General features: G+C 67.9%; 47 protein-coding genes, 1 tRNA gene and 1 pseudogene (1 of these 49 cut by a window edge). 14 read left to right on the top strand and 35 right to left on the bottom strand.

The window, feature by feature from the left end; all coding sequences use genetic code 11:
• Positions 1-130, top strand: the end of a protein-coding gene (locus AB0K52_RS21945) for a helix-turn-helix transcriptional regulator (protein ID WP_363535394.1). The gene continues 920 nt to the left of window position 1, outside the view; only the last 130 of its 1050 coding nucleotides appear in the window; the start codon falls outside the window, past its left edge; it ends in the stop codon at positions 128-130.
• Between the two features lie 100 nt (positions 131-230).
• On the opposite strand, the gene AB0K52_RS21940 is transcribed toward AB0K52_RS21945, so the two are convergent.
• The 7 genes from AB0K52_RS21940 to AB0K52_RS21910 all read right to left on the bottom strand — a co-directional run bounded on the left by AB0K52_RS21940 (position 231) and on the right by AB0K52_RS21910 (position 8608).
• Positions 231-1493 (bottom strand): ATP-binding protein, encoded by a 1263-nt coding sequence (locus tag AB0K52_RS21940; protein WP_363535391.1) that lies wholly within the window; start codon positions 1491-1493, stop codon positions 231-233.
• Positions 1494-1676: 183 nt separating this feature from the next.
• Positions 1677-3680 (bottom strand): hypothetical protein, encoded by a 2004-nt coding sequence (locus AB0K52_RS21935; protein ID WP_363535388.1) that lies wholly within the window; start codon positions 3678-3680, stop codon positions 1677-1679.
• Positions 3677-4846, bottom strand: a complete 1170-nt coding sequence (locus AB0K52_RS21930) for a 5'-methylthioadenosine/S-adenosylhomocysteine nucleosidase (RefSeq protein ID WP_363535386.1) — start codon at positions 4844-4846, stop codon at positions 3677-3679. Before AB0K52_RS21930 ends, AB0K52_RS21935 begins: the two co-directional genes overlap by 4 nt.
• Positions 4843-5535: an NUDIX domain-containing protein gene (locus AB0K52_RS21925; RefSeq protein ID WP_363535431.1), complete on the bottom strand. Its 693-nt coding sequence runs from the start codon at positions 5533-5535 to the stop codon at positions 4843-4845. Before AB0K52_RS21925 ends, AB0K52_RS21930 begins: the two co-directional genes overlap by 4 nt.
• Before the next feature lie 585 nt (positions 5536-6120).
• Complete coding sequence (locus AB0K52_RS21920) at positions 6121-6453, bottom strand: hypothetical protein (protein WP_363535383.1); 333 nt, start codon at positions 6451-6453, stop codon at positions 6121-6123.
• A 547-nt stretch (positions 6454-7000) separates the two neighbouring features.
• Positions 7001-7837 carry a hypothetical protein gene (locus AB0K52_RS21915; protein WP_363535380.1) on the bottom strand — a complete coding sequence of 279 codons (837 nt, stop codon included), beginning with the start codon at positions 7835-7837 and terminating at the stop codon, positions 7001-7003.
• Between the two features lie 180 nt (positions 7838-8017).
• Complete coding sequence (locus tag AB0K52_RS21910) at positions 8018-8608, bottom strand: tyrosine-type recombinase/integrase (protein ID WP_363535377.1); 591 nt, start codon at positions 8606-8608, stop codon at positions 8018-8020.
• A gap of 83 nt (positions 8609-8691) precedes the next feature.
• Here AB0K52_RS21910 and AB0K52_RS21905 point away from each other — a divergent pair, with 83 nt between their 5' ends.
• The 5 genes from AB0K52_RS21905 to AB0K52_RS21885 all read left to right on the top strand — a co-directional run bounded on the left by AB0K52_RS21905 (position 8692) and on the right by AB0K52_RS21885 (position 16932).
• Positions 8692-8934: a hypothetical protein gene (locus tag AB0K52_RS21905; protein ID WP_363535374.1), complete on the top strand. Its 243-nt coding sequence runs from the start codon at positions 8692-8694 to the stop codon at positions 8932-8934.
• A 216-nt stretch (positions 8935-9150) separates the two neighbouring features.
• On the top strand, positions 9151-10077 hold the full coding sequence (locus AB0K52_RS21900; protein ID WP_363535371.1) for a hypothetical protein: 927 nt from the start codon (positions 9151-9153) through the stop codon (positions 10075-10077).
• On the top strand, positions 10074-11681 hold the full coding sequence (locus tag AB0K52_RS21895; RefSeq protein ID WP_363535365.1) for a hypothetical protein: 1608 nt from the start codon (positions 10074-10076) through the stop codon (positions 11679-11681). Before AB0K52_RS21900 ends, AB0K52_RS21895 begins: the two co-directional genes overlap by 4 nt.
• Positions 11678-15142, top strand: a complete 3465-nt coding sequence (locus AB0K52_RS21890; RefSeq protein ID WP_363535362.1) for a helicase-related protein — start codon at positions 11678-11680, stop codon at positions 15140-15142. The genes AB0K52_RS21895 and AB0K52_RS21890 overlap by 4 nt, the downstream gene beginning before the upstream one ends.
• Complete coding sequence (locus AB0K52_RS21885; RefSeq protein WP_363535359.1) at positions 15139-16932, top strand: DUF1998 domain-containing protein; 1794 nt, start codon at positions 15139-15141, stop codon at positions 16930-16932. The genes AB0K52_RS21890 and AB0K52_RS21885 overlap by 4 nt, the downstream gene beginning before the upstream one ends.
• Positions 16933-17560: 628 nt before the next feature.
• On the opposite strand, the gene AB0K52_RS21880 is transcribed toward AB0K52_RS21885, so the two are convergent.
• Both AB0K52_RS21880 and AB0K52_RS21875 read right to left on the bottom strand, forming a co-directional pair.
• Positions 17561-21565: a hypothetical protein gene (locus tag AB0K52_RS21880; protein WP_363535356.1), complete on the bottom strand. Its 4005-nt coding sequence runs from the start codon at positions 21563-21565 to the stop codon at positions 17561-17563.
• A 24-nt stretch (positions 21566-21589) separates the two neighbouring features.
• Positions 21590-22426 carry a hypothetical protein gene (locus AB0K52_RS21875; protein ID WP_363535353.1) on the bottom strand — a complete coding sequence of 279 codons (837 nt, stop codon included), beginning with the start codon at positions 22424-22426 and terminating at the stop codon, positions 21590-21592.
• Between the two features lie 232 nt (positions 22427-22658).
• Between AB0K52_RS21875 and AB0K52_RS21870 the strand changes: the two genes are divergently transcribed.
• From AB0K52_RS21870 to AB0K52_RS21860, 3 genes and pseudogenes are all read left to right on the top strand, one after another.
• Positions 22659-23687 (top strand): hypothetical protein, encoded by a 1029-nt coding sequence (locus tag AB0K52_RS21870; protein WP_363535350.1) that lies wholly within the window; start codon positions 22659-22661, stop codon positions 23685-23687.
• A 112-nt stretch (positions 23688-23799) separates the two neighbouring features.
• A complete protein-coding gene (locus AB0K52_RS21865; protein WP_363535348.1) occupies positions 23800-24759 on the top strand; it encodes a TIM-barrel domain-containing protein in 960 nt (319 codons plus the stop codon).
• Between the two features lie 66 nt (positions 24760-24825).
• Positions 24826-24924, top strand: a pseudogene (locus tag AB0K52_RS21860) (hypothetical protein); the annotation flags it as partial.
• Positions 24925-25013: 89 nt separating this feature from the next.
• Here the strand turns inward: AB0K52_RS21860 and AB0K52_RS21855 are convergent.
• The 12 genes from AB0K52_RS21855 to AB0K52_RS21800 all read right to left on the bottom strand — a co-directional run bounded on the left by AB0K52_RS21855 (position 25014) and on the right by AB0K52_RS21800 (position 35634).
• The gene (locus tag AB0K52_RS21855; RefSeq protein ID WP_363535345.1) at positions 25014-26504 is read right to left on the bottom strand and encodes a tyrosine-type recombinase/integrase; all 1491 of its coding nucleotides are present in this window, start codon (positions 26502-26504) and stop codon (positions 25014-25016) included.
• Positions 26505-26812: 308 nt separating this feature from the next.
• Positions 26813-26886: transfer RNA gene (locus AB0K52_RS21850), tRNA-Pro, on the bottom strand.
• An 85-nt stretch (positions 26887-26971) separates the two neighbouring features.
• The gene (gene der, locus AB0K52_RS21845; protein WP_208494450.1) at positions 26972-28363 is read right to left on the bottom strand and encodes a ribosome biogenesis GTPase Der; all 1392 of its coding nucleotides are present in this window, start codon (positions 28361-28363) and stop codon (positions 26972-26974) included.
• Entirely contained in the window at positions 28356-29033 is a 678-nt protein-coding gene (gene cmk, locus AB0K52_RS21840) for a (d)CMP kinase (RefSeq protein WP_363535342.1), read from the bottom strand. Before cmk ends, der begins: the two co-directional genes overlap by 8 nt.
• Before the next feature lie 96 nt (positions 29034-29129).
• Positions 29130-29504, bottom strand: coding sequence for a YccF domain-containing protein (locus AB0K52_RS21835; RefSeq protein ID WP_363535338.1), 375 nt, complete (start codon positions 29502-29504; stop codon positions 29130-29132).
• Between the two features lie 44 nt (positions 29505-29548).
• Entirely contained in the window at positions 29549-30286 is a 738-nt protein-coding gene (locus AB0K52_RS21830) for a pseudouridine synthase (protein WP_208494447.1), read from the bottom strand.
• A complete protein-coding gene (gene scpB / locus AB0K52_RS21825) occupies positions 30273-31031 on the bottom strand; it encodes an SMC-Scp complex subunit ScpB (protein WP_363535335.1) in 759 nt (252 codons plus the stop codon). Before scpB ends, AB0K52_RS21830 begins: the two co-directional genes overlap by 14 nt.
• Complete coding sequence (locus AB0K52_RS21820) at positions 31028-31900, bottom strand: ScpA family protein (protein ID WP_363535332.1); 873 nt, start codon at positions 31898-31900, stop codon at positions 31028-31030. The genes scpB and AB0K52_RS21820 overlap by 4 nt, the downstream gene beginning before the upstream one ends.
• A 165-nt stretch (positions 31901-32065) precedes the next feature.
• Positions 32066-32971 carry a ParA family protein gene (locus AB0K52_RS21815; protein ID WP_363535428.1) on the bottom strand — a complete coding sequence of 302 codons (906 nt, stop codon included), beginning with the start codon at positions 32969-32971 and terminating at the stop codon, positions 32066-32068.
• Between the two features lie 225 nt (positions 32972-33196).
• Complete coding sequence (gene ald / locus AB0K52_RS21810) at positions 33197-34318, bottom strand: alanine dehydrogenase (protein ID WP_363535329.1); 1122 nt, start codon at positions 34316-34318, stop codon at positions 33197-33199.
• 189 nt (positions 34319-34507) lie between these two features.
• Positions 34508-35062, bottom strand: coding sequence for an NUDIX hydrolase (locus tag AB0K52_RS21805; RefSeq protein ID WP_307792851.1), 555 nt, complete (start codon positions 35060-35062; stop codon positions 34508-34510).
• A 32-nt stretch (positions 35063-35094) separates the two neighbouring features.
• Positions 35095-35634, bottom strand: coding sequence for a TetR/AcrR family transcriptional regulator (locus tag AB0K52_RS21800; RefSeq protein ID WP_363535325.1), 540 nt, complete (start codon positions 35632-35634; stop codon positions 35095-35097).
• A gap of 132 nt (positions 35635-35766) precedes the next feature.
• Here AB0K52_RS21800 and AB0K52_RS21795 point away from each other — a divergent pair, with 132 nt between their 5' ends.
• Together AB0K52_RS21795 and AB0K52_RS21790 are read left to right on the top strand one after the other, a co-directional pair.
• Positions 35767-37278 carry an MFS transporter gene (locus AB0K52_RS21795; RefSeq protein WP_363535322.1) on the top strand — a complete coding sequence of 504 codons (1512 nt, stop codon included), beginning with the start codon at positions 35767-35769 and terminating at the stop codon, positions 37276-37278.
• Between the two features lie 104 nt (positions 37279-37382).
• Positions 37383-37769: a DUF805 domain-containing protein gene (locus tag AB0K52_RS21790; protein WP_363535320.1), complete on the top strand. Its 387-nt coding sequence runs from the start codon at positions 37383-37385 to the stop codon at positions 37767-37769.
• A gap of 52 nt (positions 37770-37821) precedes the next feature.
• Here the strand turns inward: AB0K52_RS21790 and AB0K52_RS21785 are convergent, their stop codons facing one another.
• From AB0K52_RS21785 to AB0K52_RS21745, 9 genes are all read right to left on the bottom strand, one after another.
• Positions 37822-39516: a CTP synthase gene (locus AB0K52_RS21785; protein WP_363535317.1), complete on the bottom strand. Its 1695-nt coding sequence runs from the start codon at positions 39514-39516 to the stop codon at positions 37822-37824.
• Between the two features lie 61 nt (positions 39517-39577).
• Positions 39578-41818 carry a hypothetical protein gene (locus tag AB0K52_RS21780; RefSeq protein WP_363535314.1) on the bottom strand — a complete coding sequence of 747 codons (2241 nt, stop codon included), beginning with the start codon at positions 41816-41818 and terminating at the stop codon, positions 39578-39580.
• A 7-nt stretch (positions 41819-41825) separates the two neighbouring features.
• Positions 41826-42923: a glycosyltransferase family 4 protein gene (locus tag AB0K52_RS21775; protein WP_363535311.1), complete on the bottom strand. Its 1098-nt coding sequence runs from the start codon at positions 42921-42923 to the stop codon at positions 41826-41828.
• Complete coding sequence (locus AB0K52_RS21770) at positions 42920-44641, bottom strand: lipid II flippase MurJ (protein ID WP_363535308.1); 1722 nt, start codon at positions 44639-44641, stop codon at positions 42920-42922. Before AB0K52_RS21770 ends, AB0K52_RS21775 begins: the two co-directional genes overlap by 4 nt.
• Positions 44638-45534: a hypothetical protein gene (locus AB0K52_RS21765; RefSeq protein WP_363535305.1), complete on the bottom strand. Its 897-nt coding sequence runs from the start codon at positions 45532-45534 to the stop codon at positions 44638-44640. Before AB0K52_RS21765 ends, AB0K52_RS21770 begins: the two co-directional genes overlap by 4 nt.
• Positions 45535-45544: 10 nt before the next feature.
• Positions 45545-46474, bottom strand: coding sequence for a copper transporter (locus AB0K52_RS21760; RefSeq protein ID WP_363535302.1), 930 nt, complete (start codon positions 46472-46474; stop codon positions 45545-45547).
• Entirely contained in the window at positions 46471-47673 is a 1203-nt protein-coding gene (gene steA / locus AB0K52_RS21755) for a putative cytokinetic ring protein SteA (protein ID WP_363535299.1), read from the bottom strand. The genes AB0K52_RS21760 and steA overlap by 4 nt, the downstream gene beginning before the upstream one ends.
• 76 nt (positions 47674-47749) lie before the next feature.
• Positions 47750-49486, bottom strand: coding sequence for a DNA repair protein RecN (gene recN, locus AB0K52_RS21750; protein WP_363535296.1), 1737 nt, complete (start codon positions 49484-49486; stop codon positions 47750-47752).
• Positions 49487-49533: 47 nt separating this feature from the next.
• Positions 49534-50433, bottom strand: coding sequence for an NAD kinase (locus AB0K52_RS21745; protein WP_363535293.1), 900 nt, complete (start codon positions 50431-50433; stop codon positions 49534-49536).
• 379 nt (positions 50434-50812) lie between these two features.
• Between AB0K52_RS21745 and AB0K52_RS21740 the strand changes: the two genes are divergently transcribed.
• Entirely contained in the window at positions 50813-52003 is a 1191-nt protein-coding gene (locus AB0K52_RS21740; protein WP_363535291.1) for a transposase, read from the top strand.
• A 250-nt stretch (positions 52004-52253) separates the two neighbouring features.
• Here AB0K52_RS21740 and AB0K52_RS21735 read toward each other — a convergent pair whose 3' ends face one another.
• From AB0K52_RS21735 to AB0K52_RS21725, 3 genes are read right to left on the bottom strand one after another with little or no spacing between them, the layout of a single operon-like run.
• Entirely contained in the window at positions 52254-53042 is a 789-nt protein-coding gene (locus AB0K52_RS21735; protein ID WP_363535288.1) for a TlyA family RNA methyltransferase, read from the bottom strand.
• A gap of 30 nt (positions 53043-53072) precedes the next feature.
• The gene (locus AB0K52_RS21730; RefSeq protein WP_363535285.1) at positions 53073-53273 is read right to left on the bottom strand and encodes a hypothetical protein; all 201 of its coding nucleotides are present in this window, start codon (positions 53271-53273) and stop codon (positions 53073-53075) included.
• A complete protein-coding gene (locus AB0K52_RS21725; RefSeq protein ID WP_363535282.1) occupies positions 53270-53695 on the bottom strand; it encodes a phasin family protein in 426 nt (141 codons plus the stop codon). The genes AB0K52_RS21730 and AB0K52_RS21725 overlap by 4 nt, the downstream gene beginning before the upstream one ends.
• A gap of 200 nt (positions 53696-53895) precedes the next feature.
• Between AB0K52_RS21725 and AB0K52_RS21720 the strand changes: the two genes are divergently transcribed.
• Both AB0K52_RS21720 and AB0K52_RS21715 read left to right on the top strand, forming a co-directional pair.
• Positions 53896-54234, top strand: coding sequence for an SCP2 sterol-binding domain-containing protein (locus AB0K52_RS21720; protein WP_208494414.1), 339 nt, complete (start codon positions 53896-53898; stop codon positions 54232-54234).
• A gap of 212 nt (positions 54235-54446) precedes the next feature.
• Positions 54447-54794, top strand: coding sequence for an SCP2 sterol-binding domain-containing protein (locus AB0K52_RS21715; RefSeq protein WP_208494412.1), 348 nt, complete (start codon positions 54447-54449; stop codon positions 54792-54794).
• Between the two features lie 95 nt (positions 54795-54889).
• Here AB0K52_RS21715 and AB0K52_RS21710 read toward each other — a convergent pair whose 3' ends face one another.
• Together AB0K52_RS21710 and AB0K52_RS21705 are read right to left on the bottom strand one after the other, a co-directional pair.
• Positions 54890-55924 carry an HAD-IIA family hydrolase gene (locus tag AB0K52_RS21710; RefSeq protein ID WP_363535279.1) on the bottom strand — a complete coding sequence of 345 codons (1035 nt, stop codon included), beginning with the start codon at positions 55922-55924 and terminating at the stop codon, positions 54890-54892.
• On the bottom strand, positions 55899-57671 hold a 1773-nt coding region (locus tag AB0K52_RS21705; protein WP_363535276.1), incomplete at its 5' end, for a hypothetical protein. The genes AB0K52_RS21710 and AB0K52_RS21705, both read right to left, overlap by 26 nt.

The following is a 57671-nucleotide window of genomic DNA, read 5'->3' as shown; positions in this document are numbered from 1 at the left end:
CGCGCGGTGCGAATCGGAGCTCGAGTTCGTGAGACTCCCTAAGGAACAGCAGGAAGCTCGCACGCGTGAAGCTTTGGCGCGAATGTCCATGTTCTTTGGAACCGAGCCCACGAGTCAGGACGACCGCTAACTCCAGGCCGCATCAGACCTTCTGGATATTCGGAGGTGAGCAAGCCTTGATCTCGCGTCCCGCCCAGCCGGACCCTTCCCGTTCTCCGACGGCCCTCAAGCTACAGTGACTCACCGGCCCAGAGGATCGAGAGCGGCAGAGCGGTCAGGTCGGTGCCGAAGGGGCGGATCTGGTCCCCCAGGTAGATCACGTAACCTGCTTTGAAGCGGTCGCCGAGGCGTTCTTTCATCCAGCGGAGGTGCTTGAAGGCATCGTCGCGAACGGTGGCTGTGGCTTTGACCTCGATGCCGACGATCGAACCATCGCGGCGTTCGAGCACGAAGTCGACTTCGCGGCCATCGCGGTCCCGGAAAAACGACAGCTCGGAACGCAGCTCGCTGGTGGCGAGTTGGCGGGTGAGTTCGGTGAACACGAACGTCTCGACCAATGGCCCGGCGAGTTCGTGGCCCGGTTGTGCGAGCGCGCCGGGCTCGGCGCCGAGGAGTGCGGCGGCGAGGCCGGAGTCGGTGACGTAGGCCTTCGGGGTTTTGACCAGTTTGGAGGTGAGGTTGGTCGACCACGGAGGCAGGTTGCCGGTGAGGTAGACGATGTCGAGGTAGCCGAGGTAGTCGCGGACAGTGGCGTGGTTGAGTTCGAGACTGCGCGCGAGGTCGGCCATGACCAGTCCGGAGCCGGTGCGGGCGGCGATGAGCCGCAGCAGCCGCGGGATGAGGTCGGCACGGCGGATGTCGGCGAACGCGGCGACGTCGCGGAGGACGACGGTGGAGACGTAGCCTTCGAACCAGTCCGCGCGCAACCGGTCCGAGCCGATCCGTACCGCCTCCGGGTAGCCGCCGGCGCAGATCAGGTCGAAGTATGCGGCGCGTTTCCAGGTGGTGGCGAGCGGCAGGGCACGCATTGCTTCGGGATCGAACAGCCGGGCTGGTGCGTCGATGTCGGCTCGGGTCCGCTCGACAGCGCTGAGGGGCCACAGGTCCACGAAGACGGCTCGGCCCGCGAGAGACTCCGAGAGGGTCGGCACGGTCAGGAATCGGGTCGAGCCTGAGAGCACGAACTGGCCGGCACTGTCGTCGAGGTCGACCAGCCGCTTGATGGCGATGAGGAGGTCATCACCGCCGCGCTGCACCTCGTCGATGATCTTGGGTGCGGCACCGAACTCGGCGAACCCGGTCGGATCGGCCCGAACGGTTTGCAAGGTGGTGGCGTCGTCGAGCGTGTTGAAGGTGCCGCCACGCTCTTGATGCAGCAAGCGCAGCAGTGTGGTCTTCCCCGCCTGGCGGGGCCCGCCGACGATGACGATCCGGAAGGCGTCGAGGCGCTCATCGAGTCCGGTCAGCGCGCGTCGGGGCAGCAGCGTAGACATACCAGGAGCCTACACGGCAGTGTCAACGTCTAATAGTAGATCTGCCGATGTTGTAATAACAGATTTGCCGATTCCCTATTGACGGTTCGGTCGCGATCGGCAGGGCCGAAGGGCAACGAAGGAAGCGCCTGATCGACACTTCCCCGCTGGAGTCCTGACCAGCAGTGCCTGCTACCAGCGCCGCTAGCCAACGGAGCCAGGCAAGTGACGGTCGCGGTCGATCCAGCGCTTGCCCTCGGCAGCGATCCCTTCGAGGATTCGCAGGGCGTGTGTGAAGCCGGCGGCGCTGAGGTTCATCTGGAGGAAGTTCATGGGCGTGTCGACGACGTCGGATTGCACGGTTGCGGGGTCGGGTTCCATAATCTCGGCGTCGGTGACGTTGATGTTCCTGGTCGGGCCGTTCGTCAGGGTCAGGTTGAGGGTGCGGCCGTTGTATCGGTCTTCGGTCACGTTGACCGAGGAGAGGGCTTCGAAGCGGAAGTTATTGCGCTCTTGGCCGTTGAAGTGGATGTGTTCGAAGTCCAGTTCAGAGTTGACTTCGCGGACACCGTCGTTGGTGATCAGGAACAGCCGCAAGTCGTATCGGGAGTAGCGCCAGGGCCCGCCGCGCGCTCGGCCGGCTTTCGGCCTGCGGGCTGGGGCTTGGAGCACCGCGTGGGAGATGATGTCGCGCCATGAGAGTTGGTAGTGGCGGAGCGCTTGGTCGATCATGATGGTCTTGTCGCTGTGCAGCCATGCTTCCATCTCGGTCTCGTCCGGTCGGGTCGCATCCAGCTTTGCCTTCCAACGCCGGTAGGCCGCGCTCCGTTCCTGCAATCGCTGTGCGGCGTCCACACCGTCGTCGTGGTAACGACGGATTTCACTGACGATATGCTGCCACCGAATCGCGGCGTACAGGCCGCTGAACGCCGCGAGAATGAAAGCGCCCGAAGCGGTTACCGGTGCTACCCCCGCGGCCGCCACGACAACGTTGATTGCAGCGGCCAACGTGATCACCAGCGCCAGCATGCATCTGGCCTTGAAAGCGAGCGGAACGTGATATCGCTCCCGGTAGTCGTAGAGGGTGCCTTGCTGCCAGCGGCGCCTGACGTCCCGTGCGAGATAGCCGATGAGCCAGTTGACACGGCCGATGGGTACTGACTGTTCGCGATAGATTTCGGCGATTTCGTCGCGGAGACGCCCCCGGATACCGGCGGTCTCGGCCAACCACGCGGCGTAGTCCATCCCGTGTGGCCGGTACCTGGCGAAGTAGTGCTCGAAGGAGCGGCTGACGTTCTTGGCGAAGCCCTTGCCGCGGAGGTGTTCCCCCGCTGGGCGGGCGGCGTTGCGGTAGTCCTCGAGCCTGACTCGGCCGGTGCGGTAGTGCCATGTTGATGCGTCGCGAATCCCGACGTAGCCGGTGGCTGCGGCGAGCAGGTAGGCGAGCAACGCCGCGACCTCCACCTGCGATAGAAGCAGCCAGCCGAGGTATCCGGCGGCAAGGGCGAACAGCACCGTTGCTGCCATGGCGCGCGGCCGGTCGGCAGGTCCGATCTGGGGTTCGTCCGCTCCGCGGGCCCGTGCTCGGATCGGCTCGGGGTGGAAGTAGGCCCACACCCGACTCGATCGGTCGGAGGCGTACCGGTCGGCCTTCGCTCGCTCCCTGGTCGCTTCCCAGAGTTTGTCCTTGGTAGCTCCTGATAGCACCAGTTCAAGATGGCGTTGGATCAAGGCGAGCAGTTCGGGGTCAAGGGCCAGGATCTGCTTCTCTGCGGTGTCGAGATTGCCGCCCTGGCCGCTCAGATGAGCCAGCAGCTCCTTGATGCCCTCCAGGGCACTGCTATACCTGCCGTCGGTGTAGGTATGCATGCCGTTGGCGAAGTCGTCGAGACGTTCGCGCTCAAGGCGGTCGAGGTCTCGGTAGGAGCGTTTGCTGAACATCGCCAGCACCCAGTGGAATCGGACCTCGGCGTTGTCGTGGCCGGCGGCGATGGCTTCGCTGATGAGTTCTCTGGCGTTGAACGGGACGCCGTCGTCGAGGAATCGGAGACCAAATTGGAACTTTTCCTGCGGTGAAGCGCCGGGCGGCACTTGGTAGACGTTGACGTTGTGGACCACTTTCGCCTGGACGCCAACCGTGGCGCCCGGCCCGGCCGAGTTCACCGTCGTGTCGCGCGACGATGATGTGGGAGGGGTGTGTGGAGTCATGACAGTCCGTTCACCGCGGCTATCACCAGGGCGATCTGGGCGGCGACGTCGGTCGTCTCGGCGGCCAGGCCGTTGAGCCGTTTCAGTGCCAGCACCGCTTTCTTCCTAGCGTTCTTGTCCGGCGCTCGCAACGCGGTCTCGGCAGTGTCAAGTTCTTCCTCGGCAGCCTCGTAGGTGTCGGCGTCGAATTCGCCCTTGGCCCGGGCCCGATCGAGCCGGACGCGCAGATCGGCTACCGCTGCGGCAAGGTCGTCGATCCTGTCACTAGCGGGCGCGGCGTTCATCCACACCGTGCTGCCGGTGACGGTCCCGGCTTGAATGCCGACCTGCCCTGAGGCGATGTTGTGGACGGTGATGCCGCCCGTCGAGGTCGCTTCGGATCGTGCTTCGGCTCGTGACATGTCGAGTCCCTTTCGTTCGATGACGAGCTCCTCTGCCAGGGCGATCGCGAAGGCGGCGGCGTTGGCGGCCGCTCGTGGCTGCCATTGCACATCGCTGGCGGCATCCTTGGTGCCGTCGGCCATGTCGCTGATGCCACGCACGATCCCGACCGCCGCGCTGTTGAGGTGGCCAGCGTGGGCGACTCCGGCGGCCTCCATCTCGATGGCGATCGCATCGCTGTAGTGATCGCGAATCCACTTCGCCTCACGGGATTTCGACGAGTTCTGCACAATCTCACCGGCCGCGATCGCGCCAAAGCGAAGTTCCGGGAAGCCCGATTCGACGGGCAATCGCTTCCTCCAGTTCCCAGAGCGATCCAACTGGTGGGCGAGTTGGCTGACCGCGTGCGGTGCCTCCCAAGCCCGGGGCCGCGCTTTGAGACCGCCGTTCTCGCTGGTCCCGCCGTGGTAGGCATAGACCCGCTCTGCCACGACCACGTCACCCCGGACCGGTTTGTCCCATAGCGAACCGGCCACGCCGACGAACAGCACTGCCAGCGGCGCAAATTCCTGGATGACGCGCTCGGCGATCACCGCCGAGGATTGGTTGCCCACGCCGGTCAGGGCAAGCGCGATCCGGCATGAGGTGCCGCGGATGGCGCCGGTCTCGAAACGCGTTCCCGCCTCGTGACGGCGCACCTCGATATCGTCCAGATGTGCTCGGACCGCTTTGTGCTCCAGATCAAGTGCCGTCAGAACCACCACGATGTCGGTGTAGGTAATCATTCCTCCTCGGATTCGTTTGGCGGCTCGGGACGAGCGAGCGCGGGATGCAGTACTTTGGCGGCCCCTGCGCGGAACAGCCGCGCAGGTCGGCCTCTGGTAACTCGGCGGTCGGTCCCGGCAGGCTCGATAAAGCCCGAGGCCCGTTGGACTTTGCGGTAGAAGTTGCGCTCGTCCAGTTCGACGCCCCAGACCGCTTCATAGACCTGCTGGAGCTCGGCGATCGTGAACGTCTCACCACAGAACGCCGTCGCCAGCGGGGTGCGCTCGAGCTTCGCTCGGGCTCGTTCGACGGCATCGTTGACGATCTGCAGGTGGTCGAACGCCAATCGCACCTGCCCTGAAACCACCTGGTCGACTGGCTTCCAAGCCGCCTCCAAGGCATCCGTACCGGCAACCGGCTCGGGGAGACCGGGCGCGATCGCCAAGTACGCCACCGACACCACGCGCCCGCGAGGATCACGGTCGGGCGCACCGTAGGTGCCGAGTTGCTCAATGTGCAGCTGCGCCCCATCGAGATTTGCTTCCTCTTGGAGCTCCCGTAGCGCCGCGTCATAGATATCTTCTCCGGAGTTGTTCAGGAAGCCTCCGGGCAGCGCCTGACACCCCTTAAACGGCTCGATCCCCCGTTGGATCAGCAGCACATGGAATGTCGCGGCCCGCAGGGTCAAGATCACGAGGTCAACGGTCATGAGCACCGCTGGTGGTGACCAAGGTTCTTCAGCTTGCGCCACAAGCAATCATCCTTTACTGTCAAAGTGACAGTAATAATAGAACACGATGGAGCTCATGGCAACCCGCGATTTCCAAGGCGCGTTTCCTCCGCTCAAGATGGGCTCGACTTCACTCCCCCGACACTCGCCGCTGGCGCCAGGATCCATTTGTGAAGAGGTGCCCACTGCTTGTCTGTGGGCATGGATGAGCGAGTGCTGGCCGACTCCGACCGGCAACTCGACCGCCATGTGGCCCAGACGCGTCCGTCGCCCGCGAGATCGCCGAACAGATCCCCGCCAAGGAGCCCGACAACCTCTCCGCCATCGAGACGGCCGTCGACTACCACACGCCGACCTCATCACCCGCATCTGCGCACGAAGCAGCGGGATGGACTCCGAACAGGTACTCACTCTCGCCATCGACCGGGCCCACTCGACAACGCCGACCCCGTCGCCGCTGTCCTCATCGGCCGCATCAACCACCATATGGAGCACCACATCCCGCCCCGGCCGGCGCCGAACCGAGGCACAGGATCTCGACCGTTACGGCGCCCTCCTGGAGAATCACCTCCCCGACGCGAGCTCGACTCCGACACCACGCTCCACCCGCGGCCGGTCGCGACTCCCGCCAACGCCGTCCACCACGCCGAGACGTCGCGCCCCATCGATCGCTACCGTGCCGAACTCCCCGAAATCCTCGGCATTGACCTCACCGACCGAGTCACTGCCGAGCGGGCCTTGCCCGCCATCGTCGGATCTCCGCACCACGTCAAGGAAGCCGCTGAGGCTCTCCTTCGCACTGCCGCGCAACACGACTTCGAAAGCCTGAACTTGATCGCCCCTAACCTTGCCTGGCGCATCGAACGCCAGAACTGCCTGATCGAACTCAATCCCCACCCACCAGCCAAGCCTGGCCCGCCCTCGCCTGAACCATCAAAGTCTGGGAAAACCATGGCGGCGACGCCATCGAACTAATTGACGAACTCCCCCCAACCGAAACCTCTCGGACCTCGCTCTGGAGGCCCGGCCACGAACTCACCTGGCACCGACGCCTCGAAGGCATCGAGAACGCCCCGCACCCACTCCCCTGGGCCACAGCGCCGAACTCGCCACAGGGGGTGCGCCGTGGTGCTTGATCGCTGACTCTTTCCCAACTGCGAGAAGCCCGTCGCCGTCTACGTCAGCTCCGTGCACGCCTGTCCAGAGCGCAGTCGGCTCGTCCAGCGCAGCAACGGGTTCCGCTACCCGGCCTGCATCCGCCACGACGCCGCACTCATAGAACAGCTCGGCACGCCCTCGACTGGGCCACCGTCGCCCAGCCCGTTGGGCGTACTCGCTTCCACCGCACTGAGTATTAGTCTCGCGGTCAGCTTCTTTGCCGCGGCGCATCGATAGCGTCATGAAAGCCATCTTGCCCGCGGTGAAGGTGAAGAGCCCGCCGTGATCAGAGCCGGAGGAAGGTAGGGGGCTCGTCGTCGGCTTCGAGAGCCTTCACGGTGACCGGATCAGCATAAGAGACCCATGCCTCGGGTTTGGTTGAGCGAATCCAGATGGGTGCACCTACCAGTACGTGAAGCCTGCCGCGTGCTCTGGAGAAGGTGGCCGTGTAGTGGATCTTGGCGAGCCACTCGGCCTTGCGACAGTGGCCAAGGGTGTAGGCACGGCGCCAGGGGCGGACTGGGTTCTCGCCGAGGATGTCGCCTTGGTGGTAGGACAATCGGTATGCGAAGCGGCAGAGTTCGTCCCTGTCTTGGTCATCGTCATCGACTCGGGCATTAAGGGTGTCGGGGTCGACGTCATCGACGGTGGCTCGAAGTAGGGAGTCGAGACCCATGAAGGTTGAGGCGGTCCACCCGTTACCTCGCCACTCGGGAAACTCGGGGTCTTGCCCGCAAACGTTGGTTCGGCTCCCGAATAGGCAGACCGCGACGTCGGTTCCCGTCTCGGTATAGCTGATGGGGATGAAGGCGTTCATCACGCCTATGTCACGCCTGTTGATGGACTTGATGGCGCTGAAAACGACTGGACTGGTCCCGCCCGCGTAGTTGACGGGTTGGGTGAAGGACAGGTCTGTGACGACCTGGTCGGAGAGCTGCTTCGAGATGAGGCGGGCCTTGGCCGTGCGGTCGTCAGAGGCGCTCTCACTTGACATGCTGAGTTTCAGAAAGCCGAGGTTGACCCCGAACGTCCATGTTCGCTTGGACGGTCCATGCGATCCTGCAAGGTTCGCGGCTAGCCGCTCTGACCAGTAGTAATACTCGTTGAATCCGCTCCGGTCCATCAGGAGATTGAAACACGAATCTGGTCCGGCGAGGGTTCATCGGCTTGGGAGCTTGGTGGGCTGCTCGGGCAAGGGTCCGGGTTCTCCCATAGAGGCCGCACGGAGGGGCACGTCCATGGCGGTGAAGCCAAGAGCGGGTTCGTCGACAATGCAGTTGTTTGTCGTGTCTTCGGTTGCCGCTCACGGGCTTTCGACCTCTTGTTTGCTGGTGTTGAGGTCGTGGCGTTGCAGGATGGCCCAGACGGTGGATTCGGCAATGTCGAGCCGTTCGGCAGCGAGGTGGTTCTGGATGCGCCGGGGTCCCCAGCCGGTGCGGCGGCGGATGTCGCAGATGCGCTGCTCGAGTTCAGGGGCGGTGCGGCGGGGCTGTTCGGCGGAGCGGTGGCGGGAGTGCTGTACGGGCAGTAGTTCGGCCGGGGGTGTCAGTCCACTGGCGAGCAGGTCGGCGGCGCGGCGATAGACGTCAGGGCGCCAGGCCGCGTAGATGTCCGAGGTGGACGAGGGCCGCCGGTGGCCGAGGCGGTGCGCGACGGCGACGATGTCGACGCCGCCGACGATGAGCTCGGTCGCCGCGTAGTGGCACAGGGCGTGGGTGCGCGTGTCGATCCCGATCGACCGGCCGATGAGCTTGAGGCGGTGGCTGAGGTAGCCGGACCCCTGCCTGGCGTGGTCGGGTTGAGAGAAGTACAGGTACTCCTCTCCGGTGAGGGCCTCGCCTACGGCGCTGCGGCAGTTGGCGATGCGGTCGCGCAAGGCCTCCAGCAAAGCCATGGTCGCGGTGTCGAGCGCGAGCTATCGTGAAGTGCCCCTGACTTTGGTGGGGTCGATGAAGCCCGGCTCCGGTCGAAGTCGACGTGTTTGAGCTGGCACCGGGCGATCTCGGAGCGGCGGGCGCCGGTAACAGCATCAAACGCCTCGTCCACGGCACCTCGAACCGCCCCCCAGCCACCGCCAACCGCCTCACGCCCGCTCAGCGAGCCGACCTCATCCACGAGTCCCACACCAGCGGCTTCTCGCAGCAAGACCTCGCCGAAAAGTTCAACGTCAGCCTCGGCACCGTCAAACGCATCCTCCGCAGTCACACCACGGAAGCTTGAAGCCCGCCCAAACCACCTGCGTAATCACGCAGAATCTCAGATTCTGCCGAAACGGTCACATACAATAATGAGCAACAGGAGGAACTCGCGCCCGCTCATGCGCAGCGGAAACGGCGCTCCTCCGTACCGCCAAGTTCGCCGAAACTCGGTGAGCGCGCCGAATCGCTCCGCGGAACGACTCCGGGCCAAGAGGCGGTCCGTCACGAGGTGGTGCGGGTGCGACAGCAGGCAGCCGAGTCAACAGCAGGTTCGTTCCCCTCAAGCCTGCACAATCTCCACCGCCTGGCCGAACAGCTGACCATCACCGCCCCGAGCGTCGACCAGAACCTACGTGTTGTGGTCACGGTCCCGACTCTGCACCTCGCGGGTGTGGCAGCCGCCCTCGGCTCCGTATTGGCACCGTTCGAGTGTCTGGACTGTGCGCACGCGAAGCTCGAACCCGGGATCCGAGCCGCCAGCTGGGTCTCTGGGCAGCTCAAGGACTTGCGACTCCGCGAGGTGAACGATCTGGAGCTGGACTTCGGCGGTTTCCGGCTGCGCGGCAACCGCGACAGCGTCCACCGCCTGCCCGCAGGGTTCCCGCAGCGGAGTGATACGCGACTTCCGGATGACGCTCGGCATGAAGTCGCGGAGGCGCTCGGTTGCGCAGAAGGTGTCGCCGGGCAGCGACTCTCCGCTGCGGCCGCCCATCCAGTCGTTGTCGCTGGTGAGCCCGGCACATTCCGTGCAGACGTTGACCTCCTGTCCGACGCGGCTGCCTCCCTTCACCTTCAAGGTCGACTGCTCGCTGGAGCAGGTCTGCAGGACTGGTTTCGATACCCAGTGTTGCTGATGGGCTCGATTCCCGACGTTGCCGACGTGCCGTGGGCAGCCGAGCTGTGCCCGCGGCTGGTGGTCATCACCGGGTCAACTGGGTGGATCGCGAGTTCACGACGGAACTGGCCGAGCGTGCCGCTGCTTGTACTGCTTCCTCGACGCTCCCCCGCCGCAGCTGACGCCGCGGCTATGTTCAAGGAGTCCGGATGGCCAACGCCCACTGTTGTGCCCGCGGAGCTCGGCTCGCTGTTGCAGCCGACGGCGGGACTGGAAGTGCTGTGCGTGACCGAGCCGAAGGCCGTCCCCGTTGACGAGGACCTATGGTGAGCTCACTTGCGAAGTGGTTCGCAACGTGGCTGACCGCGCAGCAGCCATTGGTAAGCACCTCGCGCGTCCAGTGGCGGGAGTTGGAGCGGACGACGGCCGCCGCCGCAGCGCTACGTCCGTTCGCCGGGATGTCATCAGTGGCAGCAGACAGTTTGACGTCGGTGTCTGGGGCCTGGCGTGTACTGACGGCAACTCCCTTGCCTGCAACTGAATCGGCAGCCGGCCTCTCAGACCTGCTTGGCGACATAGAGCGTTTTCTTGCCGAACACCCGCATCACAGCCTCTGCGAACAGCTGCGGCCGCTCCGCGAGGCGCTTGGGGAGCTCAAGGACTCGTCGTCCCCAATCGCCGCGCGGGTGGCAGACGTGCTGCGTGAGTATGGCGAGACTGATGGCGGGCATCCCGAGGCGATCTTGATCGTGCCGCGCAGGCAATGGCGAAGGCCGGTACGTCGGTGGCTGGCCAGGGAAGGCCTCGATCGTGTCGACACTGCCTGTCCCACCGACCTGCGAACCGCCCCGGTATCGCACAGAGCTGTCGTGCTCGTCGGTCACCTTGCAGCGGCTTTCTCTTCGGCCTTCAAAGCTCCTGAGGTGACGCTGAGAGAGAAAGGCTGGCTCCTGACGGCACCGGTCGCTCCCTTGGTGCGGCTCATCGTTCCTGCAGATGTTCCGCCACTTCGCCCCGAGGACCTTTGGCTGCTCCCGAACCAGGCCAGGCCGCGGCTCGTGCTGCATGACAGCGGGCCGCCAGGAGGCAGGCAGGCATCACAGGAGTGGCTTTCCGGGCTCGACGCTTCGAAGAAACCTCGACGGACCCCCCACCCAACCGTGACCTCAGCCGAGGAGCAGGCGCAGGCAGTTGAAGTGCAGTTGGCCTCGGGGCACGCCGTGTTCTTCCACCCCGAGGTCGGGCCGCGGCCGCACGAGGTGGCGATTGACGAGGAGACCGGATCGATTGCTCTGTCCTCCGTGCCGATGGCCGCTGTGACAACAGGCATGGTGATTGCGGAGCGGATCGGCAGTGCGCCACGCCAGCAGGTGGAGGCACGGGCGAACGAGTGGCTCGAAACGCGGCAGGGCTGGTCCATTGACCGCATCAATAAAGTCCGTGGGTACGCCGCGAGTTTGAAGTCGGCCTTGCGTCAAGCGCTCGCTGAGCATGGGCAGGCAAGACTGCACCGAGAGCTGACTCGAACGCTCAGCAATGACTATGCGCGAGTGCTGCTGCGCAACCCGCTAGATGCGTCATACATTGCCCCGCAGAGCCGGGCCGCATTCGCCGCTCTAGTCAGGGCAGTAGGTGCGTCCGACCTGTTGGACAGGTTCGACGACCTGGTAATGGTGCGTACCGCGCAGCGACAAGCGGGCGAGAACATCCGCCGAGACCTGCTCACGCTCCTGACGGACCACGCGTGGGCGACCGACATCGACGAGGATGGTTGGGCGGTACTGCATGCTGGCGAGCTCGGGTCCTTGTTGCTCGCAGTGGTGACCGCTCGGCTCGACGAGCCTGTGGTAGTCCCTGCCGCATGGCTTGGCGTACCCATCGACAAGAAGGGCCAGCGCGTCACCGCACTGGCCGCAAAGGAGGGGCGTTCGTGACACCGGAGAAGACTCGAGATCTTGTCATCGACGCTGTGCGTCGGGACCTGCTCGGCCCGCTAGCCGACACCGAGGGCACCTATCCAGGAGCTGCGCCGATCAGGCTCGGGCGCGGGCAGAACATCGACCGGCCCAGGGACCTGAACCGTCTCTTCGTCGCGGACGACGGCGCCGAGGTGCTCCGGGAGCCACCGACAGCACGCTACATCGTGGGTGCCTTGTACCCGGTGCTGCGTTCAGATGAGGAGCACGACCTCGACGACGAACAAGGGCCAAAACAGCCAAACGCGGACGACGCCGGCGATGACGCTGCCGAGGTGGCTCCGCGACCGGCGAAATCTGCTTCAGACGCCGCCGATGATGAGGAAGCCGTGATTGAGGACCTTCCCAGGGACCGACCTGGGCGGCCGGCGTCGTTCGGATTCTCGTTCGTCGTCGCCGAGAAGACGTCGACTCTGGAGCTATACGTGGACGGTGCACGGTATGAACCTTTCCCGTTCAGCTACAAGGGCACGTTGTCCACCGGATGGCACCGCGTACCGGTGCACGCCGAGGTGAGGGTGCCGCTCCGTGGCGACGGAGAGCAGCTCAGAACTTGGGAACCAGTCGTCGTCGGCCCACTGCACCTCGAGGTGGGGGTACACGCGCGGGTGGCGGCCGACGGGCTTCGAATTGTCACCTGTTACCTGGTTAACCGGACAAAGACAAATAATCTGGAGTTGTCGGAACGGGTGTTGTTCGGAGCAAAGCTCACTGCGGCGGTGCCAGCGGCGCAGCTCGCTGACTATCCGGATCGAGACGCCGACATGACGCCGGAGGCGGCGAGCTTGCGGCTGCTGTACGCAGATGCGCCGATACGCGCCGTCGGCCATGGGGCCGACGCTGTCGTGACGATCCGAAACGACATCGCTTTGGTCTGCACGGAGTCGTTGCCGGTTGCCACCATCACTGGCACTACGCCGGACATCGCCGATTCGGCGGGCTCGCTTGAGGTTGACATGGACGCCCTCGGACGGTGGGACGCTGACGCTGTCGAGATCGTCGAGCGGATGATCTCCAGCTACCGCGAGTGGATCAGTGATCTGGCGCGAGACGCTGCGAAGTTGACCGGGCCAGCGCGCAAGACTGCCGAGACGCACGAGCAAAACTGCAGGGCCTTCGCGGACGACGTCGCTGCCGGCTGGGCCCTGGCGGCGTCGGGGCCTGTGCACGAGTGTCTGCGGTGGACGTCAGCGGCGATGGCACAGCAGCGACGCAGCTATGCCGCGCCGACCCGTGAAGTGAGCGTGACCAACGGGGCGGTCACGGTCGCCGGCACCGAGCCGGAAAACGTCGGCAGTGCCCGTTGGCGGCCGTTCCAGCTGGCGTTCCTGCTAGCGAACCTCGCGCCAGTGGTTGACCCAGCGCACGTTCGGCGCGGCGTGGTCGATGTCATTTGGATGCCCACGGGGGGTGGCAAGACCGAGGCGTACCTGGCGCTGGCGGCCTTCACGATGCTCTTCCGACGCCGGATGGAGCCCACCGCTGGTGGAACAGCGGTCATCATGCGCTACACGCTACGCCTCCTCACCGCGCAGCAGCTGCAGCGCGCCGCATCACTGTTGTGCGCACTGGAGACGCTCCGCGCCGCGAACCCCGAGGTACTCGGCCGAGAGCGGTTCTCTATCGGGGCGTGGCTCGGCCGGGCCAGCACCCCCAACTGGCGCAAGGACGCGCTCCGAGGCCTTCGCCTTCTAGCCAACCGGCGACGCGGCGCAACGCGGCCGTTCCTGCTGTCCCGCTGCCCAGCCTGCGCGGCTGCATTCGGGGACGTCGCAGACGGGCAGGTGCTCGGCTATGGGGTCCAATCAACCCCGAAAGGCCACCGAATGCAGGCCTCGTGCCCCAACCGGGCGTGCGCGTTCCACCTCAGCCGCACGTCGCAGGGACTGCCGGTCTACGAGGTGGATGAGGACATCTACTCGAAGCCGCCGACGTTTCTCGTTGCTACCGTTGATAAATTCGCGCAGCTTGCGTGGAACGACCGCGCCCGAGTCCTGTTCGGCCTGGATGGCGACGGGTCGCGGAAGCGGCCCGCTCCAGAGCTAGTCATCCAAGACGAGCTGCACCTCATCTCCGGGCCGTTGGGCAGCCTCGTCGGGCTGTACGAGTCCGCGATCGACCAGCTATGCCGGCACGACGGTGGCGGCCGACCACACGTGGTTGCCGCAACCGCCACCACCCGCGCGTATGCGCGGCAGGCGGAAGCGCTGTACGCCTGCCCCGCCGCGCAGGTTCGACTCGTGCCACCCCCCGGTCTGACCGTCGACGACAGCTTCTTCGCGCAAGCCGACACAGCGAGCCCGCCGCGGGCCTTCCTCGGTGTCTGCGCCACTGGCGGTGGCAAGTTTGCGCACACACAAATGCGGGTGCTTGCAAGCCTGGCACACGCCGCCTCAGCGCTCGAGCAGCAGGGCGCACCCGTTGACCCGTACTGGACCAACGTCGTGTTCTTCGGATCGCTTCGCGACCTCGGGCAAGCGAAGGCGCTCATCTCGACCGACCTCCGCACCTACGCATGGCGTCTCGTTCGCGCCACGGGCATTCGCACCGGCAAGCCCAACAGCGACGGAGAACGCAAGGCCATACGGACACTCACCGACGCGGAGCTGACCAGCGCGTCGAGCAGCTCGGCGAGCGAGGCCCTAGAACGACTAACCCGACGACGTGGCCAGCAGGGAGCCATCGACCTCGCACTCGCGACGAGCGTCATCGAGGTCGGCGTTGACGTCGACCGGCTCGGCTTGCTCACCATCGTGCGCCAGCCGAAAACTGCCGCGCAGTACATCCAAGTCGCGGGCCGTGTCGGCCGTAAACCGCGCAACGGGCCCGGGCTCGTTGTCGTCCTGCTCAACCCGCTGACCAGTCGCGACGTGAGCCATTACGAACGGTTCACATCCGTGCACCAGCGACTCTATGCAGCTGTGGAGCCGGCGAGCGTCACCCCGTTCACCGACGCCGCACTCACTCGCGGGTTGCGTGGCGCGCTCGCGTCGATTGTCCGACAGGTTCGCGCTGCAGGCAACGACCGCGTCCTTCCTGACGACATTGCGCTGACCAGAGCCGCCGCAGAAGACATCAGTCGACGAGCGGCCCGACTCATCGGTCCTGAAATGAGGAGTCGCCTCGACGCACTGTCTGAGGCTGCACTAAACGAAGTACAGACTGCCGTCGACGAACAGCTCGGCTGGGGCGTGGCGGGACAGCGCGGCGTGCAGTTCCTGCGCCCCCTTGAAGACCCGGCACCGATCGATACCGCAAGCTGGCCCATCCCGACATCGTTGCGCAGTGTCGACGCCGACGCGGCCCTGCGCATCGACGAAAGCTGGCTACCCGCCCGCATCAGCAAAGCCGAGGAATCGGAGCCCAGCTCCGCGACCCAAAAGACGCCGACCGAAGCCAGCGAGGAGGACACCTGGTGAGCCGCCCCCTATTCATTACACCCGTACGTCGCGCTCACTTGATCGCGCCATTCGGTCCAGGCTCACTGCTGCTTACCCACAACCGCGTCAGCGCCGTTGTGTCCGCACCGGCGACTTGGCTGCGATCCCTGCCGTCGCGTGCGCCTGGCTCAGTCCCGGTCCTCGATGAGCTCACCATCACCGACCGGCACCTGCAGGCGGCATCCGGCGTCGAGCGGTTCGTGACACCTTGGCCGGCCGGAGACAACCCCTCACATGACACCGACTGGCTCGTGCCCGCAGTGCGATTCCCGCTCGCTGAGGCATGCAGCAACCCAGATTGCCAACGGCTCGTACGACGCGACCCGGCAGACGCGAACGAAGGACGCTGCAACGCTTGCTCGTCGCCGAGCTCGCGGCGCGGCAGGTGGCCAACATTCCAGGCCGCGCTAATTATTGCGTGCGCTGAAGGACATCTTGACGACATGGACTGGGCAGGATGGCTGCACAATCAGGACGGACCCGCCTGCTCCAAGCCCGACGTCCGGTACCAAGTCTCTGGGGCCGCCGACCGTCCCGTACTGACATGCAAGGGCTGCGGTCGAAAGGAACAGTTCGACCCGGCCATCGACTTCCCATGCACCGGTGCGCGCCCGTGGCTCCCTCATGCCGGAACCGAAGACTGCACGAGGCGCGCGAGACCGGTTGAGCGAACGTCAACGACCGTGTACTACGCCTCGCAACTGTCGAGTCTCACCATCCCCGTCGCCGGCGCCGACAACCCGGCGCTGCTGCACGCGCTCACCGACAACGCCACCCTGCGCACCTTGCGCCAGCTCGTCCGCACCGCAGAAGTCGTCATCAACATCACCACAGTGGCGACCAAACTCGGCATTCGCACCGACGAAGAGGAAGTCACCCGACACCTCGACGCGCTCGAGCAAGATCAGGTTGTCGGCCCAAGCCGCGTCGACGAGCTAACCGCACTGCTATCTGCTAACCACCCCCGGCGCACAACCGGCGCGCTGCCCGACCTTATCGTCGAGCCCCAAGACATCGAGGCATACCGCAACAGCCGCCTCGGTAGGATGCTGTCCGCCATCAGCCTCGTCCCTCGCCTCCGTGAGACACGCGTCCTCGCTGGCTTCAGCCGCATCGAACCCTCGCGAGCCGATCCGACGACCGGGTACGCCCAAATGTGGGGGAAGCCGCTGCCGGAGACATTTGCGGAACACTCCAACGACAACTGGCTGCCCGGCTACCAGGTTTTCGGCGAGGGCCTGTTGTTCATGCTCGATCCGGATGCGGTAGCCACGTGGGCAACTCGGGCTCGCACGGACGCGCGGCTCGAGAACGCGGCACAGGCAGCGCTCACGCAGGACGAACCCGCACAACCACTGCCTTGGCTGCTCGCGCACACACTCGCACACCTCATCATGCGTGCCGCCGCGCCGCACGCGGGGTACCCGTTGCCAGCGCTACGAGAGCGCATCTTCACCGTCGACAACCGAACCGCATTCCTCATCTACACCGCGGCCGGCGACGTACATGGAACCTTGGGCGGTCTCGTCGAGCTCGGCCACCCGCAGAGCCTCGGTGAGATCCTCGAGGCCGCCGTTGACGCAGCAACCTGGTGCGACACCGACCCTGTCTGCGCAGAGGATGCTCCCGGGCCGCGCGGACGCGGGTCCACACCGGGTGCCTGCCATCACTGCTTGCTAGTACCTGAGACCTCCTGCGAGGCATTCAACCGCGGACTGGACCGGGCTGTCCTCAACGGGCACAACAACACGCGCAGCTTCCTTCGGTAACGGCACACAAATGGGCCGCCGAACCACCCGCGGCGTGGTCGGCGATGACGCGATCGGCCAGACTCCAGCTGACGACGGCATCACTGCGCACAGCCGCCGCTCCGATCTGTGGAACTGGTCTCATGGCCGATTGGCGGCAATCTTGTCGAACTCGACCACGATCAAAACGCCACCTTTGCATGGATTGAATGCCACCCGAGCCTGCGATCGCGGTGCAGGTGTCTGCGGTCGATGGAACTCCCGTGCAGGTCACAGGCTGGAGCATCGACTATCCCGGGGGCGAAAGGCTCGATTGGCTCATCATCTCCATGGAGCTCCCTAATGTTCCATCAACCATAATGAACCAGCAATTCCCAATGACGACCGACCAGGGGCTGGGGGAACGGTCTATGTCTCGCTCGTTCCCTCTCTAACCACCGCTGAACAACCCGGGGGCACACTCGCTGATGGTCGCCTGCGCATTCGGTTCGGCGCCCGCGCCGACTGGAGAGATGACAGAAGCATCGCGTCCCAAGCCGGTGTCCTCCGGTAGACACGCAAAAACGGCCCGCCCCTGTGAGGGCGGGGCTCGAGCGCGATCAGAGCTTCGGCCAGCGCTGTTCGAGGACACGGAACAGCGCGTACTCGCCTAGTTCTCTCCACCTGGGCCATCGGGCGAGAGTGCACCGAGCATCTGTAGTAGTCGGGCTTCATCTGAGTCGGGGTCGTCCAGCCTGGCAGTTTGGATGTCAGCAAGCGCCCCCGCAAGCGTCACTTCGGTAGCTTCTGCAGATTCCATCTCCTGCTCGACCTGGTTCAGCAGCGTCGTCAGCACGGATTCCTCTCTGGGGCGCCAGTGCCCCTCGTTGATGCTGTGCCGTATGGCCTCAAGACCATCTCGCGCAGATGGTGTCGCAGCGCCCCACTGCTCGGCTCGGCGGCGGTGGAGAACGGACATCCATGAGAGGCGCACGAGCTTGTCAAGGACCACCGTCGCAGGCTGGTCAGCCCTCACTTCCGCTGTATGCAGTCCCGCGGCCGCTGCATAAGAGCGGGAGTAGTCGGGAGGAGCCGGGAGATACGGCCGCGGTCCGAGGCGTGAGACCCAGATGCCTCCGATGCTGACTTGGTCGCCAACTCGCGGCGCGACGATCGCATTCGCCTCAAGCTGGCTCCTGAAGCTGTCGTCGAGCCGTTCGGCTGCTGCCAGTGCGGTATGCCAGGCGCGGAGAGGCATCGTCACGAGGAAGGCGAGATCTCCAGTTCCATGCGGAGTCCCCTCAGGAAAGTGAAGGACCTGAATTCGCCGCTCTGGGACATCATCGAAGGCGGCGTCGAGTATCGCCGTCTGCCGATCAACCGCTCGCTGGACGGATGTCTCGAGGAACACCTGCATGGCGTGCTCGTCGCCGAGCCGCAACCGTATGAACTCAGATGGCTCTCGCAGGGACGCCGCAGCCAGCGCAGACAATCGCTTGAAGTGCTCGATGAGCGCCTCAGGAATCGGTTCGCCGAGGTCAGAAAGTACGGGCGCACTGACCTCCCTCGCCTTGCTCAATCGGTTGGCGGCATCCTTCAGAGTCTTTTCTAGTGCCGACCGCGGAGCCGTACTGCCGATCGCGCCAAGCGCACTTGTGGCGTCCGCGAGCGCGGTCGCGGTTGGATCTGGCTGTCTCTCGCGTGCGTCTGCCTTCGCATGGGATGCAGGAAGGCCTTCGTCAAGGGACGGCGGTTCGGGTTGCAGCATGTTTGCTCGTCGCTGAGCTACTTCGACTCGCGCGACCCAATCGCTACGGCGGCGGATGTTGTCGGTGGTTTTCAAGCGGTGGGGCGCTTCAGCGGCGAGTGCGACGAGTTCGGCTCCGAGGCAGGCTTCCGCAGTCAGGAGTTCGGTCCAGGTTTCGGCCGCGGCGAGTCGGCGGAGTGCGGCACAGAATCCGACGTTGCGTCGAACTCCGGTGCGGTCTGTCCTGACCGCCGTGGAAATCAGGCGTCGAGCGGGCTCGTAGCCGTCGACCATGAATGGGCTGCCAGACGGGGAGTAGGTGCGTACTCCCACCGCGGGCGCGTCTGGACAGGCGGAGGCGATTCGGTTCGCGAGGGCTATGGCGATAGCTTCGAGCGTATCTGCGTTGGGGCGATCGTCGGCTTCCCACGGTAGCGCTTCGCTGATGGCTTCGTTCTCACTAGCCTGGAGGACAGAGGCGTGGGGGACGTCGCCCTCCATTGCGATGGCAAATGCCCATGGTTCGGCCTTCGCGATTACATTGGCGCGATCCTCAATCGATCCGAGTGCGGCGGTGTCGGTGTTTCGGGGAAGCAGGTGGAAGAGCGCTTCCGTGAGTCGGGCCCAGTACGCTGCGTCGGCGCGGTTGGAGGGCAGTGAAAAGTGTCGGTACACCTGTTCGATTTGGGCTTGCTCTAGGGGCACGGTGCCGGCGAGCGCTTCGAGCAACCGCACCGCGTCTACGAGACTGGCGTTGACTGCTGTTTCGACGATGCGCGCGGAGTCGAGCGCCGAGGATAGTTCGGTCAAGACCACCTCAGATCGCTCCGGCATGGCCCTGACAAGAGCGCTGAAGGCTAGTTTGAGCGCTCGCGAAGTCGCGTCACCGGCCTCAACAAACGTGCCCTGACACTTTATTCCATATGCGACGGAAGCGGCAGTAGCAATTGACCAGCCTTCTGGGAGATCGTCGGCAAATGCTGGTAGGCAGGCGCGGGCGTAGATGAGATTGTCGGCTCGCTCTGCACCTTCGAGTAGTTCGGCAAGCGTCGCGGCGTCCAGGTTCGGCGACGCGCGGAGATGCTCGGCGAGCGCGCCCGCTACGTACGGCGCCCAACGCGGGAAGCGCTCGGCGGTTCGTCGCAGCAGCCAGCTCGCTTCGCTGGTGGTCACAACCCGTGCCACCTCGGCGAGCGTTTCACCGAACGTGGGGGGCGGTGCATCATGGAGCTGCTCGGCGAGCGTGCGCGAGCGAAGCTCGTGGAGGCCACGCCAGGTGTCGCCGTCGAGGACGATGAAATGCTCGCCTTGGAGGACTTCGAGGGCGTCGCCGAGATCTTCTGATGACACGCTCGGCACGAAGGCTGCCTTGATCGCCTCGACAGGTAGCGCAAAGCCCAAGCTGTGCGCTCCTGTGATCAACCGAGCTGCACGACGTTGCAGTTCACGGCCGGGATCGCGGAGGCCAGCGGCCTGCTCGGACAGGATGAGATGCAGCCGCTGACCTCTGAGCAGCAGCGCGAGGTACTCCATCAGAAGTCCGTCACAGCGCTGGAAGGCTTCGGTCGAAGCCATCGCCGGCGACAGTCCTGCCTCGTCCAACCGTTGGGCGATTCGCTGGGCGGTGTATTCGTCCAGCGTGGGTCGGACGATGTGCGCGACACCACGTGCCAATCGTGGATGGAAATCCTCGGCGCGGCATGCGCCGAACAGGATGACTCCAGGCAGCTCTCGCAGCGCGCCGACCACGTCGGGCCAGTTCTCCATGTGCGGTCTGCCCAGGTTGTCAGCGACGACGATGACCGGCGATTCCACAGTCGGTCTCGCCAATTGGACATGGCGACGCAACAGGAGCACATCTTCGTCGCTCTTGACTCGCCGGACCCGGACTATCCGCGATCCGAGCACCGCGTCGCGCGCTGCGCGCCAGAGGAGGACCGACTTCCCGCAGCCGGACGGTCCGACCACGAGCGCATACCGTTGGTCCTGAGCCGCATCGACCATAAGGGTCATTTCGTGGGGGCGAAGTACATCGAGACCGTCGGCAATGTGGCCTGGAGCGCCATCCACGCCAAGGTAGAACTGATCGGGCCGAACACCGAGGTCAGTAGTGAAGTCCGCCGATCCGCATACTCCAGCAGCAACCGCCGCGCTGAGGCCTGCGACATCGACGGTCGACTGAATCTGTTCGATCAAGGTGTCGATGTCGCCAGGGGCAGTAGCCACGGCATTGTCCCGGCGACGAGAGCGCTGTTCGGCGGTGGCAGAGGGCAGTCGAGCATAGAGCTCGCTGACAACCAAGGTCGCTACCGACGGGTGGATCTCTGAGTTGGTTCGCAGTAGTAGCTCACTCGAGTCCCGCAGGTTCCATGGCAAACGGACAAGATGTGTCTGTGCCACAAGCCGGTTCGCCAGCGCAGGGCCAAGGTCTCGGCTTTTGAGCAGTTCGATCAGGCGATCGCACGTAGTCGAGGGCAGGTCGCTCAGGGTCGAGTCCCATCCGGTGAAGGAGAGGCCCGACCCCAGCTCGCCGTCAGTGACGAGCACGATGGATCGCACGTTGACGTACTTGTCGGCCTTGGCGGCGTGGTCAAGGACAGCGGCGACGTCCGCTGCCGTCATGGTGCCTGCCCCGGCGCCCTTTTCCTTGACCTGGACGAGGACCCGTGAGCCACTGGAAGTCAGGCAATCGATGTCCTCGAATCCCTCCGGCACAATGCGGGTGAAGTCACGCTCGCCAGCGTGCGCTTCAATGAGCAGATGAGCGGTGACGGCGATCTGCCAGCTCACACCGGCAACATTGCGTGCGCCCTGCCGCAACTTCATCCACAACGCGTCCGCGCCATCACTCAGGACAGGTTCGGCGACTAGGTCGACATGGTCCTGCCGGCGGCTGGGGTTCTTGGGCTTGCGTGGTGGCTTGGGCACGAGCGTCTCCGGTAGGGCAGGTGTTCAGTTCTGGTTCTGGATGCTGACGTTGGTGACATCGCTGTTCGATCGGACGGTGGTCGACGTCTTCGCGCTCCGGTCGGTGAGCGTCGAAGCGATTGCTCGCATCGCTCCGGGGGAGTACACGACCATGATCAGGCCCAGGACGAGCACGATCGGTGCGGTAATGAACGCCGCGGGGTAGTACAGGTCGGTGGGCAGCGCAGTGGCGGTGAACAGGGCAATCGCCCAGGCGGCGCCCACTTGTAGAAACCGTCGCAGCTGGATGCGGTCGTCCATGGCACGTTCGGTCCCCTTCCTCTGGACGTTGACGAGCGTGTGTTCGTTCTTGTCGAACACGCTCGACCAGCCCTCCCACTCGCCCCCGTCGCAGATCAGGTTGAAGCCGACCGAGTTGTTGGGCGGGAGGTATCCGATATTCCAGGAGACCTCGGTGTGCGAGGTACTCGTGACGGTCACGGCGGCTTCAGGTGTGACAGTGGGGTCGAGGAATGCTTCGAGCAGTCTGGCGCCGCTCGGCAGCGCGAATCGCAGCGATTCATCCTTGACGAGCGTGTTCCCGGTATTCGCGACCCGGAACCGGATGATGGTGAGTTTCTCGGTGACGGTGTCGCCGTATGAGATCTGCAGTCGTGATTGCGAACCTGCGGTCTCGATCCGCTGGGGCGCGTCGATATCGTAATCCCACGTCAACTCGCTGCGGAGCGACTTGCGGGCTTTCATGAACTCGATGAGGAACGCACTCAGGAATCCGAGTGCGGCACCGAATGTGCCGATGAGATATGGATTGTTCCAGAGGGGAGTTGAGGAAGGGTCACCTTGGGTGAGGTACTCCAGCATGAGGAGAATCTAGCCGGGAACTAGAGTGACCTCAAGGGGATACTGAGAAGGTGCCCTGGGCGTTACCCGGCCGGAACTCACAGCCGCTCTACCAGGTGATCAGCCGCCAGCAGACGTGCCGCTGTGCGAGGAAAAGTAGGCAGAGAGGGTAATCGTGGGCAAGAGTACCTCGAGGAGACAAAGCAAGGCTGGAAAGCAACCTCGCCAAGACTGGTCCGCCCTGGACCGCCGGATGCTTCACGATGACGCCTCCTGGGTGCTCTCCCTCGCGGAGTCGGCCCAGGGGGATGCGAAATGGGAGGCCCCGATGGGGCTCGGAGGGCTTCCGCAGTTTGCACGCATTGCCTATGAAGGGCTCGAACTGCTCAAGAACCGCCACCCTGACCGCGCAGGTACGATCGCTCTCAAGTTCGCCGACGATATCGCCGCCGCCCGCCACACCATCAAGCTGTTCGATGACAACCAGAAATTCTATGACGGGGTCATCGCCGATTTCACCCGTATCGAAGTCGCGCACAACCGTCGGTTTAGCGCTGACGAGGACCTCGCGATTGTGGAGCTCGGTGGCCGGCTGATCTCAACCAGCCGCATCGCCGCCTTCCAGAGAACACTCGTCCTCGACGCCACTGGAGAACGAGCGCAGGGACGCGGCCACACCTACAACTTCGGCAACGAGATCGGCCGACTGTTCTTTGCGGTTCTCATGGGATTCGGGTTGAGCGAACCGCGCTCCTGCCCCCTGAAACCTCCGGTCGGCCCTCACCCTTCACCGGAGACCACCTCACGTAACGATCGCTACCGCAACTGGTTCGAACCAGAGTTCTCCCTTCCCGTGAAGGATGCCTTGACGGTGGTGGAAACCCACGTCAATACAGCACTGCTCCTCTTCGCCCCGTCAGCATCTGACTTCCCCAGTGCACTGTTTCGCGCCAGGTTCATTACCGCGGCTCATGTGCTCAATGCACTCGAAGAGGTTCAGAAGCGGAACCCTGCGCTGGCGGGGCGGCAGGGGATGTCGGAGCTGTCGACGCTGCTCGCCCTGCCGCAGGTCGAGCGCATCCGTGCAAGCGTTAAGCTCAGGAACAGGTGCATGCACTACGGAGTGCCCTCGCACCTGCAGAACCTGAGCCCGAATAGACTCGGATACGGTCTGGTAGAAGCGACGACCAGTCCTCGCCAAACCTTCGGGCAGGCCAGCGCAGACATACTAGACGTCCTTCAAGCTGCCTCGGATCTGCTGCGGGATTGGCGAAACTCCTGAAGGCTCGGGCCTACATCCGCAGCTGCAGTACCGCGGATCAACATTGAACGCCATCGGAGGGCTGAAGCCCGAGCCCGAACCTCGCGGCTGACAACCCAGACCTAGCTGCCCAATGGCATCCCCCCGCGCCCGCGAGCAGACCCGGGAGATCTGCAAGCGCAACTACCACGACCTGGGCATCAAACTGTTCTGCTCGGCGAAGCCGAACCGGAGTACCGCATCTACGACTTCGACAACTACCGGTATCACGCGGGCCCGAACGTCGAGGTCGGCAACGTCTACCCCACAGGCGTTCTCCCGGATGGTCTACGAAGGCCAAAGGGCCGCAGACCAAGAGGCGATCGTGAACCTGGTGAGCTACGCCTTGGCCGGCAGCCAGCGCTACGGCGCCCTCGTGTGGCCGGTCGACATCCACTCCGACTGGGCCGACTTCCGCCGCCAGCTCACCGCCGGCGTCCAAATGGGCGTCGCCGGCCCTGGTTCACCACCGACATCGGCGGATTCGCCGGCGGAAACATCGGGGACCCGGCGCACCACTAGCTCCTGGTCCGCTGGTTCCAGTTCGGGCCGTTCTGCCCGGTCATGCGCATGGCACGGCGACCGCCGGCCGAGCGAGCGGGTCCTCACCGCCGACGGCTCGCCACGCAACAACGCGGGCGCCCCAAACCAGCTGTGGAGCTTCGGCGAGGACGTCTACGAGATCCCGGTCTGCTACGGCGCGCCTCCGCGAGGCGCTGCGCCCGTACACCCGCCGCCTCATGGACGAGGCGCACACCAACTGGCAGCCAGTCATGCGCGGCATGTTCAAGGGTTCCCGCGGGACCTGATCTGCTGGGAGCTCGCCTACTGGTACATGTTCGGCGCCGATGTGCTCGTGGCACCGGTGGTGCGACCGGAGGCGACGTGCCGCCGCGTCTATCTCCCCGAGGGCGGGCAGCGGATCGACGCCGCGGCGCTCCTCGACGTGATTCCGAACTTCGCACGCGAGGGCGCGCTACCGGAGTTCAAATCCAATACAAGCTCAAGTAGACGGTGCTCAAGCGGGGAGATGAGGTCAAGCGGCGCAACTTGATTCGCGGGCAGAGCATCGCTTCGAACCGAGTCGGAGTCCGTTCACGAACGAACGGAATTCCGCGGGGAGCATTGCGTCGAGTGCTACGTCGTCAAAGACGGTGTGGTCGTCCGCTCACGACCAAATCTACGTACTCATCTTTCGAGTAGCAAGCAACCCAACTGAAGGTACACAAGAGTGCCGCCGGTCGTGGGCGAAGCCGGGATCGCGACAGGTGCAGTGCCACGATCCCGACTCGCGTCTTCAACTGCCGCTCATGGCCTTTCGGGACTCAGACTGCTGGCGTTGAGTTCGTGGCGGCGTAGTACTTTCCAGACGGTGGACTTGTCGATAGAGATGTGCTCGGCGGCGAGATGGTCTTTGATGCGCTTGGGTCCCCAGCCGGTGCGCTGTCGCAAGTCGCAGATGCGCTGCTCGACTTCGGGACTGGTGCGGCGGGTCTGTTCGGCGGAGCGGTCGCGGACGGACGGGGCGGGGAACACGTCGGCGGGGAGTGTCAGGCTGCCGGCGAGCAGGGCAGCGGCGCGCTGATCGACCTCGGGCCGCCAGGCAGCGTAAATGTCGGTGGTGGTCGAGGGGGATTTGTGTCCGAGCCGGTGGGCGACGTCGACGATGCCGATACCGCCGACGATGAGTTCGGTCGCGGCGTAGTGGCGCAAAGCGTGGGGGTGGGTGTCGATGCCGATCGATTTGCCCATGTCCTTGAAGCGTTTGCTGAGGTAGCCCGCTGAACCGGGCTTGGCGTGGTCGGCCTTGTAGGAGTACAGGTATTCCTCCCCGGTCGGTGCTAGGCCCAGGGCACTGCGGCGTTCGGCGATGCGGTCGCGCAACGCCTCCAAGAGCGCCATGGTCGCCGGATCGAGCGCGAGCCATCGGGCGGTGCCCTTGACCTTGGTGCGGTCGAGGAAGATCAAGTTGCGATCAAAGTCGACGTGCTTGAGTTGGGATCGGGTGATCTCGGAGCGGCGGGCGCCGGTGACCGACAGCAGCAGCACGATCGTTCCCCAGTCCGGGTTCTGGGTGAACGCGGCCTCGATCAGCGCGTCCACCTGGGCGGTCGTCGGTGCCTTCGGGGTCACCACCGGTGACTTCGGCCCCCGGATGCGCTTGGACGGATCAGTGGCGAGCCAGCCCCACCGAAACAGCATGCCGCATGTGCCAGTGATAACACTGTGGACCTTACGCAGCATCGACGCCGAGGCACGCGTGCAGACATGGGACTTGCAGCGCCGACCGCACCGATGGCCGGTCAGATCGCGCACCAGGCGGGCGTTGCGTCTGCCCGGCGGATGATGTTCCATGCGCATGCGGCCTCCGCAGCGGATGCGGCACTTGCCGATGTCGCGGTAGAGCCCCTCCGCAGCTTGTACAAAATCGCGCCCGAGTGAGCTGAGAGCGATCGCACCCAGCGTGGGAATGACGTGGGTCTCCGCTAGGTATCGGGATTGGCGCTGACTTATCGCTGCGAGTTCTCCTGCTGCGACATACTCGTCGCGGGTGATGAGCCATTGCCGGACCGCGTCGCCGAAGCTCCATGTGCCTGCTGCCGCCTTGCCGCCATCGGCCAGGGCGACCAGCCGCACGCGAGTGGCCTCGGCCTCATCGCGGTCCTTACAGGACTCGGTGAGGTAGAGCTGCCTGCCAGTTGCGAATTCGACGCCGTTGTAGACACGGACCTGGAAGGCGTTCCCGCGAGAGCGGATACTCCCCCGCGGACGTGAGGGTTGGGAACGTTTGTGAGTCATACTCCCATCATGACCATGGACAGACCCATGGACAGGCGATCAGCCGCGTCGAGGCGTCGCGAGAACGACCGGTTCTACCTGCGCATTCATTCATCGTCGAAAGCGCCTTCGGCCTCCGCATGCGCGGATCCAGAGCCAGGTCGAAGTCCCAGATTGACCGACGATTCGGGACTTGACCTGCGGTTTAAGACCTACGCCAGATCCAAAATAGGCTTCCGTCTGAACCACTTGCCTGTGAGCTTGAAACGGACAAAATTCGCCGGGAAAGAAAAACAGGTCAGAGGCTAAGCCTCTGACCTGCGAAAACGTCGGGCTGACAGGACTTGAACCTGCGACCCCTTGACCCCCAGTCAAGTGCGCTACCAAGCTGCGCCACAGCCCGTTTTTTGCCGCGTTGTCCGCGGCGGTGACAACTTTAGCTCATAGGCTCGGGGACCTCTGAGGCGAGGTCCCCTGTGTGAGCCCGGCTATTTGCGTTTGTCCTTCTTGCGGGATTCGCGGGGTTTGACCACCAGTTCAATGGGCGTGCCGACGAAGCCGAAGTCCTCCCGGAGCTTGCGGGTGATGAACTTCAGGTACTGCTTGTCGAACGGCGCGTTCGTGAAGAGGATGAAGCGCGGCGGTTCGGCGGCGGCCTGGGTCGCGTAGATGACCTTGGGGGCCTTGTTCGCGCGGACCGGGTGCGGTGTGGCGGCCTGGAGGTCGCTGATCCACTTGTTGAGCTCGCCGGTGCTGATGCGCTGACCCCAGCCTTCGAGGGCTTCGCGGAGGGCGCGGGCGATCTTCTCGACGGCGCGGCCGGTCATCGCGGAGACGTTGACGCGGGGCGCCCAGGAGACCTGGCCGAGTTCGCGGTCGATCTCCTTCTCCAGGTAGTAGCGGCGGTCGTCGTCGACGAGGTCCCACTTGTTGAAGGCGAGGACCATCGCGCGGCCGGACTCGGTGACCTGCGTCAGGACCCGCTGGTCCTGCTCGCTGATCGGCTCCGAGGCGTCCAGGAGGACCAGCGCGACCTCGGCGGCCTCGACGGCGGCTTCGGTGCGCAGGGACGCGTAGTACTCGGTGCCGGAGGCGAACTTGACGCGCTTGCGCAGGCCCGCGGTGTCGACGAGGATCCAGTCCTCGCCGTCGATCTCCACGACGGAGTCGACCGGGTCGACCGTGGTACCGGCGACGTTGTCGACGACCGCGCGGTCCTCCCCCGCGATGCGGTTGAGGAGGCTCGACTTGCCGACGTTCGGGCGGCCGACGAGGGCCACCTTGCGCGGGCCGCGCTCCTTGAGCTGCCCGGTGGGCTCCTCGGGGAACGCCCAGATGATCTTGTCGAGCAGGTCGCCCGAGTTGCGGCCGTGCAGGGCCGAGATCGGGAACGGCTCGCCCAGGCCCAGGCTCCACAGCTCGTGGACCTCGGCCTCCTGGCGCTCCGAGTCGGCCTTGTTGGCCACGAGGATCACCGGTTTGCGGGTCGAGCGCAGGATGCGCACGGCCGCCTCGTCGGCGTCCGTGGGGCCCACACGCGAGTCGACCACGAACACGATCACGTCCGCGGTGCGCATCGCCAGCTCGGCCTGGAGGGCGATGGACCTCGCCATGCCCTCGGCGTCCGGGTCCCAGCCGCCGGTGTCGACCAGGCTGAACTCGCGCCCGGCCCACTCGGCGTCGTACGCCACGCGGTCGCGGGTCACGCCCGGCTCGTCCTGCACCACCGCGGCGCGGCGGCCCAGGATGCGGTTGACCAAGGTCGATTTGCCCACGTTGGGGCGGCCGACCACGGCCACCGTCGGGACCGGACCGCGCTCGTCGACGTCGTCGCTCTCGCTCCAACCGTCGTCGTCGGTCCAGGTCGCTTCGTCAGTCATCAATGTCCCTGTTGCTCAGCAAGGCCAGAATCTTGGCCACTACCTCCACGATCGGCAGCGTCGTGGAGTCGATCACCACGGCCCCCTCCGGAGCCTCCAGGGGCCGGGTGGTCTTCGAGTCGGCGGTGTCGCGCCGCTCGATGTCCTTCGCGGTCGCGTCCGCGTCGGCGCCGTTCTCCGCGGCGCGGCGCTTCGCGCGCTCCACCGGGTCGGCCGTCAGGTAGACCTTGACGTCCGCGTCGGGGGCGACCACCGAGACGATGTCGCGGCCCTCGACCACGATGCCCCCCTTGGCGTCGGCGATGATGCGCCGCTGCTCGTCGATGAGGAACTTCCGCACCGACTTGTTCCCGGCCACCGCCGAGACCGCCTTCGTCACGTCGTCCCCGCGGATCGCCAGGTCGGCGTCCTCCCCGTCGACGCGGGTGAAGGGGTCGCCGGGGGTGGTGCCGAACTCGAGCTTCGCGTTCTTCACGGTCTTGGTGACCTGCGCGGTCTGCGAGGGGTCGACGCCGGCGTTGAGGACCGCCAGGGTCGCGGCGCGGTACATGGCGCCGGTGTCGAGGTACGCGGCGTCGATCGCGGTCGCCAAAGTCTTGGCCACGGTCGACTTCCCGGCCCCGGACGGGCCGTCGATCGCGACGACCGGTCCGCTCTTCTGCTCAGGCACTGTCGCGCTCCGTTCTTCAACTGCAAACCAAGCAAACCTACATCATGCCCGGTTCTACCTGGTGAGGTGTGGAATGACCTCACTATTCGCGGGGGGTCAGCGGCGCTCCACCACGCGCGCGCCCATCGGCCACAGCGCCATCGGGATCATCTTCCAGTTCGCCACCGCCAGCGGGATGCCGATGATGGTGACCGCCTGCAGGAACCCGGTGACGAGGTGCGCCAGCGCCAGTTCCCAGCCGAAGAGGATCAGCCACAGGATGTTGCCCAGCAGCGAGAAGCACCCCGCCGACCGGTCGTACACGACGGTGCGCCCGAAGGGCCACAGCACGTACCCGGCCAGGCGCATGTTCGCGATGCCGAACGGGATGGTCACGATGAAGACGCAGAAGAGCAGGCCCGTCAGGAAGTAGCCGATCGCGAGCCACAGCCCGGCCAGCACGAACCAGATCACGTTCAGAATGGTTGACATGCCCGAACATTAACCGGGCCTCGCCCTTGCGTCAGTACAGCCAGCTAGAGTCCGACCTCGCGGAACAGCTCCCCGATCTCGTTGGGGGAGAGCCGCCGCAGGGTCCCCGGCTTGAGGTTCCGCAGCTGGACGGGGCCCATCTCGGTGCGCACGAGGCGCGAGACGTGGTGCCCGACCTCGTCCATGAGTCGCCTCACAATGTGTTTGCGGCCCTCGTGGATCGTGATCTCGATCAACGACTGGCCGGCGTGCTCGTCGATGATCTTGAGCTTGTCGGCCTTCGCCATGCCGTCTTCGAGCTCGACGCCCTTGAGGAGCCGGTTCCAGGTGGCGCGGTCCATGATCCCGGCGACCTGCGCCCGGTAGACCTTCGGCAGGCCGTGCGAGGGGTGCATGATGCGGTTGGCGAGCTCCCCGTCGTTAGTGAGCAGCATCAGGCCCTCGGAGTCGGTGTCGAGGCGGCCGACGTGGAAGACGCGCTGGTCGATGCCCTTGGTGAACTCGGCGAGCGAAGGGCGGCCCTCGTCGTCCTCCATGGTCGAGACGATGCCGCGCGGCTTGTTGATCGCGAAGTACACCTTGTCGACGTCGGTCACGACCCGCTTGCCCGAGACGTGGATGACGTCCTTCTCGGGGTCGACGCGCTGGCCGAGGCGGGCGGGTTCGCCGTTGACCTTCACCTTGCCGCGGGAGATCAGGTCCTCGGCGGCCCGGCGGGAGGCGATCCCGGCCTGCGACAGCACTTTCTGCAGGCGGATGCCCTCTTCGTCAGCGTTGTTCATCTTCCTCGATATCCGTCACGTCGTCCGGCAGGAACGGGGCCAGCTCAGGCAGCTGGTCGACCGTGTCCAGTCCGATCTTCTCCAAGAACAGGGTGGTGGTGCGGTAGAGCGTCGCCGATCCGTCCGGGTCCGTCCCGCACTCCTCGACCAGGCCGCGCGCGAGCAGGGTCCGCATGACCCCGTCGCAGTTGACCCCCCGGATGGCCGAGATGCGGCCGCGGGTGACCGGCTGGCGGTAGGCGACCACGGCGAGCGTCTCCAGGGCCGCCTTGGTGAGGCGGGCGGAGGCGCCGTCGGTCACGAACCGCTCCACGTAGCGGGCGTAGTCGGCCCGGGTGTAGAAGCGCCAGCCGCCGGCTTGGCGACGCAGATCGAATCCGCGCCCGTCGCCAGTGTATTCGGCGCTGAGACGGCCCAGTTGCTCGCGCACCTGTGAACGTGGCCGCTCCAATACCGAGGAGAGGAACTCCTCGCTCAGGGGCTCTTCGGCGATCATGAGGATCGCCTCGAGGACCGCGCCGAGGTCGACGTCGTCGGGGACGGGGCTGGTGGCCGTGACCTCGGGTTCGTCGTCCGGTTCGGCTTGGGCGGGGACGGCGGCGAGCGCGTTGGAGTACTCGTCGCCCTCGCCGGGCGGTTCGTCGGGGGGCGTGTCGGGGCGCAGCGGCGCGGCCTCCTGGCGCGCGCCGGGCATCTTCCAGGTCGCCAGGTCCCGTTCGAGGGAATCCCCCACGTGCTCGGTCATGTGCTCGCTTCCTCCCCCGCTTCCGGTTCCGCGGGCGTGCCCGCGTATTCGTCGACTTCGATCTCGGTGTTGCCGGTGCCGCCGAGCCAGCGCACGGTCAGCTCGCCGAGCGCCTGCATCTGCTCGAACCCGACCAGGGCCTCCCGGTACAGCTCCAGCAGCGCCAGGAACCGGGCGACGACCTCGAGGTGGGTCTCGCAGTCCGAGGTCAGGGCTCGGAAGGTGGCGGTCTGGACGCGTTGGAGGCGGCGGGAGAGGATGACGGCGTGCTCGCGCACCGAGACGCGCTGCATGTGGATGTGGCCGGTGCCGACGGTGGGCGGCGGCTTGGGCTTCATCGCCTGGCCCGCCAAGGCGGCCAGCGCTTCGGGGGTGAGGTCGAGGACGAGCTCGGGGAGCAGGCCCTTGTACCGCTCTTCGAGGCCGACGTTGCGGGGGACGCGGGTCGCGGCGGACTCGACGAACATCGCGAGCGCACCGGCGGCCTCCTTGTAGGCCTTGTACTGCAGGAGGCGGGCGAAGAGGAGGTCGCGGGCCTCGAGGAGGGCCAGGTCCTCCTCGTCGTCGACGACGGTGCCGGGCAGGAGCCGGGCGGTCTTGAGGTCGAGGAGGGTGGCGGCGATGAGCAGGAACTCGGAGGTCTCCTCGAGGTTCCAGGCGTCGTCGAGTCCGGTCACGTAGGCGATGAACTCGGAGGCGACCTGGTGGAGGGCGAGTTCGGTGACGTCGAGCTTGTGCTTGCCGATGAGCTGGAGCAGCAGGTCGAACGGGCCCTCGAAATTGGCGAGCCGGACGTGGAAGCCGCTCTCGGCCTCCTCCGGTTCGCCCTCCCGCTGGGTCGGGAGCTGGGGCGGCTGCTGGTCGGTCACGCACGCAAGCTTAGACGGACGTCTCGGACACCACGCTCGATCCATCGATGTAGGGAGGAATTTGGGGTCAGCGGTCGTGCTCAGGGGCAATCTGACAAGGCTCGTGAGGAGCTAGTACGTGAGCGGAGCGCAGCAGAGCAGTACTTGCGACGAGGGAGCCGCAGCTCAGATTGTTCCTGAGTGCGGGCGATGGCCCCATAATTTGTCGGTGGCGGCGATGAGCTCCCGGGCGAGCTGGCGGTAGGCGCGCGCGCCGGAGGACGCCGGCGCCCAGGTGGTGATGGGCTCGCCGGCGACGGTGGTCTCGGGGAAGCGCACCGTGCGGGTGATGACGGTCGAGAACACCTTGTCCCCGAAGGCTTCGACGACCCGCTGGAGCACCTGGCGGGAGTGCGTGGTGCGCGAGTCGTACATGGTCGCGAGGATGCCGTCGAGCTCGAGGTCGTAGTTGAGCCGCTCGCGGACCTTGTCGACGGTGTCGAGCAGCAGCGCCACACCGCGCAGGGAGAAGAACTCGCACTCGAGCGGGACGAGCACCGAGTGCGCGGCGGTGAGCGCGTTGATCGTCAAGAGCCCCAAGGAGGGCTGGCAGTCGATGAGGATGTAGTCGAAGTCGGGGATGACCGGGCGCAGCACGCGGGCGAGGGTCTGCTCGCGGGCGACCTCGTTGACGAGCTGGATCTCGGCGGCCGAGAGGTCGATGTTGGCGGGGAGCAGCCGCAGGCCGGCGACGTTCGTCTTGACCATGACGTCGTCGATGTCGACGTCGTCCTGCATGAGGAGGTTGTAGACGGTGAGGTCGAGGGTGTGGGGGTTGGTGCCGAAGCCGACCGAGAGCGCGCCCTGCGGGTCGAAGTCGACCAGGAGCACCTTGCGGCCGTACTCGGCAAGGGCCGCACCGAGGTTGATGGTCGTGGTGGTCTTGCCGACCCCGCCCTTCTGGTTGGCCATGGCGATGACGCGGGCCGGTCCGTGGCGCTCCAGCGGCTGGGGCTGCGGGATCTCGCGCTTGTTCGTGTAGGCCTCGGGGTCGGGCGAGGACAGGTCCTCGGTTCCGTCAGCGGGAGGCATCTGCGCGGCACCGCGCAGGGCCGCCCATTTGTCGTTGCTGTCCACACTGCTCATTTCTTCGCGCCTCCGGGTGCGAGGTCGACACCGGGTGCCGGGCGTCTCACCATTGCCTGTCTTAGCGACTGTACGTCAGTGTATCGAGGCTGTCGACGGCTTGGGAGACTCCGAGGCACCCGGCGTGAGTTCGCCCGCTGCCCGGGGCGCGGCCCGGGACCTGAATGGACGTCAGTTCTCGGCGAGCACCTGCGCGATCGGTTTCAGCGGCAGGTGGTGCGTGATCGCCACCGGCTCGTTGACGACCTGCCCCGCATAGGTGTTGAGGCCGAGCGCGAGGGCCGGGTCGGCCTTGAGCGCCGCGACCCAGCCGAGGTTGGCGAGCTTCATGACGTACGGGAGCGTGGCGTTCGTCAGCGCGTACGTGGACGTGTTCGGCACGGCCCCCGGCATGTTCGCGACGCAGTAGAAGAGCTTGCCCGCGTGGGTGAACGTGGGGTCGTCGTGCGTCGTGGCCTTGGAGTGCGCGAAGCAGCCGCCCTGGTCGATCGCGATGTCGACGAGGACCGCGCCGTCCTTCATGTCGGTGAGCACTTCGTCGTCGACCACGGTGGGGGCCTTGGCACCCGGGACGAGCACCGCGCCGATGACGAGGTCGGCTTCGGCGCAGGCGCGCTTGACCTCGAAGCGGTTGGAGACGATGGTGCGCAGGCGGCCCTGGTAGAGGTCGTCGGCGGCGTGGAGCTTCTCGATGTTGAGGTCGAGCAGCTCCACGTCGGCGCGCATGCCCACGGCGATCGCGGCGGCGTTCATGCCCGAGACGCCCGCGCCGATGATGACCACGCGCGCGGGCGGGGTCCCGGGGACGCCGCCCATGAGGGTGCCGCGGCCGCCTTCGGGGCGCTGGAGGTGGTACGCGCCGGCCTGGACGGCGAGCCGCCCGGCGACCTCGCTCATGGGCGCCAGGAGCGGGAGCCGACCGTCGGCGGTCTGCACGGTCTCGTAGGCGATGCCGGTGATGTGGCGTTCGAGGAGCGCGTCGGTGCATTCGGCGCCGGCGGCGAGGTGCAGGTAGGTGAAGAGGGTCTGGCCGGGCCGCATCCGGTGGAACTCGTCCTGGATCGGCTCCTTGACCTTGAGGACGAGGTCGCCTGCGTCCCAGGTGGAATCGGCGTCGGGGCAGATGAGCGCCCCGGCGTGGCGGTAGTCGGCGTCGGTGATGGCGGAGCCGAGGCCGGCTCCGGTCTCGATGTAGACGTCGTGGCCGGCGGCGACGAGCTCGTGGACCCCGGCGGGGGTGAGGGCGACGCGGTACTCGTTGTTCTTGATCTCGCGGGGGACGGCGACTTTCACGTGCGGGTTCCTTCCGAAGCGTTGTGCCAGTTCGGGGCCGGTCGGCATCCCGCACGGGCAGTCTAGGACGCCAGACGTCCTGGAGCGCGCATTCCTTGTGGGTCAGCGGTTCGGACGGCGTCGTCGCTGTGATCGTAAAGAGGCCCGCCGCACAACGCGCGGCGGGCCATGTGAGCGTGCGCTCTGCGGCTAGGCGCGGTCGAGGTGGAGCTTGGTGAGCGTCAGGGCGAGGGCGCAGACGCCGTTGCGGATCTCGCCTTCGGCGACGGCGGTGAGCGCCTTGTCCAGGTCCCACCAGGCGAGTTCGATGTGAGTCTCCTCGTCGGTGCGCTGGTGCAGGTCCGCCTCGGGCACGGGGGTGAGGCCGGTGGCGAGGTAGTAGTGGATGACCTCGCTGGAGATGCCGGGGGTGGAGTAGAACTCGCCGAGCTTGACGAGTTCGGCGGCGTGGAGGTCGGCCTCCTCGGCGAGCTCGCGGCGGGCGGCCAGCTCCAGGTCCTCGCCTTCGACGTCGCGCAGGCCCGCCGGGAGCTCCCACAGGACCTCTTTGGCGGGCACGCGGAACTGCCGGATCAGGCCGACGCGGCCCTGGTCGTCGAGCGGGACGGTGAGGACCGCGCCGACGTGCTTGATGAACTCGCGCTTCGCGGTGCCCCCTCCGGGCATCGCGATGGTCTCGGCGGTCAGCTCGTAGGCCCAGCCGCGGTGGATGATTTCGCTGTCGAGGACTCGGTACTCATGCACGAGGGCCACACTAGTCCGCTCAGGTTTCGGGATCAGGTCTCCGCGGCCTCGTTGCGCAGGCGCCGGAGGATCTGCTCCACGACCTCGCGGTCGGGCAGCGGGGCGCCGGCCAGCGCCGAGAGGAACAGGCCGTCGCCGACCAGGCGCACGATCTCGGCGGTCACGGGGTCGGCGACCTGCTCGTGGATGAGGTCGCGCCAGCCGTTGAAGATGAAGAGGACGTCTGCGCGGGCCTGCTCGGAGAGCTCGCCTTTGCCGCGCAGCGCGGTGAGCAGCGCCCAGAGTCCGGCCGCCGACTCCTCGGATTCGACCCAGGAGACCTCGAGGAACATCTCGACGACGCCGCTCTCGCGGGCCTTCGCGATGTTGGCCTCTTCGACGGCGCGGTGGCGGCGGGCCAGGCCGTCGTAGAGGTCGGACTTGGACTTGAAGTGGTACAGCAGTCCGCCTTTGGAGACGCCCGCGGCGGCGGCGACCTTCTCGAGGGTGACCCCCGAGGAGCCTTCGTCTACGAGCAGGCGCTGGAGCGCGTTCAGGATGCGGTCCCGGGTGGTGATCTCGGGCTCTTTCATGTTTCCTCCTGGTGACTACTGTACCGTCCGGACGGTACAGTCGAGGGGCGTGTCGGTCTCCGGCACGCCCGGTGTCTGGGATGCCGCCTCGCGAGCCGTGCCGCGGCTCACGTCAAGAAAGTAGTGAAACCCATGGCCGCCACGCTTCGCGCCCCGCAGGAGCCGCGCGCCCGCATCAGCGCCAGACAAGGTTGGGCGCTGGCGGTGCTGGTGCTCCCGGTGCTGCTCATCTCGATCGACATGACCGTGCTCGGCTTCGCCGTGCCCTTCCTGTCCGAAGACCTCGCGCCCTCCAGCTCGCAGCTGCTGTGGATCGTCGACGTCTACGGCTTCGTCCTCGCGGGCCTGCTGGTCACCATGGGCACCCTCGGCGACCGCATCGGCCGCCGCCGGCTGCTCGTCATCGGCTCGGCCGCGTTCGCCGCCGCGAGCGTCCTGGCCGCCTACGCGCCCACCGCCGAGGCCCTCATCGCCGCGCGCGCCCTCCTCGGCCTCGCGGGCGCGACCCTCATGCCGACCACGCTGGCGCTCATGCGGAACCTCTTCCACGACGACCGCCAGCGCAAGTTCGCCATCGCCATCTGGGCCTCCGGCTTCTCGGCCGGCTCGGCCCTCGGGCCGATCCTCGGCGGCTGGCTGCTCGAGCACTTCTGGTGGGGCTCGGTGTTCCTCATGGCCGCGCCCGTCTCGATCGCCGTGCTCTTCGCCGCGCCGTTCCTGCTGCCGGAGTCGAAGGACCCGAACCCGGGTCGGATCGACCTGCCGAGCGTCGCCCTGTCGTTCCTGGCGATGTTCCCGTTCGTTTACGGCGTCAAGACCATCGCCGAGCACGGCGTCACGGTCGCGGCGGCCGCCGCGATCGCGGTCGGCGCGGCCGCGGGCGTGTGGTTCGTGCGCCGCCAGCAGCGCCTCGAGCACCCGCTGCTCGACGTCGGCCTGTTCCGGATCCGCCGCTTCAGCGCCTCGCTCGCCACGAACTTCACCATCGTGTTCGCGATGATCTCCTCGCTGTTCCTGCTCACGCAGTACCTGCAGCTGGTGCTCGGCTTCTCCCCCATGCAGGCGGGGCTGCTGCTACTGCCGGGCATGGCCGTCTCGGTCGTGACGGGGCTGCTCGCGGTGCGCTTGAGCGAGCGGATCGGCATGGTGCGCACCGTCATCGGCGGCCTGGTGCTCATCATCGCCGGGTTCGCCGCGATGACGCTCATCGGCGTCGACGCCGGTGCCGCGGTCGTCGCGGTCGCGTTCGCGCTCATCGGCGGCGGCTCCGGGCTGGCGCAGACGATCACGAACGACGCGATCCTCGCCGCCGCCCCGGCCCACCGGGCCGGCGCGGCCTCGGCGATCTCCGAGACCGCGTACGAGCTCGGCGGCGCCATGGGCGTGGCCCTGCTCGGTTCGCTCGCGACCGGGATCTACCGGGCCGAGCTCGGCGACGCCCCGGCCGCCGCGGCGGAGACCCTGGGCGAGGCCGTGCACGTCGCCGCGGCCATGCCGGCCGCCGCAGGGGAAGCGCTCCTGGAGGCCGCCCGCACCGCGTTCACCGACGGCCTGCGCATCGTCGCGGTCATCGCCGCGGTCCTGGTCCTCGTCGCCGCCGTCGCCGTCGGCCGGGCCCTGCGCGGCCGCGCCGCAGAACGCTGAAGCGGCTTCCCTGCCGGACGATTCGCCCTACGATTCTCTGACCGGGTCCATTTGAGACCCGGTCAGCGGATCGCCCCTGCGCGGGGCGGGGAAGGGGCACGGCAATGAGCTGGTACATGACCGCCCTCAAGAAGTACGCGGTGTTCAGCGGCCGCTCCCGCCGCCGCGAGTACTGGTGGTTCGTCATCGTCAACGCCGTCATCAGCGCGATCCTGAGCTGCCTGAGCAACCGGCCGGACGACGCGAGCGACTGGAACTACCTCGGCGACGACCCGAACTTCTTCAACTACCTCGCCTTGATCTACGCCCTGGCGCTCATCATCCCGACCATCGCCGTGCAGGTGCGGCGGCTCCACGACACCGGCCGCACCGGCTGGTGGTGGTTCATCGGGCTGGTGCCGTGCGTCGGCTGGATCGTCCTGCTCGTGTTCAACCTCTTCGACAGCGAACCCGGACCCAACCGCTACGGACCCAATCCCAAAGGCGCATAACCGAAAGCGAAAAGGCGGGGCCCCGATCGGGGCCCCGCTCTCGCGTATTCGCTTACGCCGCTTCGATGTCGAGGCGCTCGGCCGCCTGGCGCCTGAGCGCCGCCTCCACCAGGCCCGCGAACAGCGGGTGCGGGCGGGTCGGACGGGACTTCAGCTCAGGGTGCGCCTGCGTCGCGATGTAGTACGGGTGCACGTCGCGGTCGAGCTCGATGAACTCGACCAGGCGCCCGTCGGGCGACAGGCCCGAGATCACGAAACCGGACTTCACCAGCTGGTCGCGGTAGGCGTTGTTCACCTCGTAGCGGTGGCGGTGCCGCTCGTTGACCTCGGTCGCGCCGTACACCTCGGCCGCGATCGAGCCCTCGGCCAGCTTCGCCGGGTAGGTGCCCAGGCGCATCGTCCCGCCCATGTCGCCGCGCCCGGCCACGATGTCGGTCTGGTCGGCCATCGTCGAGATGACCAGGTGCTCGGCCTCGGGGTCGAACTCCTCCGAGTTCGCGCCCACGAGTCCCGCGACCTCGCGCAGGCCCTCGATCGCCATGCACTGCATGCCCAGGCACAGGCCCAGGGTCGGCACCAGCCGCGTCCGCGACCAGGTGAGCGCCTGCAGCTTCCCGGGCACGCCCCGGTCGCCGAACCCGCCCGGGATCACCACCGCGTCCACTCCGGCGAGCGCCTTCGCGGTGCCCTCCGGGGTCGCGCACTCGTCCGAGATGACCCAGCGGACCTTCACCTTCGCGCGGTTCGCGAACCCGGCCGCGCTGAGCGCCTCCACCACGGACTTGTACGCGTCCGGCAGCTCGACGTACTTGCCCACGATCGCGACCTCGACGGTCGCCACCGGGTGGTGCACCCGGTCGAGCAGGTCGTCCCAGCGCGTCCAGTCCACGTCACGGAACGGCAGGTCGAGCTTGCGCACCACGTACGCGTCCAGGCCCTCGGAGTGCAGGGTCTTCGGGATCTCGTAGATCGACTTCGAGTCCGGCGCCGAGACGACCGCCGCGTCGTCCACGTCGCAGAACCCCGCGATCTTGCTCTTCAGCCCGTCCGGCAGCGGCCGGTCCGAGCGGCACACGATCGCGTCGGGCTGGATGCCGATGCTGCGCAGCTGCGCCACCGAGTGCTGCGTCGGCTTCGTCTTCATCTCCGAGGACGCCGCCAGGTACGGCACCAGCGAGACGTGCAGGAAGAAGCAGTTGTCGCGCCCGATGTCGTGCCGGTACTGGCGGATCGCCTCCAGGAACGGCAGCGACTCGATGTCGCCCACCGTGCCGCCGACCTCGGTGATGACCACGTCGGGGACGCGCCCGGTCTCGGGGTCGGGGTCGGCCATCGCCGCCAGGCGCGCCTTGATCTCGTTCGTGATGTGCGGGATGACCTGCACGGTCGCGCCCAGGTAGTCGCCGCGGCGCTCCTTGGCGATGACGTCGGAGTACACCTGGCCGGTGGTCACGTTCGCGTACTTCGAGAGGTTGCGGTCGAGGAACCGCTCGTAGTTGCCGATGTCGAGGTCGGTCTCGCCGCCGTCGTCGGTGACGAAGACCTCGCCGTGCTCGTACGGGTTCATGGTGCCGGGGTCGACGTTGAGGTACGGGTCGATCTTCTGCATCACCACGTACAGCCCGCGCGCGGTCAGCAGATTGCCGAGACTGGCGGCGGTCATCCCCTTGCCGAGGGCGGAGGTGACCCCGCCGGTGACGAAGAGGTGCTTCGTGGAACGGATCTGACCATTAGCGGCGCTGGCCAAAGCGAACTCCCGTGGTAATCGTGTCGATCGAGCCGTTATTGAAAACAGCCGGTGGATCGCGTCATCCACGGGATTCCACACTAACACTTTCACCGCCGTTTTCCTCATCGACCCACGAGGGTGCGTCGACGATCATGTCCGAGTACTGGCCGTCCTTGACGTGCGCGCGGGCCAGGACGCGGTGGCTCATGATGACCGCCAAGGGAACCATGACCGCAAGGGCCGCGCCGAGGCTCATGAGGCCCTTGCCGAGGAGGAGGCCCGCGATCGCCGATCCGGCCACGGCGGCGGAGAACGCGGCGCGCAGCGGCGGGTACAGGCCGAAGGCCCGGCGCAGGCCGCCGCCGGGACGCAGCAGGACCAGCCAGCAGTAGGCGCCCGCCATGACGGTGAGCACGCTCAGCGGCGAGGTGAAGACCGCCACGATGTTCGAGCCGACGCCGGAGGCGATGACCCCGTTCGTGTCGCCCATGATGTCGCCGAGGAACGAGCCGAGCTCGCCGCGTTCGGCGAGGGGTCGCTGGTAGTCGATCCAGGAGAGCCCGAAGAGGACCGCGACGCCGGCCAGGCCCGACCAGGCGAAGCGCGGGAAGGTGACCCAGCCGCCGGTGGCGAGGGCCGCCGCGAGGCAGGTGCCGACGATGATCGCGACGGCCGCGGGGACGGAGTCGCCGAGGAACCCGGCCGAGACGACGAGCACGCCGACGCAGCCGATCCCGGCCATCGCCGGGGACTGGAAGCGGCGCGGGAGCCGCCACGCGACGGCCGCGGCGAGCAGCCACAGCGAGGCGATGAACATGCCGGTCGCGACCGGCCCGAGCGCGTTCGACGCCGAGTCGGCGACCGTGTAGTCGCCGAGGAGGGTCCCGAGCGGGTCCTCGGTGTGCAGGAGCATCGCGAGGACGGTCACGATGAGCCCGAACGCGGAGACGGCGACCATGAGGGCCGCGGGGCCGTGACGGCCGGGCAGGCCGATCGCGACGAACGCGCACACGACCGCGATTCCGAGCGCGGTGAGCGGGCCGACGACGCCCGGGTGCGCGGCGGACCACCAGCCGAAGAAGTCCGCGAGGATCGCGGCGGCCACGAACAGCGCGCACACGAGCGCCGAGACGATGTTCAAGCGCATGAGCCACAGCGGCGGCGGCTTCACGCCCGGCTGCCCCGCGCTGCGCAGCAGGTGCAGCAGCGGCCAGGCCACGAACGTCAAGGCGAGGAACAGGAGCACCTGGAGCCACTGGGTGGCCGGAGCGGCGACCGAGGCCGCCATGAGCCGCGAATCGGTGTCGTCGAACACCGCCTGCCGGTCCTCATAGGACAGCAAGTCGGCGGTGGCTCCCGCCGCCGTCCCGCTCGTGGTGTCCGGCAGCGGCGAGTCCAAGAGCGTCAGGATCGTCGCGGTGAGGTCGGTCAGTCGCAGGTAGCCGGGGCGCTCGGCGGGCAGGTCGAGGAGGTTGTGGCCGTCCTCGTCGCCGAAGTTCGCGACCGTCGCGAGCAGCCGGTTCGGTTCGTCCACTTGGGCAAGGCCCGAGACGATGAGCGCCGAGTCCTCGCCGCGCGCGGCCTGGAGCTCCCCCGCCGCGGCGTCGAGGTCCGCGAGCGCCTCGGTCCGCGCCGGCTCTTCGGCGGGAAGGACGCCGCCGTCCACGACGGTGAGCGGGCATTCGGCCAGCGCCTCGATCAGCTGGTCCCCCGCGGGCAGGGCGGAGCGGTACTCGCCGACGCGGCCGACCGAGTTCGCGGTGGCGTACGCCGCGCCGGGGCCGATCGCGGTCGCGCAGCTGGTGCCGGCCGCGAGCGTCCCGAGCTGGGTGCGCTGGTCGAGGTCGCGGTTGAGGGTGACGAGGTCGGTCATGTCCCCCACGGTGGCGGTGCCGTCCTCGACGCTGATCTGCTCGGCCGAGGCCGGGTCGCACGAGGAGCCCTGCCCGTAGGGGTCGCTCACGGCGGAGGCGCCCGCCGAGAGGGTGAGCCAGCCGTCGAGCGCGCACGTGAAGTTGCGGCCTGAGTTCGTGTTCAGCTCCGCGAGGGAGCCGTTCTGCGCCAGCGCGGCGAGGTTCGGGGTGGTCTCGGCGTCGATGTCGGTCCAGGTGAGGCCGCTGACGCCGAGGAGCACCACGGATTCGACGGTGGTGGGCAGGGCCTCTTCGCCGTCTTCGGGGAGGAGCTGGACGACCGCGAAGACCGCGAGGACGGCGACGCCGAACCAGGCCGCGATCGGGCCGAGGTTGTCGGCGATGCCCCTGCTGATCCTCTTGCGGGCCTTGCGGGTCAGTCGCCCCGCATCGAGTTGTCGCGACACGGCGGCGCTATCTTCCCGTCAGTTCCAGGTAGAGCGCGTCGAGGGCGTCGAGCATCTGGGCCTCGTCGGGCCAGGTGGCCGCGCGGGCGAGGCTCTTCTCCCCGTAGGCGGCCAGGCGCTCGGGGTCGGCGAGGAGGTCGCGCACGGTCCGGTCGAGGCCGTCCACGTCCCCGACCTCGAAGTACGCGGCCGCTTCGCCCACGAGTTCGGGGATGCCGCCGGTGCGGGTGGTCACGAGCGGCACGCCGGCCTGCATGACTTCCTGCGCGAAGAGCTGGCGGGCCTCCCACTGGCTGGAGATGACGGCCAGGTCGGCGGCGGCGAGGAGGTCGGCCACGTCGGTGCGGTGGCCGAGCAGGCGCACGTCGGCGCCGGAGGCGTCGATGAGCGCTTGCAGGCGTTCGCGTTCGGGGCCGTCGCCGGCGACGGCGACCACGGGCGGGGCGTCGAGGTCGGCCCAGCGCGCCGCGGCGGCGATGAGGGTGTCGTAGTCCTTCTGCGGGTGCAGGCGGCCCACGGACAGCAGCAGCGGGCGGTCGCCGATGCCGAGTTCGGCGCGCACCGCGCCGGCGTCGCTCACCGCGACGCGCGGCGGGGCGGCGACGGGCGCGAGGCGGGCGTCGCGGGCGCCGAGGTCGACCAGGTGCTCGTGGAGGTCGGAGGAGGCGGCGAGGGCGACGTCGACGCCGCGCGCGAGCCGCTTCTCGATCTCGTCGGAGACGCGCCGCTTGAACCCGGCGGTGATGAGCTGGTTGTGCCAGGTCGTGACGAGCGCGGCACCGGCGGGGCGGGCCGCGAGCGCGGTGATCCCGGCGGTGAGGCCGTGGGCGTGCACGAGGTCGACGCCGCGGCCCGTGATGCCGCGCAAGGCGTTCCGGGCGGCCCACCAGGCGAGCGGGAGTTCGGGCGAGGGCTTGGCGGTGATGGGCGCGGGCGCGAAGCGGGCGCCGCGGGCGCGGAAGCCGAAGCGCTCCTCGGTCTCGGGCGGGCCGACGACGAGGACGGCGTCACCGCGTTCGACCAGGCCCGCCGCGAGCGACGCGACGTGCGTCCCGATGCCGCCGGTCGAAGGGCCGAGCACCAAGGCGATACGGCGATGGCTCACTTGTCTGCTCCACTGGTCTCGTCGGGCGCGTGGTCTTCAGGAGTGGGGTCTTCGGGCGTGCTGTCGTCCGGAGCGGTGTCGTCCGTTCGCCCGGACCGGATTATGCCAGCGCGTCGCAGGACCGGCCGCACGACACCGGCGCCGCCGATGAGGGCGGCGACGCCGAGGTAGACCACGGCGGTCGCGGCGCCGACGACGATGCCCTGGAAGAGGGCCGAGTGGATCCTGTCGGCATGGCCCCACAATGCGATGAGCTCGCGGGCGGCGAGCACGGCGGCGATGGCGCCCGCGACGGTGGCGAGCGCGGCCCGGGGGACGCCTCGGAGGCTGGCGGCACCGGTGTGGCGGGCGATCGCCGCGGTGAGGGCGAGGCCGATGACGGTCATGCCGATGGACCAGGCGATGGCGAGCGCAAGGGTCCGGTCGGCGAGCGGCATGTTCTCGGAGAGGACGACGGCGGCTACGGCGGCGGCGGCCCAGCCGATCGAGGTGGCTCCGGCCGCGTACTTGTTGCGGCCGATCGCGTACAGGCCGCGGGAGTAGATCGCGAACACCGAGTAGCCGAACAGGCCGAAGGCGAGACCGGTGAGGGTGTTCTGGATCTGCAGTTGCGTGTTCGCGCTCTTGTCGGCCGAGACCGAGGCGAGGACGGTGCCGATGGGTTCGGCGAGTCCTGCGAGGGCGGCGACGCCGAGGCCGGACAGGAGCAGGACGGCACGGCCGGTCTGGGAGAGGCGGCGCTGGTAGCGGTCGTGTTCGCCGAGGGAGAACGCTTCGGCGAGAACAGGGTAGGCGGCGGTGGCGAGCGGGACGGCGAGGATGGCCCAGGGCAGGAGGAAGAACGTCTGCGAGACGGTGAAGACCGCGACGGCTCCCGGGTCGGAACCGCCGTTCGCGAGGCGGATGAGCAGCGCCTGGCACAGCTGCTGCGCGCCGACGGTGATGGCCCCGGCGATGGCGAGGGACTTGAGGCCGGAGGCCACGTGGGTGTCGAGCCGCCAGGCCGGCCGCAGGCGCAGGCCCAGGCCGCGCATCGGGAAGATGAGACACCCGGCGAGGACGGCGACACCGCAGGTGGTGCCGAGGGCGAGGAAGACGATCCCGTTCTGGCCGAGTTTGGCGACGTCGTCCTCGCGCCCGGAGATGACGCCGTAGACGACGTACACCCCGGCCATCACCACGCTGGAGAGGAGCGGCGCGAGCGCGGGCCAGGCGAAGCGGCGATGGGACTGGAGGATGCCGGTGAGGACGACCGCGACCCCGTAGAGGGGAATCTGCGGGGCGAAGAGGACGAGCATCTCCGTGGCGGCGTCGACCGCCGCAGCCCTGGCGACCGGATCGGCGACCTCGCTGCTGGTGGGCATGAGCAGTTCGATGATGGGGCGGGCGAAGGCCGCCACGAGCAGGCCGGCGGGGATGAGGATCGTCAGTGCCCAGGTCATCAGCGCCGAGGCGATGTGGCTGACCTGCTTGGGTTCGTTCCGGGCGAGCGGGGCGGCGAGGAGCGGGATGACGAGGGCGGCGAGCGCGCCGCCGGCGACGAGCTCGAAGATGATGTTGGGTATGGAGTTGGCGGTCTGGTAGGCCGTGCCGAGCGTGCCCAGGCCGATCGCCCAGGTGAACACCATCGTGCGGCCGAATCCGGCCAGGCGGGAGGCGACGGTGATCGCACCGATGACCGAGGCGGCACGACCGACTTCGCGTCGGGTCTCGGTCAAGACTTCGTCCGACCCAGCTCGTCCAACTCCCGCAGCACGGGCGTCTCGGCGATCACCTTCGTGAAGCTCACTTTTTCGGATGCGGCGATGAGGGCGGCGACGCCCGCGAGGGCGACGTGGCGGCCGATCATGCCGGTGCGGGCGATGAAGGCGAGGCCGAGGAGCGCGCCGAGGGCGTTCGCGCCGCCGTCGCCGAGCATGGTCTTGCCTTCGAGGTCTTCGGCCATCGCGGCGCCGGCGGCCGCGGAGACCGCGAGCGCCGTGTTCGCGCCGCCGGCTGCCGTGGCGCGGTGGGACTTCGCGCCCGCGGGGCGCGAGAGGGGCGCGGAGGCGAGGGTGACGACCTTGAGGGCGCGGCCGGGCCGCAGGTCGAACAGGTTGACCACGTTGGCGGCGCCCGCGATGACGCCGCCGCCGACGCCGACGTTCCAGAGGCGGCGGATCAGCGGGCGGCGCTCGTCGGTGAGCTCGCCGTTCTGCAGGTCGATGAGTGCGGCCGAGGCGATCCCGGCGGCGGAGATGCCGAGGACCTTGATCAGGCCCGCGCTGAGGCGGCCCTTGAGCAGGGCGCCGACGTGGCCTTTGAAGCCCTTGGCCTTCTCGCCCTTGCTGTCGGCGATGTCGTCGTAGAGGCCGACCGCTCCGGCGGTGAGTCCGGCGGTCGCCGCGGCGGCGGCGTACGCCGGCGAGTTGGCCCCGAGGACGGCTCCTGCGGTGGCGCCCACGGTGATCCCGGGCCCTTCGGCCAGGGACACGGTGTCGCCCTTGTGGTTGACGCGTTCCAGTTCGGCCGCCCACTTGGAGCGCCGTACGGCGCTGATCGCGGCGATCGTGCCCCCCGCGGCGAGGCCTCCGATGAACGCCCGCCCTACCGTGCGCGTTAGCTGGCTCATGGGCGCGATACTAGGCCGCGGCGGGAAGCAGGCCGGAAGCGCCCTCCCCGGTGCCCAGGTGGTCGACGGTGTTCGTGTTGACGTAGTCGGCGAGCGCGGCGACCGCGGCGATCTGCCCCTGGGTGAGGGCGGCGTTGTCGACGGTGGCGACGGTGTCGGCGTGGTCGGTGCGGAGGATCTTGATCGGGTTGCCGTCGCCGGTGGAGGTCGTGGCGGCGTAGACCGTCGGGTCGTCGGCGGCGAACTCGGTGGTGAGCGCGACCATGCCGGCGTTGCGGTCGGCCGCGTCGGAGTCCGTCGAGCCGGGCCCGGCGAGGATGAGGACGCCGTCGGCGACGCCGGTCGGCGTGACCTCGACGGTGAGCATCCCGAGGTCGCTCAGGCCGGTGGTGACGGTGGTGATGTCCCCCGGGGTGATCGCGACCGTGGCCCCGGCGGCCTCGCCGGTGGTGACCGCGCCGAGCACGTAGCTCATCGCGGTCACGCCGTCGTAGGTGACGGGGGTGGTGACGGTGTCGGGCGTGGTGGTCTCGGCGAGGTCGCCGAGGGTGCCGGTGTGGGCCGGGTCGAAGAAGTCGTCGAGGATCGAGAGGCGGCCCGAGACCGTGGCCCCGGCGTACCCGAGCATCTCGACCGCGCCGTCCACATAGGCGGTGTCGGCGCCGGGGAGGGCGACGACGAGCACGTTGCGGCCGGTGAGCTGCCCGGCGAGGTAGGAGGGGGCGACCGCTTCGGCGAAGGCCTGGTCGTCCTCGAGGTCGGCCTCCAACTGCTCGGCCTGGTCTCGCAGCTGCTCGTTGCTGTCGCGCAGGCTCTGGATGTTGCTCTCGAAGGCCTCGATGGCGGGGCCGTTGAGGGCGGCGGTGCCGAGGATGAGGCCCACGGTGAGGGCGAGGAACACCGCGGTGAGGCTCACCAGGTGATAGCGGAAGTTGATCACGAGAACAGCCTTTGGATTTGGAAGAGCAGTCCGTCCCACCAGTCGGCGATGACGTCGACGAAGGAGCGGCCCACCGTCGAGATGGCCACGGCGGTGGCCATCGCGGCCAGCCCGGAGACGATGAGCAGGAGCAGCGCGGAGATCGACATGTCCTGGCGGTAGAGGCGCGAGACGCCCTTGGCGTCGACGAGTTTGCCGCCGACGCGCAGGCGGGTGAGGAACGTGGAGGCCATGCCGCCGCGTCCCTTGTCGAGGAACTCGACCATGGTGACGTGCGTGCCGACGGCGCAGATGAGCTCCGCGCCCTTCTCGTCGGCCATGAGCATCGCGATGTCCTCGGAGGTGGCCGCGGCCGGGAACGGGATCGCGGGGACCCCGAGCTTGTCCATGCGCTCCATGCCGGGCGCGCGGCCGTCGGCGTAGGCGTGGACGACGATCTCGGCGCCGCAGCGCAGCGCGTCGTCGGAGACCGAGTCCATGTCGCCCACGATCATGTCGGGCGTGTACCCGGCCTCGAGGAGCGCGTCCGCGCCGCCGTCCACGCCGACGAGCACGGGCTTGAACTCGCGGATGTACGGGCGCAGGACGTCGATGTCCTCTTTGTAGTTGTAGCCGCGGATGACGATGAGCGCGTGGCGGCCGTTGAAGGAGGTCTTCACGTCGGGCACGCCGACGCCGTCGAGCAGGAGGTCCCGCTCGCGCTTGAGGTACTCCATCGTGTTGGCGGCGAAGGCCTCCAACTGGATCGAGAGCCCCTCCTTCGCGGCCTCCATGTCCGCGCTCACCGTGACGGCGGTCTGGACCGCGCCCTCGGCGATGAGGTCACCGCCGGAGTAGATCGCGCCGGCCTCGATGTCGACCGCGACGGACCGGCCCTCGCGGACCCGGTCGAAGATCTCGTCGCCGACGCCGTCGATGAGGACGATCCCGGCCTTGACGAGCACCTCGGGGCCGAGGTTCGGGTAGCGACCCGAGATCGACTTGGAGGCGTTCACCACCACCGGGACGCCGGTGCCGACCAGAGTGTCGGCGGCGACCCGGTCGAGGTCGACATGGTCGATGATCGCGATGTCGCCGGGTTCGAGCCGGCCGCACAACCGCTTGGTGCGGCGGTCGAGGCGGGCGGTGCCGACCAGCCGGTCTTCGGAGGGGTCGCCCTCCGGGCTCCGCCCGGGCAACCGCAAGCTAGGTACACGCATCGTGCATCATCATGCCATCCGATCGCCGGTGCCGAGGCGACGGCTCGCCGGGGCGAACCGCGCGAATCGGACAACCCTACGACTTCATCTTCGCGGCCTCTGCCAGCAGCTCCTCCGCGTGCGCCACGCCCAGGTGCGAGTCGGGCATCCCCGCGAGCATGCGAGCAAGCTCACGCGCCCGCTCCGCGTCGTCGACCACGCGCACACCCGAGACCGTGACGGCCCCCGACGTGTCCTTCGAGACCACCAAATGGCGGTCCGCGAACGCCGCGACCTGCGGCAGGTGTGTGACGACCAGGACCTGGTGGCGGCGGGCGAGCTTGGCGAGGCAGCGGCCGATCTCGATCGCCGCGCCGCCGCCCACGCCCGCGTCGACCTCGTCGAACACGAGCACCGGCGGGCCGCCGATCTCGGCGAACACCACTTCGATCGCGAGCATGACGCGCGAGAGCTCACCGCCCGAGGCGCCCTTGTGCAGGGCCGCCGGAAGGGCGCCCGGGTGCGGTCGCAGCAGCAGCTCGACCTCGTCGGCCCCGTCCTCGGTCGCACCGGAGACCGCCGTCTCGACGGCGAGGTCCACGCCGCCGCGCCCGGCCGGACGCGGCTCGACCGCGGCCGTCACCTCGGCATGCGGCATCGCGAGGCCCTTGAGCTCGGCCGACACCGACGCGGAGAACCGCTCGGCGGCGGCCCGGCGGGACGCCCGCAGCTGCGCCGCGAGATCGGCGGCGCGCGCCGTCAGCTCCGCGTGCTGGGACTCGAGTTCGGCGACGCGCTCATCGGAGACATCGAGCTCCCCGAGCCGCTTCTGCGCGTTCTCGGCCCACGCCAGCACCCCGGGCAGATCCTCGGCGTACTTGCGGAACAGGGTCTTCATGGCCGCCTGGCGCTGGTAGATCTCCTCCAGGCGCCGCGGGTCGGCCGCGAGGTCGTCGAGGTACGCCGAGAGGTCCACGGCCGCCTCGGCGAGCAGCGCCCCGGCCTCGGCCAGGCGCTCGGCGAACTCGGCGAGCTTCGGGTCCGAGTGCGCGTCGTGCTCGAGGGCGCGCGCGGCGGCGCCGACCGTGTCGGTGGCCCCGCCCTCCCCCGTGGCCGGGTCGCCGGTGATCGCGGCGTGCGCGGTCGCGGCGGCGAGGCGCAGGGCCTCGGCGTTCTCGAGGCGGCGGGCCTCCTCGGCGAGCTCGGCGTCCTCGCCCTCCTGCGGGTCGACGGCGGTGATCTCGTCGAGCCCGAGGCGCAGCATGTCCGCCTCGCGCGCCATCTCGCGGGCGCTGGTGCGCAGCCGCGAGAGCTCGGCGGCGCAGGCTCCGAGCTCGTGGTAGACGGCGCGGTAGGCGTCGAGGACCTTGCCGTGGTCGGCCCCGGCGAAGCGGTCGAGCGCTGCCCGCTGCTCGGCGGGCTGCAGCAGCCGCATCTGGTCCGACTGGCCGTGCACCGAGATCGCCAGCTCGCCCAGTTCGGACAGGACGCCGACGGGCGCGGACCGGCCGCCGACCCACGCCTTCGAACGGCCCTCCGACGACACCGAGCGGGCCAGCAGCAGCTCGCCGTCCTCGAGGTCGGCGCCGGCCTCGATGGCGCGTTCACGCAGCTCGAGGGCGCGCTCGCCGACGGCGAAACGGCCCTCCACAAGGGCCTTGTCCGCGCCGAGGGGGGCACGGGAGGCACGACCGCCGAACAGCAGACCCAGACCGGCGACGACCATGGTCTTACCGGCGCCGGTCTCACCGGTGATGCAGGTCAGGCCGGAATCGAGCGGCAGGGTGGCGTCAGCGATCACGCCCAGATTCTGGATGCGAAGCTCCTCCAACACGCTTCGAAGCCTAGCCGGTCCGTCCGACAATCGGCGCTCGAGCGGCCTCACACTCGGCCGTGACGCCAACCGTCAACGGGCAGAGAGAGTTTCGACACCAAGCGGGAGGCGAAGGGCTGACCGGACATGCGCACCAGGCGCACCGGGCGCGCCGAGCGGCGGATCGTCACCGTCGCGCCCGAGGTGAGCCGGGTGAGCTCCTTGCCGTCGGCGACGAGCGCGCCCTCGGTGCTGGTGGACTCCACGCCGATGCGGATCAGCGACGAGGAGTGCACCACCATCGGCTTCGCGAACAGCGCGTGCGCGTTCATGGGCACCACCACGAGCGCGTCCACATCGGGCCAGACGACCGGGCCGCCCGCCGACATCGCGTGCGCGGTCGAACCGGTCGGCGAGGCCACCACGACCCCGTCGGAGCCGTAGCGGGCGATGCGGGTCCCGTCGATCTCGATGAACAGCTCGAGCATCCGCGCGGGCTCGGCCTTCTCCACCGCGATGTCGTTGAACGCCCAGGAGACGTGGTCCTCGCCGTCGATGCCCAGCGCCTCGACCGTCAGCGCGGTGCGCTCCTCGACGGTGTACTCGCCGTCGAGCAGGCGCGACACGACGGTCTCGAGCTCGCCGGTCTCGGCCTCGGCGAGGAAGCCGACCTTCCCGAAGTTGACGCCGAGCAGCGGCACGTCGGCCTCGGCGGCCACCTTCGCGGCGCGCAGCACGGTGCCGTCGCCGCCGAGGGCGAGCACGAGGTCGGCGGTCTCACCGTGCGATTCGCCGCCGACGACCAGCGCGTCGCGGCGCATGAGGGAGCGGGTCGCGCCCGAGCAGATCTTCACCTCGACGCCCGCGGCCCGCAGTGCGGCCGCCAGCTTCTCGGCGAGTTCCGCCACATCCTCGCGGAGCGGATGCGTGACCACCAAGACACGGCTCGGCTTCTGCTGCGGCTCCACTCGCGCTCCTACTCAGACGGCTACAGGGCCTCGAACTGTACTCCAGCCCGGTTCACCGGGAGTACCGGAGAGCATACCGATGAGAACGCTTGCACAATCCCGTTCGGCGTGAATGCCCTGCCCCCGGCTTCCCTTGGGCGACAACCCGCTCGGAAGACCGGCTCGGTGTGATCCGTTGCGGCACAATGTCTCTCCAACACCACCGGAAACCAAGGAGTCCTCCGTGGCCACACGCAGACAGCTTCGGCTACGGCTTGAAAACGGCTTCGACCGCTGATGTCAAGCCCGGGACAGCCTCCCGATCAAGCCCTGGCGACACCGACCGAAATGACCCGTACATGTGTTCGAGCTCATAGCCACGATCGGGTGACGAACCTGGATGGACTGTCGTATCCGGCCGATACGGTTCATTTGTGCATCTTCGATACGGTTCCGGGTCTACCCGACTCTCCCGCAGCGCGGCGCGCTGGCACGGGTGTTTGGGTCGTGCCGGGTGGTGTTCAACGATGCGATCACGGCACGCCAGGCTGCCCACGCCGAAGGGATGCCGTATCCAACTGGAGCCGAGTTGTCGAAGCGGTTGATCACCGAAGCGAAGCGCACTCCGGATCGAGTGTGGCTTTCCGAAGTGTCCACTGTCGCACTGCAACAGGCCCTTGCGGATGCCGACCGGGCCTACCGGAACTACTTCGACTCCCTTTCCGGGAAGCGGGCCGGGGGCTGTGTCGGTCCGCCGCGGTTCAAGAAGCGCACGGGTACCCAAGCGGCACGGTTCACCCGCAACGCGAAGTTCCGAGTGCTTGCGAATGGGCGGTTGCGACTGCCGAAGATCGGCGATCTCCAGGTCGCTTGGTCTAGGCGGCTGCCGACCGATCCTTCCTCGGTGACGGTGATCAAGACCCCGACCGGCAAGTACTATGCGAGTTTCGTTGTGGCCGTGGAGGACGGCGCCGAGGTGCTGGAGCCGTTGAGCGGTCCAGAGGCCGAGACAGGGATCGATCTGGGCCTCGCTGATTTCGCGGTCCTGCGTAGCGGGAAGGTTATCGAGAATCCGCGATTCTTCAAGCGGCTGGAGCGCGAACTTAAGAAGGCACAGCGGGCGCTGTCGCGGAAGGTGAAGGGCTCTTCGAATCGGGCGAAGGCCCGATTCAGGGTCGCGCGAATCCATGAGCAGGTCAAGCACCGGCGGTTGGACTGGATTGACAAGCAGGTTGCGACGATCGTTGCCGAGAACCAAGGCATCTACGTCGAGGACCTCAATGTCAAGGGCCTGGCTCGGGGCCGGGCGGCGAAGTCGTGGCACGATGCAGCCGCAGGCATGTTCCTGGCCCGGCTCGAGTCGAAGGCGAAACGAGCCGGGCGCACGTTCGCGAAGGTGGACCGGTACTTCCCGTCCACGCGAATGTGCTCGGCGTGCGGAGCGTTGACCGGCCCGCACGGCCTGCAGGAGCTCAGTATCCGAACCTGGGCGTGCCCGTGCGGCGCACGCCACGACCGGGATGTCAACGCCGAGATCAACATCAGACGCGAAGGCAAGCGTCTTGTGGCCGAGGGACTTGCGGACACGTAAAACGCCTGTGAAGCCTGCACAAGCCCCGGGAAACCGGGCAGCGGGCGCTGAAGCAGGAACCCACCCGTAGCCGGGACGCGACAGCGGACCGCAAGCCGGGAATCCTCGCCGTTCGTGGCAGGAGGAGGTCAAGAGCGGCTGTGCGCCACCGACACCGATTCGCCCCCGAGTCGATCGGCGTCAACCCGCTCGTGACGATCACGGCGCTCGCGGAGCGGAACCTGGAGGCGATCCTCGCCGCCGACTTCGCTTAGGCGGGAACGCCGCAGGCCGCGTCCACTCCGGCGCGGTCGATCGGCTCGCCCTCGGTGACCATGCGGCAGAAGAACTCCACGTTCCCCTTCGGGCCGGGCAGCGGGCTCGCGGCCACCGCGGTGGTCGTCCAGCCGAGCTGTCCGGCCTTCTCGATGACGCTCCACACGGCGGCGGCGCGCTGGGCCGGGTCGCCGACGACCCCGCCCGCGCCGACCTGGCCCTTGCCGACCTCGAACTGCGGCTTGACCATCGGCAGCATCATGCCGCCAGGCTTCGTGCAGGCCGCGAGCGCGGGCAGGACGAGCTCGAGCGAGATGAAGGAGAGATCGCCGACGGTGAGGTCCACCTGCCCGCCGAGCTGCTCGGGGGTGAGGTGGCGGACGTTGGTGCGGTCGTGGACGACGACGCGCTCGTCGGTCTGGAGCTTCCAGGCGAGCTGGCCGTAGCCGACGTCGACGGCGAGGACCTCGGCCGCGCCGCGGCGCAGCAGGACGTCGGTGAAGCCGCCGGTGGAGGCACCGGCGTCGAGGACGCGCAGGCCCTTCGGGTCGACGCCGAACGCGTCGAGGGCGCCGATGAGCTTGTGGGCGCCGCGGGAGACGTAGTCGTCGGCGTCGCCGACGAGGCGGATGGAGTCGTCGCCGGTGACGCTCGTGGCGGGTTTCGTGGCGGGGATGCCGCGCAGGTGGATGCGGCCGGCCGCGATGAGTTCGCGGGCGTGCTCGCGGGAGCGGGCGATCTTGCGGCGCACGAGTTCGGCGTCGAGTCGGTAGCGCGTCGGCATGGCGCGGGTTCGGTGCTCTCTAACTGGTTCTTAGGCGTCGTCGACGTTGCTGAGGATCTCGGAGAGGCGCTGCTGGACGCCTTCGAAGACCTGCACGTGCTCGGTGACGGGAAGGTCGGGGAGGGCTTCGAGGTGGCCCAGGGCCTCCTCGACCTCCATCTCGACGTCGTCCGTGTCGGCCGCGGGCTTGAGGCGGCCGGCCAGGGCCCCCGGGCTCGGCATGTCGGTCATGCGTCCTCGTCTTCCTCGTCGTCGATCGGCTCCATGGTCGCGTCGGGGGCGGGCGAGGGCGTGCCGGCGGCGCGCGGCTCCGCCTGCTGCGCGGGCTTCGCCGAGGCGGCGTTCGCGCGGGCCTCGGCTTCGGCGAGGCGGATGCGGAGATCGCGGATCTGCTCCTCGGAGTGCTCGAGGCGCAGGTTGAGGTCGTCCAGGTCGGCCTGGGTGGCGACCCCGAGGCGCGTGAGGCCGGCGTCGAGCTCCGCGCGGAGGAGGCGGCCGACGTCGGCGGCGGTGCGGGTGCCGTGCTCGCGGACCTGCTCGGAGCCGGTGCGCAGGTCCTCGCGGACCTTGCCGGCGAAGTCGCGGGCGCGGCGGCCGGGCCCGCCGGCCATGCCGAGGAAGGAGTCGAAGTAGGCGCGGGCGGAGTCCGTCATGGCGGTCCCACTCCCTTCTGGTGGTGCGGGCGGGGGCTGGCGTCCCCGCCTCCGTGCGGCTCGCGAGCCGTAGTCTGGCTCTGGCGTCAACGGTACTGCCAAGCTACCGGTCCACGGCCGTGCCCGCATGGCCGTACTGGCCGGTAACATTCTGAGGGGGCGCATCGCCGCGCCCGCGCCGATCGAAATCAGGAGGGCCCATGGCCACCATCGACGAATGCCGGACCGCACTCGAGCAGTTCGCGGACAACCTCGCCTCGAACCCCAAGTCGGTGCGGAAGCTCCAGGGCTTCCAGCGCTCGCTCGCCGCCGACATCACCGACCTCTCGGTGTCGTTCAACGGCAAGTTCGACCAGGGCAAGCTGACCGGCATCACCGACGGCGACAACCCCGACGCGGAGATCCGCATGATCGTCGCCTCTGACGACCTGCTCAAGCTCGTCGCCGGGGAGCTCGACTTCATGAAGGCCTTCACCGGGGGCCAGGTCAAGATCAAGGCGAACATGATGGACCTCATGAAGCTCCGCGGCGTCCTGTAGGTCCTGCCTGCTCGTGCCTTCGGTTCACTTTGGGGCGCTTGCACAATGCAGGTGACGTAGGGTGCGCGGGCGCGGACCGTGAGGTCCGTCCCGCGCCCTCCCCGGTCCGCGGGGCAAATGCGTCCCGGTCGGACGCAACGGCATTCGGGCCACGTTGTAATCTCTCGGCAGTCGAGCGCTTCGAGCTCAAGAACCAAACCGGGAGGACCGTTATGGCCACTGTTGACGAATGCCGCAATGTGCTGGAGAAGATGGCGGGCAAGGTCGCCCGGAAGTCGGACGAGCTCGACCTCGAGGAAGACTTCGAGCGCACCTTGGCTGTGGAGATCACCGACCTGAACCAGGCCTTCAGCGCCAAGCTCTCGGGCAACAAGCTGACCGACCTGCTCGACGGTGACGCCCCCGACGCCGAGGTCCGCATCATCATCAGCTCCGACGACCTGATCGCCCTGTCCAAGAAGGAGCTCAAGCCCGCCAAGGCCCTCCTGACCGGCAAGATCAAGATCAAGGCCTCGGTGAAGGACCTCGCCAAGCTGCGCAAGGCCCTCAAGGTCGACTAAGACCCCGCGACCTGAGGCGCTGCGCCGCAACGGCACGGCACCGCAACGAAAACGAAGCCCGGACTGCGGCAGTCCGGGCTTCTCGCTTGTCCGCGTTAGGACGCCAGCAGCTTCTCCGCCGCCTCGCCGACCGGGATCGGCGCCACTGCCGGGTCGTAGCCGGTCATATCGGCTGCGGCCCAGCTCAACTCGCACAGCGCGCGCCAGGCGTCCAGTTCGGCGCCCTGCCCGTTGAGGTGGATCTCCTTGCCCTCCAACACGGCCGTCCAGCCGCCGCACATGATGCGGTCGACCTCTGCGTTCCAGTCGGGCTCGGGGTGCGGCTCGGTCAGGGCCGCGAGACTCCAGCCGAGGTACGTCGGCCGCTGCTCGGGCGGCAGCGCCAGCGCCTGGCGCGGCGTGACGACGCCGGTGAAGACCAGCAGCGAGTCGATCCCGGCCCGGTTGGCGCCCTCGATGTCCGAGTCCGGGCGGTCGCCGACCATGACGGCCCGCGCGCCCGGCTTGCGCGCCAGCGCGGAGCGGTAGATCCCCGGCTCGGGCTTCCCGGCGACGACGTCGGGTCCGCGCCCGAGCGCCGTGGCGATGGCCCCGGCCAGCGCGCCCGTGCCGGGCAGCGGGCCGTCCGGTGTGGGCAGGGTGGCGTCGAGGTTCGTCGCCACCCACATCGCGCCGTTGCGGGCCGCGATGGTCAGGTCGGCGAGGTCCCGCCAGGTGAGGGTCGGGATCATGCCGTAGCCGATGCCTTGGGCCGCTCTGGGGTCCGTGACGGCGGTGAGGCCCTGGGACTCGACGGCGGCGCGCAGCGCCTCCGAACCGGTCACGAGGATGCGGGCGCCCTCGCCGAGGCGGTCGCGCAGGATCTCGGCCACCACTTGCGCGGAGGTGAGGACCTGGGACTCCTCGGCGGGGATGTCCATGCCGCGCAGGGCTTCGGCGACGACCCGCGGGCTGCGGGAGGCGTTGTTGGTGACGAACACCGGGTCGCAGTCGAGGCCCGGAAGGGCCGCGATGGTCGCGGCCGCTTCCGGGATCGGCTGACTGAGCAGGTAGACGACGCCGTCGAGGTCGAGCAGCGCTTGGTCGTAAGCGCCGGCCAGTGCCTCAGGCGCGCCTTTCAGTCGGGTCATCGGACTCCTCAGCGTCGGGGGTCGGCCTGCCGTCCGCCTTCACGTCGTCCTTGACGGGGGCCTCGGGCGCCGCTTCTTCGTCCTCGAAGTCGTCGGCGACTTCATCGTCGTCGAAGTCGTCGTCGTCCTCGTAGTCGTCGTCCTCGTCCTCGAGGTCTTCGTCGTCGAAGTCGTCCTCGTCCTCTTCGTCGTCGTCTTCGAGGTCGTCTTCGTCCTCTTCATCGTCTTCGAGGTCGTCTTCGTCGTCGTCTTCGTCGTCCTCTTCGAACTCGTCGTCCTCGTCGTACTCCTCGACGACGATGCCCTCGAGCTCGAGCAGGCGCTCGGCGGCGCCGGTCTCGCCGGTCTCGTCGGCGGCGACCGCCTTCGAGAGCCATTCGCGGGCTTCGTCTTCGCGGCCGTCGGCCAGCAGGCCTTCGGCGTAGGCGTAGCGGAGGCGGGCGACCCACGGCTCGGTCTTCGGCGAGTTGAGCGCGCCGACCTTCAGCATCGCGGTCGCGGCCTCGCCCATGCCCATGTCGCGGCGGGCGCCGGAGGCGACGATGAGCAGTTCGACCCGCACCTCGGGGTCGACGCTCTCGTCGTTGCCGAACTCCCGGTAGAGGTCGATCGCGCGCTCGGGGTGCCCGAGGGCGCGTTCGCAGTCGGCGATGAGCGCGACGTGGTCGTGGGTGCCGCCCAGGCGCTGCGCGGCACGCAGTTCGTTGACGGCCAGCTGCCACTCCTCGGCGCCGTACGCGGCCACACCGGTGACCTCGCGGACCACGGCCACGCGGGAGGCCTTGCGGCGGGCGTAGCGGGCCTGCTCGAGCGCGCCTTCGACGTCGTCCTCGGCGAGGAGCGCGGCGGCGGCGATGAGCCGGTTGCCCACGGCCTCGGCGAGCTGCTTGTTCAGGCTGCGCAGCCCGGCCTTGGTCTCCTTGTCGAGCTGGTCGTAGCCGTACTCGACGCCTTCGGGGAGGTCGGGGGCCTGGTCGGACTCGCCCATGCGGATCGGGCCCTCGTGGCCGGCCTCGCGCTCCTCGAGCGGACGCAGGTTGTCCTTGCCGCGGCGCTCCCTGCCGTCGCGGCCGAGGCGGTCGTCCCGGTCGTCGCTGCGCGGGCGGTCGTCCCGGCGGGGCCGGTCGTCGCGGTCGAACTTGCGCGGGCCCTGGCCCTCGCGGTTCTCGAAGCGGCGGGGGCGGTCCTCGCGGCGCGGGCCGCGGTCGTCGCCCTCGAACCGGCGCGGCCCCTGGCCCTCGCGGTTCTCGAACCGGCGCGGCCGGTCGTCGTCGCGGCGGGGCCGGTCGTCGCGGCCCTCGAAGCGGCGCGGCCGGTCGTCCCGGTCTCCTTCGAAACGGCGCGGGCGGTCGTCGCGGTTGTACCCGCCACGGTTGTCGCCGTCGCGGCGCGGACCGCGGTCATCGCGGTTGAAGCCGCCACGGCCGCGGTCGTCGCGGTTGCCTTCGAAGCGACGGGGACCTCGATCATCGCGGTTGTACCCGCCACGGCGGTCGTCGTCACGGCGCGGACCGCGGTCATCGCGGTTGAAACCACCGCGACCGCGGTCGTCGCGGTTGAAGCCGCCACCGCGGTTGTCACGGAAGCCACCGCGGTCGTCGCGACGCGGACGGTCATCGCGGTTGCCCTCGAAGCGACGCGGGCCGCGATCGTCGCGGTTGTACCCGCCACGGCGGTCGTCGTCACGGCGCGGACCGCGGTCATCGCGGTTGAAACCACCGCGACCGCGGTCGTCGCGGTTGAAGCC

The organism is Glycomyces sp. NPDC049804, assembly GCF_040674615.1.
Classification (GTDB): domain Bacteria; phylum Actinomycetota; class Actinomycetes; order Mycobacteriales; family Micromonosporaceae; genus Glycomyces; species Glycomyces niveus.
Note: the sequence above shows the minus strand (reverse complement) of the source record. Positions and strands in the feature narration are given on the sequence as shown.

Bases quoted from the DNA above. Each gene is read 5' to 3' on its own strand.
- AB0K52_RS21910 (WP_363535377.1), bottom strand. From the start codon at position 8,608: ATGGCTTTGCTGGAGGCCTTGCGCGACCGCATCGCCAACTGCCGCAGC.
- der (WP_208494450.1), bottom strand. From the start codon at position 28,363: ATGACTGACGAAGCGACCTGGACCGACGACGACGGTTGGAGCGAGAGC.
- AB0K52_RS21725 (WP_363535282.1), bottom strand. From the start codon at position 53,695: ATGACGGACTCCGCCCGCGCCTACTTCGACTCCTTCCTCGGCATGGCC.
- AB0K52_RS21765 (WP_363535305.1), bottom strand. From the start codon at position 45,534: ATGAGCCAGCTAACGCGCACGGTAGGGCGGGCGTTCATCGGAGGCCTC.
- AB0K52_RS21815 (WP_363535428.1), bottom strand. From the start codon at position 32,971: ATGCCTCCCGCTGACGGAACCGAGGACCTGTCCTCGCCCGACCCCGAG.
- AB0K52_RS21870 (WP_363535350.1), top strand. From the start codon at position 22,659: ATGCTTCACGATGACGCCTCCTGGGTGCTCTCCCTCGCGGAGTCGGCC.
- AB0K52_RS21720 (WP_208494414.1), top strand. From the start codon at position 53,896: ATGGCCACCATCGACGAATGCCGGACCGCACTCGAGCAGTTCGCGGAC.
- AB0K52_RS21865 (WP_363535348.1), top strand. From the start codon at position 23,800: ATGGCATCCCCCCGCGCCCGCGAGCAGACCCGGGAGATCTGCAAGCGC.
- steA (WP_363535299.1), bottom strand. From the start codon at position 47,673: ATGCGTGTACCTAGCTTGCGGTTGCCCGGGCGGAGCCCGGAGGGCGAC.
- AB0K52_RS21830 (WP_208494447.1), bottom strand. From the start codon at position 30,286: ATGAACAACGCTGACGAAGAGGGCATCCGCCTGCAGAAAGTGCTGTCG.
- AB0K52_RS21930 (WP_363535386.1), bottom strand. From the start codon at position 4,846: ATGATTACCTACACCGACATCGTGGTGGTTCTGACGGCACTTGATCTG.
- AB0K52_RS21925 (WP_363535431.1), bottom strand. From the start codon at position 5,535: ATGACCGTTGACCTCGTGATCTTGACCCTGCGGGCCGCGACATTCCAT.
- AB0K52_RS21875 (WP_363535353.1), bottom strand. From the start codon at position 22,426: ATGCTGGAGTACCTCACCCAAGGTGACCCTTCCTCAACTCCCCTCTGG.
- AB0K52_RS21710 (WP_363535279.1), bottom strand. From the start codon at position 55,924: ATGACCCGACTGAAAGGCGCGCCTGAGGCACTGGCCGGCGCTTACGAC.
- AB0K52_RS21795 (WP_363535322.1), top strand. From the start codon at position 35,767: ATGGCCGCCACGCTTCGCGCCCCGCAGGAGCCGCGCGCCCGCATCAGC.
- AB0K52_RS21800 (WP_363535325.1), bottom strand. From the start codon at position 35,634: ATGAAAGAGCCCGAGATCACCACCCGGGACCGCATCCTGAACGCGCTC.
- AB0K52_RS21935 (WP_363535388.1), bottom strand. From the start codon at position 3,680: ATGACTCCACACACCCCTCCCACATCATCGTCGCGCGACACGACGGTG.
- AB0K52_RS21715 (WP_208494412.1), top strand. From the start codon at position 54,447: ATGGCCACTGTTGACGAATGCCGCAATGTGCTGGAGAAGATGGCGGGC.
- AB0K52_RS21940 (WP_363535391.1), bottom strand. From the start codon at position 1,493: ATGTCTACGCTGCTGCCCCGACGCGCGCTGACCGGACTCGATGAGCGC.
- scpB (WP_363535335.1), bottom strand. From the start codon at position 31,031: ATGACCGAGCACGTGGGGGATTCCCTCGAACGGGACCTGGCGACCTGG.
- AB0K52_RS21735 (WP_363535288.1), bottom strand. From the start codon at position 53,042: ATGCCGACGCGCTACCGACTCGACGCCGAACTCGTGCGCCGCAAGATC.
- AB0K52_RS21915 (WP_363535380.1), bottom strand. From the start codon at position 7,837: ATGGACCGGAGCGGATTCAACGAGTATTACTACTGGTCAGAGCGGCTA.
- AB0K52_RS21740 (WP_363535291.1), top strand. From the start codon at position 50,813: ATGGACTGTCGTATCCGGCCGATACGGTTCATTTGTGCATCTTCGATA.
- AB0K52_RS21855 (WP_363535345.1), bottom strand. From the start codon at position 26,504: ATGACTCACAAACGTTCCCAACCCTCACGTCCGCGGGGGAGTATCCGC.
- AB0K52_RS21730 (WP_363535285.1), bottom strand. From the start codon at position 53,273: ATGACCGACATGCCGAGCCCGGGGGCCCTGGCCGGCCGCCTCAAGCCC.
- AB0K52_RS21790 (WP_363535320.1), top strand. From the start codon at position 37,383: ATGAGCTGGTACATGACCGCCCTCAAGAAGTACGCGGTGTTCAGCGGC.
- AB0K52_RS21835 (WP_363535338.1), bottom strand. From the start codon at position 29,504: ATGTCAACCATTCTGAACGTGATCTGGTTCGTGCTGGCCGGGCTGTGG.